The organism is Flavobacterium gillisiae, from assembly GCF_900107635.1.
In the GTDB taxonomy this organism is placed as follows: Bacteria; Bacteroidota; Bacteroidia; order Flavobacteriales; family Flavobacteriaceae; genus Flavobacterium; species Flavobacterium gillisiae.
Genome location: NZ_FNRD01000002.1, coordinates 57672 through 115342 on the forward strand (window position 1 = coordinate 57672; position 57671 = coordinate 115342).

The 57671-nt window shown below is 34.5% G+C and carries 48 protein-coding genes, 1 tRNA gene and 1 pseudogene (2 of these 50 cut by a window edge); 28 read left to right on the forward strand and 22 right to left on the reverse strand.

Annotation, left to right across the window (positions count from 1 at the left end):
- The 5 genes from BLV35_RS03785 to BLV35_RS03805 all read right to left on the reverse strand — a co-directional run.
- On the reverse strand, positions 1 to 2101 hold the 5' portion of the coding sequence (locus BLV35_RS03785) for a TonB-dependent receptor (protein ID WP_091085001.1). It extends 110 nt beyond the left edge of the window; only the first 2101 of its 2211 coding nucleotides appear in the window; it begins with the start codon at positions 2099 to 2101; its stop codon lies off the left edge, out of view.
- A 118-nt stretch (positions 2102 to 2219) separates the two neighbouring features.
- Positions 2220 to 2570: a hypothetical protein gene (locus tag BLV35_RS03790; RefSeq protein WP_091085768.1), complete on the reverse strand. Its 351-nt coding sequence runs from the start codon at positions 2568 to 2570 to the stop codon at positions 2220 to 2222.
- Between the two features lie 100 nt (positions 2571 to 2670).
- Positions 2671 to 3666: an aspartate-semialdehyde dehydrogenase gene (locus BLV35_RS03795; protein ID WP_091085004.1), complete on the reverse strand. Its 996-nt coding sequence runs from the start codon at positions 3664 to 3666 to the stop codon at positions 2671 to 2673.
- Between the two features lie 167 nt (positions 3667 to 3833).
- Positions 3834 to 4256 (reverse strand): large conductance mechanosensitive channel protein MscL, encoded by a 423-nt coding sequence (gene mscL, locus BLV35_RS03800; RefSeq protein ID WP_091085006.1) that lies wholly within the window; start codon positions 4254 to 4256, stop codon positions 3834 to 3836.
- Between the two features lie 85 nt (positions 4257 to 4341).
- Positions 4342 to 6786, reverse strand: coding sequence for a bifunctional UDP-N-acetylmuramoyl-tripeptide:D-alanyl-D-alanine ligase/alanine racemase (locus BLV35_RS03805; protein ID WP_091085009.1), 2445 nt, complete (start codon positions 6784 to 6786; stop codon positions 4342 to 4344).
- A gap of 257 nt (positions 6787 to 7043) precedes the next feature.
- Here BLV35_RS03805 and BLV35_RS03810 point away from each other — a divergent pair, with 257 nt between their 5' ends.
- Positions 7044 to 7649: a hypothetical protein gene (locus tag BLV35_RS03810; RefSeq protein WP_091085012.1), complete on the forward strand. Its 606-nt coding sequence runs from the start codon at positions 7044 to 7046 to the stop codon at positions 7647 to 7649.
- Here BLV35_RS03810 and BLV35_RS03815 read toward each other — a convergent pair.
- From BLV35_RS03815 to BLV35_RS03835, 5 genes are all read right to left on the reverse strand, one after another.
- The gene (locus BLV35_RS03815) at positions 7644 to 8345 is read right to left on the reverse strand and encodes a porin family protein (RefSeq protein ID WP_245712006.1); all 702 of its coding nucleotides are present in this window, start codon (positions 8343 to 8345) and stop codon (positions 7644 to 7646) included. The two genes, BLV35_RS03810 and BLV35_RS03815, sit on opposite strands and share 6 nt — an antisense overlap.
- A gap of 370 nt (positions 8346 to 8715) precedes the next feature.
- A tRNA-Ser gene (locus BLV35_RS03820) sits at positions 8716 to 8802 on the reverse strand.
- Positions 8803 to 8863: 61 nt separating this feature from the next.
- Positions 8864 to 9892, reverse strand: coding sequence for an asparaginase (locus tag BLV35_RS03825; RefSeq protein ID WP_091085021.1), 1029 nt, complete (start codon positions 9890 to 9892; stop codon positions 8864 to 8866).
- Positions 9876 to 11018, reverse strand: a complete 1143-nt coding sequence (locus BLV35_RS03830; RefSeq protein ID WP_091085024.1) for a 1-acyl-sn-glycerol-3-phosphate acyltransferase — start codon at positions 11016 to 11018, stop codon at positions 9876 to 9878. The genes BLV35_RS03825 and BLV35_RS03830 overlap by 17 nt, the downstream gene beginning before the upstream one ends.
- Before the next feature lie 60 nt (positions 11019 to 11078).
- On the reverse strand, positions 11079 to 11846 hold the full coding sequence (locus BLV35_RS03835) for a TatD family hydrolase (RefSeq protein WP_091085027.1): 768 nt from the start codon (positions 11844 to 11846) through the stop codon (positions 11079 to 11081).
- 96 nt (positions 11847 to 11942) lie between these two features.
- On the opposite strand from BLV35_RS03835, the gene BLV35_RS03840 reads away from it, so the two are divergent.
- Complete coding sequence (locus BLV35_RS03840; protein WP_091085031.1) at positions 11943 to 12383, forward strand: retropepsin-like aspartic protease; 441 nt, start codon at positions 11943 to 11945, stop codon at positions 12381 to 12383.
- Between the two features lie 142 nt (positions 12384 to 12525).
- Here the strand turns inward: BLV35_RS03840 and BLV35_RS03845 are convergent, their stop codons facing one another.
- Positions 12526 to 13413 carry a PorP/SprF family type IX secretion system membrane protein gene (locus BLV35_RS03845; protein WP_091085036.1) on the reverse strand — a complete coding sequence of 296 codons (888 nt, stop codon included), beginning with the start codon at positions 13411 to 13413 and terminating at the stop codon, positions 12526 to 12528.
- Positions 13414 to 13431: 18 nt separating this feature from the next.
- Positions 13432 to 16737, reverse strand: coding sequence for a T9SS type B sorting domain-containing protein (locus tag BLV35_RS03850; RefSeq protein ID WP_091085039.1), 3306 nt, complete (start codon positions 16735 to 16737; stop codon positions 13432 to 13434).
- 423 nt (positions 16738 to 17160) lie between these two features.
- Between BLV35_RS03850 and BLV35_RS19440 the strand changes: the two are divergent.
- A pseudogene (locus BLV35_RS19440) lies at positions 17161 to 17310 on the forward strand (acid protease); the annotation flags it as partial.
- Positions 17311 to 17338: 28 nt separating this feature from the next.
- Positions 17339 to 18082 (forward strand): hypothetical protein, encoded by a 744-nt coding sequence (locus tag BLV35_RS03860; RefSeq protein WP_245712007.1) that lies wholly within the window; start codon positions 17339 to 17341, stop codon positions 18080 to 18082.
- Between the two features lie 95 nt (positions 18083 to 18177).
- Here the strand turns inward: BLV35_RS03860 and odhB are convergent, their stop codons facing one another.
- Both odhB and BLV35_RS03870 read right to left on the reverse strand, forming a co-directional pair.
- A complete protein-coding gene (gene odhB, locus BLV35_RS03865; RefSeq protein WP_091085043.1) occupies positions 18178 to 19395 on the reverse strand; it encodes a 2-oxoglutarate dehydrogenase complex dihydrolipoyllysine-residue succinyltransferase in 1218 nt (405 codons plus the stop codon).
- 157 nt (positions 19396 to 19552) lie between these two features.
- On the reverse strand, positions 19553 to 22330 hold the full coding sequence (locus tag BLV35_RS03870) for a 2-oxoglutarate dehydrogenase E1 component (RefSeq protein ID WP_091085045.1): 2778 nt from the start codon (positions 22328 to 22330) through the stop codon (positions 19553 to 19555).
- 106 nt (positions 22331 to 22436) lie between these two features.
- Between BLV35_RS03870 and BLV35_RS03875 the strand changes: the two genes are divergently transcribed.
- Positions 22437 to 22979 (forward strand): hypothetical protein, encoded by a 543-nt coding sequence (locus BLV35_RS03875; RefSeq protein ID WP_176980567.1) that lies wholly within the window; start codon positions 22437 to 22439, stop codon positions 22977 to 22979.
- A gap of 52 nt (positions 22980 to 23031) precedes the next feature.
- Here the strand turns inward: BLV35_RS03875 and BLV35_RS03880 are convergent, their stop codons facing one another.
- Positions 23032 to 23385 (reverse strand): hypothetical protein, encoded by a 354-nt coding sequence (locus BLV35_RS03880; protein WP_091085047.1) that lies wholly within the window; start codon positions 23383 to 23385, stop codon positions 23032 to 23034.
- A 123-nt stretch (positions 23386 to 23508) separates the two neighbouring features.
- Positions 23509 to 24483 carry a polyprenyl synthetase family protein gene (locus BLV35_RS03885; RefSeq protein ID WP_091085049.1) on the reverse strand — a complete coding sequence of 325 codons (975 nt, stop codon included), beginning with the start codon at positions 24481 to 24483 and terminating at the stop codon, positions 23509 to 23511.
- Positions 24484 to 24646: 163 nt separating this feature from the next.
- On the opposite strand from BLV35_RS03885, the gene BLV35_RS03890 reads away from it, so the two are divergent.
- The 5 genes from BLV35_RS03890 to BLV35_RS03910 all read left to right on the forward strand — a co-directional run bounded on the left by BLV35_RS03890 (position 24647) and on the right by BLV35_RS03910 (position 31583).
- On the forward strand, positions 24647 to 25189 hold the full coding sequence (locus tag BLV35_RS03890) for a YceI family protein (RefSeq protein WP_091085053.1): 543 nt from the start codon (positions 24647 to 24649) through the stop codon (positions 25187 to 25189).
- Positions 25190 to 25334: 145 nt separating this feature from the next.
- Entirely contained in the window at positions 25335 to 25934 is a 600-nt protein-coding gene (locus BLV35_RS03895) for a TetR/AcrR family transcriptional regulator (protein WP_091085056.1), read from the forward strand.
- Entirely contained in the window at positions 25934 to 27277 is a 1344-nt protein-coding gene (locus BLV35_RS03900; RefSeq protein WP_091085058.1) for a TolC family protein, read from the forward strand. Before BLV35_RS03895 ends, BLV35_RS03900 begins: the two co-directional genes overlap by 1 nt.
- Before the next feature lies 1 nt (position 27278).
- Positions 27279 to 28343: an efflux RND transporter periplasmic adaptor subunit gene (locus tag BLV35_RS03905; protein ID WP_091085061.1), complete on the forward strand. Its 1065-nt coding sequence runs from the start codon at positions 27279 to 27281 to the stop codon at positions 28341 to 28343.
- Between the two features lie 63 nt (positions 28344 to 28406).
- Entirely contained in the window at positions 28407 to 31583 is a 3177-nt protein-coding gene (locus BLV35_RS03910; protein ID WP_091085065.1) for an efflux RND transporter permease subunit, read from the forward strand.
- Between the two features lie 265 nt (positions 31584 to 31848).
- On the opposite strand, the gene BLV35_RS03915 is transcribed toward BLV35_RS03910, so the two are convergent.
- Together BLV35_RS03915 and BLV35_RS03920 are read right to left on the reverse strand one after the other, a co-directional pair.
- A complete protein-coding gene (locus tag BLV35_RS03915; RefSeq protein ID WP_091085067.1) occupies positions 31849 to 32196 on the reverse strand; it encodes a toxin-antitoxin system YwqK family antitoxin in 348 nt (115 codons plus the stop codon).
- 352 nt (positions 32197 to 32548) lie between these two features.
- A complete protein-coding gene (locus BLV35_RS03920) occupies positions 32549 to 33553 on the reverse strand; it encodes a TlpA family protein disulfide reductase (protein ID WP_091085070.1) in 1005 nt (334 codons plus the stop codon).
- A gap of 251 nt (positions 33554 to 33804) precedes the next feature.
- Here BLV35_RS03920 and aspS point away from each other — a divergent pair, with 251 nt between their 5' ends.
- The 16 genes from aspS to BLV35_RS04000 all read left to right on the forward strand — a co-directional run bounded on the left by aspS (position 33805) and on the right by BLV35_RS04000 (position 49263).
- Entirely contained in the window at positions 33805 to 35556 is a 1752-nt protein-coding gene (aspS, locus tag BLV35_RS03925) for an aspartate--tRNA ligase (RefSeq protein ID WP_091085073.1), read from the forward strand.
- A 126-nt stretch (positions 35557 to 35682) separates the two neighbouring features.
- Positions 35683 to 35877 carry a cold-shock protein gene (locus BLV35_RS03930; protein WP_007137066.1) on the forward strand — a complete coding sequence of 65 codons (195 nt, stop codon included), beginning with the start codon at positions 35683 to 35685 and terminating at the stop codon, positions 35875 to 35877.
- 241 nt (positions 35878 to 36118) lie between these two features.
- Positions 36119 to 36484 (forward strand): NADH-quinone oxidoreductase subunit A, encoded by a 366-nt coding sequence (locus BLV35_RS03935; RefSeq protein WP_091085077.1) that lies wholly within the window; start codon positions 36119 to 36121, stop codon positions 36482 to 36484.
- Between the two features lie 75 nt (positions 36485 to 36559).
- Positions 36560 to 37108 carry an NADH-quinone oxidoreductase subunit B gene (locus BLV35_RS03940; protein WP_074723994.1) on the forward strand — a complete coding sequence of 183 codons (549 nt, stop codon included), beginning with the start codon at positions 36560 to 36562 and terminating at the stop codon, positions 37106 to 37108.
- A gap of 4 nt (positions 37109 to 37112) precedes the next feature.
- Positions 37113 to 37634 (forward strand): NADH-quinone oxidoreductase subunit C, encoded by a 522-nt coding sequence (locus BLV35_RS03945; protein ID WP_091085080.1) that lies wholly within the window; start codon positions 37113 to 37115, stop codon positions 37632 to 37634.
- A gap of 32 nt (positions 37635 to 37666) precedes the next feature.
- Positions 37667 to 38905: an NADH-quinone oxidoreductase subunit D gene (locus tag BLV35_RS03950; RefSeq protein ID WP_091085083.1), complete on the forward strand. Its 1239-nt coding sequence runs from the start codon at positions 37667 to 37669 to the stop codon at positions 38903 to 38905.
- A 50-nt stretch (positions 38906 to 38955) separates the two neighbouring features.
- Entirely contained in the window at positions 38956 to 39486 is a 531-nt protein-coding gene (locus BLV35_RS03955; protein ID WP_091085086.1) for an NADH-quinone oxidoreductase subunit NuoE family protein, read from the forward strand.
- Between the two features lies 1 nt (position 39487).
- The gene (nuoF, locus tag BLV35_RS03960) at positions 39488 to 40855 is read left to right on the forward strand and encodes an NADH-quinone oxidoreductase subunit NuoF (protein WP_091085088.1); all 1368 of its coding nucleotides are present in this window, start codon (positions 39488 to 39490) and stop codon (positions 40853 to 40855) included.
- Positions 40856 to 40941: 86 nt separating this feature from the next.
- Positions 40942 to 41991, forward strand: coding sequence for an NADH-quinone oxidoreductase subunit G (locus BLV35_RS03965; RefSeq protein ID WP_091085090.1), 1050 nt, complete (start codon positions 40942 to 40944; stop codon positions 41989 to 41991).
- A gap of 3 nt (positions 41992 to 41994) precedes the next feature.
- Positions 41995 to 43047, forward strand: a complete 1053-nt coding sequence (nuoH, locus tag BLV35_RS03970) for an NADH-quinone oxidoreductase subunit NuoH (protein ID WP_074723988.1) — start codon at positions 41995 to 41997, stop codon at positions 43045 to 43047.
- Between the two features lie 110 nt (positions 43048 to 43157).
- The gene (locus BLV35_RS03975; protein WP_091085094.1) at positions 43158 to 43703 is read left to right on the forward strand and encodes a NuoI/complex I 23 kDa subunit family protein; all 546 of its coding nucleotides are present in this window, start codon (positions 43158 to 43160) and stop codon (positions 43701 to 43703) included.
- Positions 43703 to 44215 carry an NADH-quinone oxidoreductase subunit J family protein gene (locus tag BLV35_RS03980; protein ID WP_091085098.1) on the forward strand — a complete coding sequence of 171 codons (513 nt, stop codon included), beginning with the start codon at positions 43703 to 43705 and terminating at the stop codon, positions 44213 to 44215. The genes BLV35_RS03975 and BLV35_RS03980 overlap by 1 nt, the downstream gene beginning before the upstream one ends.
- 1 nt (position 44216) lies before the next feature.
- Complete coding sequence (gene nuoK, locus BLV35_RS03985) at positions 44217 to 44537, forward strand: NADH-quinone oxidoreductase subunit NuoK (protein ID WP_074723985.1); 321 nt, start codon at positions 44217 to 44219, stop codon at positions 44535 to 44537.
- Positions 44538 to 44543: 6 nt separating this feature from the next.
- Positions 44544 to 46427, forward strand: a complete 1884-nt coding sequence (gene nuoL / locus BLV35_RS03990) for an NADH-quinone oxidoreductase subunit L (RefSeq protein ID WP_091085103.1) — start codon at positions 44544 to 44546, stop codon at positions 46425 to 46427.
- 9 nt (positions 46428 to 46436) lie between these two features.
- Positions 46437 to 47879 (forward strand): complex I subunit 4 family protein, encoded by a 1443-nt coding sequence (locus tag BLV35_RS03995; protein ID WP_091085105.1) that lies wholly within the window; start codon positions 46437 to 46439, stop codon positions 47877 to 47879.
- A 13-nt stretch (positions 47880 to 47892) separates the two neighbouring features.
- On the forward strand, positions 47893 to 49263 hold the full coding sequence (locus BLV35_RS04000; RefSeq protein ID WP_091085107.1) for an NADH-quinone oxidoreductase subunit N: 1371 nt from the start codon (positions 47893 to 47895) through the stop codon (positions 49261 to 49263).
- 312 nt (positions 49264 to 49575) lie between these two features.
- On the opposite strand, the gene BLV35_RS04005 is transcribed toward BLV35_RS04000, so the two are convergent.
- Positions 49576 to 50226, reverse strand: a complete 651-nt coding sequence (locus tag BLV35_RS04005) for a hypothetical protein (protein ID WP_091085111.1) — start codon at positions 50224 to 50226, stop codon at positions 49576 to 49578.
- Between the two features lie 708 nt (positions 50227 to 50934).
- Between BLV35_RS04005 and BLV35_RS04010 the strand changes: the two genes are divergently transcribed.
- Positions 50935 to 53001 carry an ATP-binding protein gene (locus BLV35_RS04010; RefSeq protein WP_091085115.1) on the forward strand — a complete coding sequence of 689 codons (2067 nt, stop codon included), beginning with the start codon at positions 50935 to 50937 and terminating at the stop codon, positions 52999 to 53001.
- Between the two features lie 7 nt (positions 53002 to 53008).
- Here the strand turns inward: BLV35_RS04010 and BLV35_RS04015 are convergent, their stop codons facing one another.
- A complete protein-coding gene (locus BLV35_RS04015; protein ID WP_091085118.1) occupies positions 53009 to 53770 on the reverse strand; it encodes an NUDIX hydrolase in 762 nt (253 codons plus the stop codon).
- Positions 53771 to 54127: 357 nt separating this feature from the next.
- On the opposite strand from BLV35_RS04015, the gene BLV35_RS04020 reads away from it, so the two are divergent.
- A complete protein-coding gene (locus BLV35_RS04020; RefSeq protein WP_091085123.1) occupies positions 54128 to 55612 on the forward strand; it encodes a mannitol dehydrogenase family protein in 1485 nt (494 codons plus the stop codon).
- Positions 55613 to 55732: 120 nt separating this feature from the next.
- Here the strand turns inward: BLV35_RS04020 and BLV35_RS04025 are convergent, their stop codons facing one another.
- Together BLV35_RS04025 and BLV35_RS04030 are read right to left on the reverse strand one after the other, a co-directional pair.
- Positions 55733 to 56623 (reverse strand): carbohydrate kinase family protein, encoded by an 891-nt coding sequence (locus BLV35_RS04025; protein WP_091085126.1) that lies wholly within the window; start codon positions 56621 to 56623, stop codon positions 55733 to 55735.
- Positions 56623 to 57671: the 3' portion of a mannitol dehydrogenase family protein gene (locus BLV35_RS04030; protein ID WP_091085128.1), read on the reverse strand. It continues 448 nt past the right edge of the window; 1049 of the gene's 1497 nt are visible here — the last part of the coding sequence; the start codon falls outside the window, past its right edge; it ends in the stop codon at positions 56623 to 56625. Before BLV35_RS04030 ends, BLV35_RS04025 begins: the two co-directional genes overlap by 1 nt.

Below are 57671 nucleotides of genomic sequence, written 5' to 3' on the forward strand. Positions count from 1 at the left end.
CGTTAAGATTCACGTCAAAAACTGTTTTACCTAATTTTACTGTACCACCAAGGCCTAAATTCACTAAAGTGTACCCATTAGATTCGGTTTCAAAACCGCTTACATTTTGCTGATTAAAAGTAGTAGCAAAGTTCAAAGTAGCAAATCCAGTTTCAAACCAGTTCTTAATTTTGAATTCGGTTCTAATCGTATTATTCCAATTGTTCGCAGGAATTAGAGGTAAAAAGTCCCCATTCTGCTTCTTACCCGTCACGGTTTCAAAACTAGTTTCATAATGCAACCAGTCTAAAGGATGAGGGTGAAAATGTAACCCAATTTCTCCTCCGTAAAGCATAGCATTGTCTTGAATATAATTAAATACGTCATTACTATCCAATACCGCTCCTGTAGGCGAAGTATAAATATAGTTGTTGATATGATTGTAAAAACCATTTACAAAAAACTCAAAATGACTGTTGTTGTATTCTAAATTAATATCAGACTGTACATTTTGTTCCGTCTTCAAATCACTATTTCCTACTTCGTAGCGATTAGTTCCTTCATGAACGCCATTAGACGTCAATTCAGCTAGATTAGGAGCTCTAAATCCTGAAGCCAGGTTCAGCCTTAAAGTCAAATCATCAGCAAGATTTGTTTTGTACCCTAAGGAAGCATTAAAACTGTCAAATGATTTATCGACTGCTTTAAAATAGCCTTCTTCCCCTAAAGTTCCATGTTCCTCTGTCGTAATTTTTCTATTGTCAAAACGCAAACCTGCTTGTAACGCGCTGTTGTTATCCCATTCATAATTAACAGTCCCAAAAACACCAAAATCATTAGTAGTAGCATCTGGAATCAAATATTCTTCACCTGAATTAACATTAGTTTGATGCATTCCTTGAATTCCTAAAATTGATTCCAGTTTACCCATTTTAGGTAAATGATACTTGGCATCGTAATTAAACGTTTTCAACTTCATTTGTAAACCTGCTATGTCGCTATCCTCAAACTCAGAGCGATCATTAGCAACATACCCTAAATCAACATCTAGTTTTGAATCTTTTAAATAGATTATAGAGTTTAAACTCAACAGATGATTGAATACCCCTTGTCTAGGAAACGCTGTGTTTTTACTTGACGATTGCGCTGCAATACCATCCTCTGGAATTCCTAAATCCAGTTTGTTGTAATTGTATCGAAGAACAGAAGAAAAACTAGAATTACTATATCCTATTCCAGTTTTAAAATCCGTTTCATTATAACGAGTATTCGTCACGCGATCTCCTCCTGAAACTCTATAATCAGAATGCGTATTGTAACTACCTCTAGCGATAAATTTCCAGTTCTCAGTGGACGTTTTTAATCCAAGAGAGGAATTACTTCCTAATGTATTGGAAAACAACTTCTGACTAAAATTAGCTTTAAATGTATTCGCATCGGCAAATTTCTCTGGGTTAAAATACAAAACCCCACCCAGTGCATCTGAACCATATAACAGAGAAGCAGGACCTTTGATGACCTCAACACTTTCTACTCCAGCATCGTTTAATCCTAAACCGTGCTCGTCACCAAATTGTTGATTTTCCATTCGCACTCCTTGTGAATAGACTAAAACGCGGTTTCCACTTAATCCACGAATTACTGGTTTCCCTATCGAAGTTCCCGTTGAAACTTGAGAAACACCAGGAATAGTTGCTAAACCTTCTATTAAGGTTGCTGTTCCTTTTTGCTGTAATTCCTTGATAGTTTCATGTTCCACCTTCATCACATTTTGTGATTGTATTTTATTGAAAGCGGTAGAAACGATTACCTCATCCATTTGGAAAATAGTTTCTTCCAATATAACATCAAGTGTGTTTTCTTGCTGAAGCCCTTTAATTGTTTTATTTACAGTTGTAAACCCGACGAAAGTAAAAGTCAATTTTACATTTCCATTAGGAAGATTTGACAAACTGTACTTTCCGTTTTCATCTGTCGTAGTGCCTTTATGTAATTCTGGCGCATAAATGGAAACGCCTTTTATAGGTTGGCTTGTCATATTCGTTACTGTACCAGATACTGTACTTTGCGCATGAAGCAGCGCTGAAAACCCTAATAACAGGGTAATTATAATTTTTTTCATCAGAAGTGATTGTAGAGTATTCAAACAGAAATCTTAAAAAGAAAACTGCATTGAAATTATTTAATAAGTGAAACATCCCAACAAAACATAATATGGATTGGTTGGAAATAACTGTAATTTAAATAATAACTGAAGGCGGACCTCGAAGAGAATACAAACTGCCAGGAAACGAAATAAAGGCTTTTCCCTTCTCAAAGAAATAGGGCGTTTGTTTGTAATTGGTCTGCAGTGAATAAGCAAATACTTCTGGAGAAACATAAGACCCAAAAGTAAAATGACACACTTTACAATCATCAAAATTATGATGCTGATGTGTTATTTCAGGTTCACCATGACTGTATTTATGATGACACTCTGTTGAAGAAAATTGCTTAATAAAATGCTCATAGGTATGAAGTGACTGAAACAGTATTGAAAACAATACTGTCAGTGCCAAAGAGAGACTAATTATAAGTTGCTTCTTTTTCATACGCTCCAAAGGTAGGAAATCTAAAAAAAAGAAAACCATCTGTTTTAACAAAACTGATAGAATGTTAAAACAGATGGTTTAAAATAAAATTATAAATCAGTTACACCAGTTTAGCAGCAACTAGATATTCAGCAATTTGAATTGTATTTGTCGCAGCTCCTTTTCTTAAATTATCAGCTACAATCCACATATTTAATGTGTTTGCCTGGCTTTCGTCGCGACGAATTCTACCCACGAAAACATCATCTTTTCCTTGCGCGTACATTGGCATCGGATAGGTATAAGTGTCATTGTTATCTTGAACTACTACTCCATCAGTGTGATGTAAAATATTTTGAATATCTGAAACCACAAAATCATTCGAAAACTCCACATTTACTGCTTCACTATGTCCACCTACGATTGGCACACGCACAGCAGTTGCAGTAACTGCAATCGTTCTGTCATCTAATATTTTTTGAGTCTCACGAACCAATTTCATTTCTTCCTTAGTATATCCATTTTCTTCGAATGAATCACATTGTGGAATTGCATTTCTATGAATTGGATATTTGTATGCCATTTCACCTTGAACTCCTGCATATTCATTTTCTAGCTGTTGTACGGCCTTAACTCCTGTTCCAGTAATAGATTGATAAGTAGAAACGATCACACGCTTGATGTTGTATTTTTTATGCAAAGGGGCTAAAACCAATACCATCTGAATTGTAGAACAATTTGGGTTAGCTATAATTTTATCTTCTTTAGTTAATGAAGAAGCATTGATTTCAGGAACAATCAATTTTTTAGTTGGATCCATTCTCCATGCTGAAGAGTTGTCGATAACGGTTGTTCCAGCAGCAGCAAACTTTGGAGCCCACTCTAAAGAAGTTTCTCCTCCAGCAGAAAACAAAGCAATGTCTGCTTTCATATCTACTGCGGTTTGCATCCCTACAACACTATAGTTTTTACCATTAAAGGCAATTTCTTTACCCACTGATCTTTCTGAAGCAACAAGAATTAATTCATCAGCAGTCGATAAAAAATTTCTTTCTGCTAATACTTGTAACATAACCTCTCCAACCATACCGGTTGCACCTACAACTGCTATTTTCATTTCTATATTTTTATAATTGAATATTAAATTTGAGTTACAAAAGTAAGTAATATTAAAACCAAAACAAGACGCTTCACAAAAAATAACAAAATGTTACAATTGTAACAATAAAGAAAAACCATCCGTTTTGCGGATGGTTAAGTTGAACATATAGTATAGCGGTCTTCTTATTTTTTTAGTAAATCTCTAATTTGAGTAAGTAATTCTTCTTGAGTTGGTCCCGCTGGAGCAGCTACTGCAGCAACAACTTCCTCTTTTTTCTTTGCTTTTTCAGCAGCTCTTAATATTACAAATACAAAGAAAGCAATAATAATAAAATTAATTGTAGCTTGTACTAGGTTACCGTAAGTGATTACAGCAGCTCCAGCTTCTTTCGCTGCATCGAGATCAACATAACTATTTCCGTCAAGTGTAATGAATTTAGTTGTAAAATCAACACCTCCAGTTATCAAACCTACAACTGGCATAATTACATCATCCACTACTGAACTGATAATTTTACCAAATGCCCCAGCAATAACAACTGCAGTTGCTAAACTTAACACGTCACCTTTCATTAAAGAGGCTTTAAAGTCACTTAAGAATCCCATATTTTTTTTTTAATTAAAATTTATATAAATCTAAATTAATAAATATTTAACATAATTTAACATTTTATCGATAAACGACACAAAATTATCGATAAAAAACTCTTTTTACACGTTGCGAAATACTCGTTAGCACTTCATAAGGTATTGTATTAAGCTTTTTTGCAATATGAGTAACGGTTGGGCTTTCGCCAAAAATTATAACCGAATCTCCTTCCGTGCAATTAATTTCCGTAACATCGACCATCAACATATCCATACAGATACTCCCTAAAATCTTTGCTTTTCTATCTTTTATGGTTACAAATCCCACGCCATTCCCCCAGCCTCTAGAAATCCCGTCTGCATAGCCAATGGGAATTGTTGCAACCTTTGTAGGCTTCTCTGCCATAAACTTTCGGCCATAGCCAACGCTCTCACCAGCAGAAATAGCTCTAATTTGGGAAATAACAGATTTCAAAGTACCCACATTTTCCAAATATTTTTGTTCTGCAGAATCATTCGACACTCCATAAAGTCCTATTCCTAAACGAACCATATTAAATTGAGAGTCCGGATAATTACTTATCCCAGAAGTATTCAAAATATGACGAATCGGGTTTACGTCCAATTCCTCCATGATTTTGGAGGACATTCTATCAAATAAATTAATTTGGGAAAGTGTAAAATCACGATGCTTCAAATCATCACTTGTGGCAAGATGTGACAAAATACTTCGTATCTGCACGGTATTATTCCCTTTCAAAGTAGCTATTAACTCTTCTATTGAGTCTTCCTCAAAACCAAGTCGATGCATCCCTGTATCCAGCTTGATATGAATAGGAAAGTGATGCAAGTTCTTTTCTTTTGCAATTTTCAAAAAGGCATAAAGTCCTTTTAGGCAATATATTTCAGGCTCTAATTGATATTGTATAATTGCCGAGAAACTCGTGTTCTCTGGGTTAAGAACCATAATTGGCAATTGAATACCGCCGTTCTTCAGTGAAATACCTTCATCGGCGAAAGCCACTCCCAGGTAATCCACTTTGTGGTGTTCAAGTAATTTAGCAATCTCCAGTCCTCCATTCCCATAACCAAATGCCTTTACCATAACCATGATTTTTACATTTGGCTTCAGTTTAGATTTAAAGAAATTTAAGTTATAACTGATTGCATTCAAGTTAATTTCAAGAACGGTCTCATGAGTTTTTTCTTCGAGTAGATACACTATTTCTTCAAACTGAAATGACCTTGCCCCTTTTATCAAAATGGTTTCATTCGCAAAATCAAGACTTTCAAAATTAGAGATAAATTCAGCCGTATTACTGAACGTAATGCAATTGACGAACTTATCTTTGAATGCCGAGATGGTTTCTCCAATGCCTATAACCCTACTTACGTTATTAGAAACAATCAATTGCGAAACCTTAGAATACAGCTCCTCATTCGATAATCCGCTTTGAAAAATATCCGACAGAATAACCGTTTTCTTTTGGAACTGCGTTTGACTTTCCAGAAAATCCAATGCAATCTTCAATGACTGAAAATCAGAACTATAACTATCATCGATAAGACTACAATTATTGATTCCGGTCTTTACTTTTAATCGCATTTCCACAGGAAACAGCAATAGCATCCTAGATTGAATCGTCTCAATATCATAATCGAAATATAACAATGCCATTAAACAAGAAATCGCATTTTCTATAGAAGCCGTATCTTGAAATGGAATTTTCAACTTATAAGAACTTCCTTTGTATTTGTAATATAATATCGTGTTTTGATCTTCTACCTCTTTTTTATACACAAAGACATCAGCTTCTCCTCTTCTAAAACTCCAGCTAAATGTTTTTATTTCTGGAAAAATATATTTGTCTACAAGATCCCTTTTTTGATAGATTATAATTTCAGCATCTTTAAAAAGAACTAATTTTTCTTTAACTTTTTGATCTAAATCAAGAAAACCCTCGTCATGCGAAGAACCTATATTTGTTAGAATGCCTATTGTAGGCTTAATTACTTTTTCTAATTTTTCCATTTCATCAATGGTAGAAATTCCTGCTTCAAAAACACCTAGATTGTGCTTTTCATTAATCGCAAATATTGACAAAGGGACACCCACCTGAGAATTGTAACTCTTTGGACTGCGAATAACATTAAAGTCAGGACTTAGCAGGAAGTTGAGCCATTCCTTTACTATCGTTTTACCATTACTTCCGGTTAAACCAATAACGGGAAAATGAAAACGACTGCGATAGTAAGCCGCAAATTGCTGCAATGCGTCCAAAGTATTTTCTACAATCAGAAAATTAGCCTTATCTGCACATCCTTCTGGAATATGCAAAACCACAAAGTTCTGCACTCCCGTTGCTATCAAATCTTTAATATAGGTATGTGCATCATTATTGGGACCAACCAATGCAAAGAATAAAGTATTTGCGCTATTTTGCAACGATCGACTATCTATAGACACCGTGTCAACGACTGCTACTTCAGTATTGCCAACGGTTCTTGCCTTAAGAATAGGAACTATGTTTTTAATAAGTATGCTCATTTTTATAGATTGCGGTTAACGCAGATTTTATTTATACTTGGGTAACAAACAATATATTTCTATAGGACCAAACGAGCCCAAAAACATAGTTGTCATTTAGAATGTCCCCAAAAATAACACTTCTTTTCAAAGTTACGGCAACGCAACATAATTAAAAAGCCAGAAATGATTTTGACTTTTGTATAAATCACAACTGATTTAAAGTGACTTTTTTACTATATTCCTTATATTTGTTTTGATAATTAATTGCAGTACTCTTGAAAAAAATCCTTCCGTTATTTTCTTATATTTTCCATCCGGTGTTTATTCCGGTATACGCTACGCTATTTTACCTTTTTTCAAATAATTCCTTTTTTATAAACCAAGAAAAATATTTTGTACTACTTCAGGTACTAATTATCACGGTTGTGGTTCCACTATTGTTTTTCCTTCTTTTGAGAGCAACCGGTAAAATTAGTTCTATGATGGTTCCGTTATTATCAGAACGGAAAATACCACTTGTGATTCAATCTTTTTTGCTTATCCTTTTGGTTCGAAAAAGCATTACCATTGACCGTTATCCAGAATTGCACTTTTTCCTTTTAGGAGCTCTATTGAGCACCTTAATTGCGATGATGTTATTGTTTGTTAGAACAAAAGCGAGTCTTCATATGATGGGCATAAGCGCTTTGACTGTTTTTGTTTTTGGGCTAAGCCTACATTTTCAAACACAAAATATTTTTGCTATCACCTTCCTCACTCTTATGAACGGATTTGTGGCTTCATCTCGTTTAGTAATGAAAGCCCATACTTTTAAGGAACTAATTATCGGCCTTTTTTTAGGAACTATTCCGCAAATACTGTTGTTGTACTTGTGGCTATAAGATATAAAAAATAACCCCAATATTAAGCGACCTCATATTTATCTTTTCTCCATCTATTTCTGCAGTCTTAAAAATAGAATTTAATCCATAATAGCCATATACATTAATTGTATTATAACCGGCTGAAAGATACAGACCGTATAACAATTTATTAAGGTCCTTGTTGTTCGTGATTACCACTTTACTTAGGTCATCAGTGAATATAGATTTATTGTAAAGTACATAGCTTAATTTCACCCCGCCATAAATTCTCCAAAATTTATAACTCTCATATGTAGATGTTCTCCACCTAAATTCGATGGGTAGATCAACTAATAATTGCGTGAATTTATTTTTATTATAATTTGTATCTCCATCAATAACAGTATAAACAGGCATTTGGCCAGTTCCCGTTATAGCAAGGTTTTGAATGTAATTGTTGTATGTGAAACCCAACCCCACCGCTATTGCATTTGTACGGTCTTTATTTATTGGCATATCTCTAAGAAAACCGGCCGATAAACCTGTTGAGAACTTACTTTGCGACACCCCTGCTGGTTTCTGTTGTAATGTATTGTACGTAAACCCAAAATAAAATTGATCTTCTCTATATAAGGAATCCACCTTTATTTCCGCACTATCCTTACTCAGCTCTATTTCTTGAGAAAAAATAGCAGAAACCGACAGTACAAGAAAGAGACTAAAAATGATTCGCATAGTATTATTTTGGTTGAATGATTGTTTCATGGCAGTCTTAACTAGAATTTTCGAATGGGTCCTTTTCTATTATTATACAAATATAGGATTTTGAAGGGTTCTTGATGCGTATTGTTTTCAAAAAACAACTTGAGGTATGTCTTCCAAATAATAAAGATAACCATCGTGAAAAGCTCCACTAAAAAAAGCAGCAGGGCTGTGTCTTTTTGTAAAAAGAAAAGGATTTCCTCTGGCGTTCCCTAAATAGAGATTCTTATAAATACATGCTTGCATTTTAAGTCTAAGAGTTTTTTTCCCTGATCCAAACAAAAAGGTTTGTCATGCTATTAAACAAAAAATGCTTCCGTTTCAGGAAGCATTCATTTTTTTGCAGAGAGGATGGGATTCGAACCCACGATGCAGTTACCCACATACTAGCTTTCCAGGCTAGCTCCTTCAACCACTCGGACACCTCTCTATTTATTTAAGGTCTGCAAAGAACACTAAAAAAAGTGACTTACAAAAGTAAAATCAGAATATTATAGGACTTCCCCTCTCAAAGAGGACTCAAAAATAGTTTTAAAGTCATCTTGCGCATCATTTCGGCTTAATAAATACATCAGTTTCGTAATAGCAGCCTCTGTTGTGATGTCTTTTCCAGAAATCACCCCTATTGCTTTCATGCCTGTACCCGTTTCATATTTACCCATATTTACACTACCTCCAGAACATTGAGTTACATTAATAATATGCAGTCCATTATTTATCGCTTTAGCTAATAAAGCAATAAACCACTCTTCGCTAGGCGCATTCCCTGAACCATAAGTTTCCAGTACAATTCCTTTTAAACCGGGTATATTAAAAATAGCTGCTAAAACAGTTTCACTCATTCCCGGAAACATTTTGACTATGACAACATTATTGTCTAGTTTTTTATGTACCAACAATTTCTTACCATCGTTTTTAGCTAAAAACAGTTCCGGTCTCAAATTTAAATGCACCCCAGATTCTACTAAAGCAGGATAATTGGGTGACGTAAATGCGTTGAAATGCTCAGCACTTATCTTAGTTGTTCTGTTTCCTCTGTATAATTTGTATTCAAAGTATAGACACACTTCGGTAACGACAGGTATTCCGTTTTCTTGCAATGAAGCAATTTGAATAGCCGTAATTAGATTTTCTTTAGCATCCGTACGCAAATCCCCTATCGGTAATTGAGAACCGGTAAAAATCACTGGTTTGGCTAGATTTTCAAGCATAAAGCTCAATGCTGAAGCAGAATAAGACATTGTATCAGATCCATGAAGAACAACGAAACCATCAAAATCTAAATAATTTGTCTCTATTATAGTTGCAATTCTTGCCCATTCTTCTGGATTCATGTTTGAGGAATCAATTGGCTCTTCAAATGAAATAGTTTCAATTTCACAATCCAATTGTTTCAACTCAGGAATTCTTTGTAATAACTTACTGAAATTAAACGCTTTTAGGGCACCAGTATTGAAATCCTTACGCATCCCGATAGTTCCTCCAGTATATAATAAAAGAATTTTAGCCTTTGAGTTCATCCTTGTATTTTAATTTATTAGCAACCGGATTAGCATACATATCCAGTAATCCTTGCAATGCAACTGGGTTTTCAGCATCTATTCGCATCTCTAATCTACGTTCAAACAGTGATTTTTCATCAGCTGTATACATGTTAGAATAGCCGCTAGTTTTATTTAAAATATCATAGGCTATATAATTAGTAGGCCATAATTTATAATTCTCTATTATAGAATCATCAATTAACTGAGCAAGCGCTTGAATTTGCTTGTTTGAGTTAGTAAATTCATCCTTAATCGCATCAATTTCAGTGTCCAGAACATCACCTATATGAATGTGAATTCCCTTCTTTTGTCCCATCACTCCGCTTAATAGCGTCATGAAATCTTCATTCTTTTCCTTGATGTACACTTCGTTATTGGCCTCAGCCAATAATTGTGGAATTTTAAGTACATCAGTTGGGTCATATTCATACGAAATTGACACTGGAACAACTTTTATTTTCTTAAAATAGTCCATCAGGTTATCTTCATCAGATCCCATTCCAACCATTTTTAATACTCCTGGATTAGTTGCATCATTACCGTCTTTAGTCCTTCCTTCACGTTGTGCAATCCAGACAGATCTACTTTCATGCTGCAATAAATGACTAATATATTCAGATAATGTTTTTGAGCTTCCTAACATCTCACGTGGAGTCAAACCTCTTTGAACCAAAAAATTACGGTTCAACTTTGCCAAGATGTTAAGAAAATCTTTCTTAACCAAGTTATCACCAATCGCTGATGCAGTCATTACTAAGCCATGTTCGAACAAAGCCACATTTAGCAATGTTGTGTCTAGTAATATATCTCTATGGTTTGATATAAATAAATAGGACTCTCCTTTTTCTAACTTTTCAAAACCAGAAGTCGTCAAACCATCAGAACTTTTTTCAAGCACTTTTAAAAGTGTATGATAGATAAAGTTACATTGAAAGTCACGTATAGAGTGTGTTTTTTTTAATTGGTCCTTCCAGTCTTCGTCAGGTGTTTCAGGAAATGTAAAATTCATCAATGACTTCATCATCGGGTGATGAACCACATTTAGTATAGCCTCGTTAATTTCGGAATCATAAAATGGCCGAATAGCGTCAAATTTTTGCATTTTGGTTATTTTAGGTGCGCAAATGAACAAAAAAAATATTAATTTTTAATGAATTCTATTTTAAATCCCAAAAATCATTCGAGAATTTTCGGTCGTAATATTCGCAATATCTTTTGCTGAAAGATTATAGATGGCAGCCAGTTTATCAATTACATTTAATAAATAACTACTTTCATTTCTTTTCCCTCGAAAAGGAATCGGAGCAAGATAAGGAGAGTCTGTTTCTAAAACAATATGTTTTAAATCAATTTGATTCAAAAACTGATCTATCTTTCCGTTTTTAAAGGTAATGACTCCACCAATTCCCAATTTCATATTATAAGAAATCGCTTGTAACGCCTGCTCATAAGTTCCCGTAAAACAGTGAAATATCCCAAATAAATCAGCTGATTTCTCATCCTCTAATATTTCAAATATTTCATCAAAAGCCTCTCTACAATGAATTACAATGGGCAATTTATATTGTTTTGCCAATTGAATTTGTTTTCTAAAAGCAATTTGTTGTTCGGGCAAATGCGTTTTATCCCAGTATAAATCAATTCCAATTTCCCCAACGGCATAGAATTTCCTTTTCGCCAATTCTTCTTCCACATGCTGCAATTCTTCTAAATAGTTTTCCTTTACATAAGTAGGATGTAGTCCCATCATTAGAAAAACATGTTCCGGATAGTTCTTTTCTAAATCATACATTGCCGCAGTGCACGAAGAGTCAATTGCTGGAATAAAGAATCGAGAAACTCCGTTCTCTATTGCTCTTTGAATCATCTCGTCTCGGTCTTGATCGAATTCCTCACTATAAAGATGGGTATGCGTGTCAGTAATTATCATTTTATCTATTTTGAAAGCGGCAAAGTTACTATTTTGAATTGTTAGTTTTTAGATTCTTGGGTTTTTTAGATTACTTTTGAGTATCATACCTACTTCATGAAAAACCTACAAGACATTCTTAAAAAAGAAAAATACAAAAAAATTAAATTTAAAATTACCAAAACGCAGCATCTTTTGATAAAAGCAAAAATCAATGGAGTATCAGGCAATTTCATCCTTGATACCGGCGCCTCAAACAGCTGCGTGGGATTTGAAAGCGTTGAATTCTTTCAACTTAATGCAGAAGCCTCCAAAACAAAAGCTTCGGGAGCAGGAGCTACCGGAATGCTTACGCAAACGGCATCTAATAATAAATTACAACTTGGATTTTGGAAACATTTAGAATTTGATGTCGTCATTTTTGATTTATCTCATGTAAATGAGGCTTTAATTCAACACAAGTCTAAACCAGTTCACGGAATCATTGGTGCCGATGTATTGATGAAAGGGAAGGCGATTGTAGATTATTATAATCATTATTTATACCTTCAAAAATAGAATTTTCGTTTTTTTTAAATTCTAGTGAATGAATTGAACATTCCACTTCATTATTAAAAATGGAAATTAAAAAGCCGTTTGAAAATAATTTCAAACGGCTTTTTAAACAAAACTCAATCAATTATTCACTACAAAAAACAAATTAGAATTTAAATTGTAACATAATTTCATTCGTGTTTTTAGCACTTGCCAATTCAGCTCTTGAACTCACTTCATAAGCAAAACCTATTACTAGTTTTTTACTTAAAATAACACTTGCCATTGCTGCAACCGCTTTATCAGTTCTATACATTCCTCCAATTTCAAAATTATTATTGATCATCAACATAGCATTAAAATCCACAGAAACTGGTGCGGCAGTCGTATATCTTGCCATAAAAGAGGGTTTTAAAACTAATGTCTCCATTGGATTTAAACTAAAATCATAGCCTCCACTTGCATAAACCACTGGTCTATTTGTACTAACCATTGCGTAGCCGTCATCGTTTTTAACATCTTTAAATGACACTAATTTTGGTACAGAAAGCGACAAAAAGTATTTGTCATTTTTTAAAAAAGCACCTACTCCCACATTGGGACTAAAGCTACTTATTGAAGCAAAAGCTGGATCTACATCTACATTATAGAATTCTAAACCCGAAGTATTAATATTAAAGGAATTACCCCCAGCTTTAATACCAAAATACAAATCAGTCGCTTCACTTAGTTGTACTAAATAAGACAAGTCGATCCCAACAGATGTTTGTTTTTCAATGAAAGTTTGATCATTTAAAACAGAGATACCAAAACCTAAATTTTTCCCAAGAGAAGTTCCAAAAGAAACTGCTTGCGTTTGTGGAGAATCTTTAACGCCTGTCCATTGCGAACGTATCGAACCCGAAATTTGAGTTTGATTATCAACCCCGGCATATGCGGGATTGATAACATTCATTTGATTTTTATAGAAGGCAAAATTGTTGGCTTGCTGTGCTATAATAGAACTACTAAACAGAAGTGCTCCTGCAGTTAGTAGATAAAGTATATTTTTCATGATCTGATTTTTTAAAAATTAATTAGCGATATAAATCCACCCTTGTAAGTCAATTGAACCGTCTCCACCTAAATCTACTTGATAAAAATAAGAGCCTGCAGCTACAATTTCCCCAGTGTTTTTGTACGTTCCGTCCCAAAGATTTTTGTAATCTCTAGAGAAAAACACTTCAGCAGCTGTTTTATTAAAAACTCTAACCTGAGTATTTGGATAATTTTCAATATTCTTAATAAACCATGTGTCATTTATACCATCCCCGTTTGGAGAAAAACCTTGAGCTACCTTAACTTGTTCTTCCTCAATACAGATATCACCAATACCATCGTTGTTTTTATCTTCTTGATTTGGATTATAAAACTCTGGACAATTGTCAACATCATCATTTATACCATCAAAATCATGATCGTTATTAAATATCTCGATTGTAAACGTTAGCTTTTGAGATCCTACTGAATTCGTTGCAGTAACTGTATAACTAACTGGCCCAGTTTCTACAGTTGGTTTCCCAGCAATTGAACCTGAAGCAGCATCAAAGCTCAGTCCTTTTGGCATTATTGGACTGATACTATATGTTGGTAATGGATCTGCTGTTACGGTAGGTGTTACTGATTTTATATCTTTATTTATTTCGAATCGTAAATTGCCTCCATAATTCAAATTCGTTGGTGCCATTGTAATTGGTCCTGTTATTGGTGCCGCTCCAAAAGCTACATCATCAAAGTAATACGTCTTCTCTCCTGCTGTTGCTCCTGTTACTCCAAAATTGAAGAAAATAGATGCTTTATCATATACAAAAGCTAAATTCAATGCAGCAGTTCCTGTCGCTTGATTGGCAAAATTAAATTCTAATGTTTGCCATCCTGATGCTGTAGTTACTGTTGCTTCTGTTTCTACTGTATGCGTGTTGTCATTGTGATCCTCAACTTTCAAGCGAACTTTGATTCCCGCAGTTGGTGACCAAACTCTAACATTCATCTTGGTTGCTGATGCTGTAAATGGTATCGCACTACTAAATCCTAATCCTGCAGCTGCTGAAATCGTTGTCCCCGCCCAAAGCTCAGCCGCAGCTGATTTTACTACTTTAGCTACTTTATTTGTTGATAAAGTTGGATCAACAACTACTGTTGAAGCTTCTGCTCCTCCAAATCCGATTAATCCATAGTCTACCGTAGCACTATCAAATGTAAGTGGCAAACTCATTTGTGTTAACGAAGTTCCTCCTCCAGAAACTGCTGATTGGATTACATCATCAAATAAATAAGTTGATGTAGCACTTCCGTCTCCTGCTGTTCCTAAATCAAATATGAAAATTATATTGTCATTTAAATTATTTACTCCAGCTACTCCAGTAAAATCAAAACTCAATTCTTGCCAAGCATTTGCTGCTGTAACTCCTACTGATTCTTTTTCGAATGCTGCTCCAGCTCCTTCAAATTTTAATAAAAGTTTTTTACCCGCAACTGGAGACCAAACTTTTATCTTAATTAGTTTCTTTGTTGAAAAATCAACTGCTGATGCCATTACTATTTTAGCACCTGCCCATGGTTGACCTGCGCCTTTTACCATTTGAGCAACAGTAGCACTTGTGTTTATTCCTGTGCTATGAGGATTAGCAATTTTTGTTACTGCACCTCCGTCAAAACCTACAAACGAATAAGCAATCGTTGAAGATTCAAAATCCATTGGTAATGTAGGGGCAGTACTTGTTCCTGTTGTTGGTGCCGCTCCAAAAGCTACATCATCAAAATAATACGTCTTCTCTCCTGCTGTTGCTCCTGTTACTCCAAAATTGAAGAAAATAGATGCTTTATCATATACAAAAGCTAAATTCAATGCAGCAGTTCCTGTCGCTTGATTAGCAAAATTAAATTCTAATGTTTGCCATCCTGATGCTGTAGTTACTGTTGCTTCTGTTTCTACCGTATGCGTGTTGTCATTGTGATCCTCAACTTTCAAGCGAACTTTGATTCCCGCAGTTGGTGACCACACTCTAACATTCATCTTGGTTGCTGATGCTGTAAATGGTATCGCACTACTAAATCCTAATCCTGCAGCTGCTGAAATCGTTGTTCCTGCCCAAAGCTCAGCCGCAGCTGATTTTACTACTTTAGCTACTTTATTTGTTGATAAAGTTGGATCAACAACTACTGTTGAAGCTTCTGCTCCTCCAAATCCGATTAATCCATAGTCTACCGTCGCACTATCAAATGTAAGTGGCAAACTCATTTGTGTTAACGAAGTTCCTCCTCCAGAAACTGCTGATTGGATTACATCATCAAATAAATAAGTTGATGTAGCACTTCCGTCTCCTGCTGTTCCTAAATCAAATATGAAAATTATATTGTCATTTAAATTATTTACTCCAGCTACTCCAGTAAAATCAAAACTCAATTCTTGCCAAGCATTCGCTGCTGTAACTCCTACTGATTCTTTTTCGAATGCTGCTCCAGCTCCTTCAAATTTTAATAAAAGTTTTTTACCCGCAACTGGAGACCAAACTTTTATCTTAATTAGTTTCTTTGTTGAAAAATCAACTGCTGATGCCATTACTATTTTAGCACCTGCCCATGGTTGACCTGCGCCTTTTACCATTTGAGCAACAGTAGCACTTGTGTTTATTCCTGTGCTATGAGGATTAGCAATTTTTGTTACTGCACCTCCGTCAAAACCTACAAACGAATAAGCAATCGTTGAAGATTCAAAATCCATTGGTAATGTAGGGGCAGTACTTGTTGTACTTCCACCTGTCGTTCCCGATTTTGCAGAAAAAGTTATATTGTCAAAATAACAAACGTTCTCTGTAGTTCTTGCCTGAAAGTCAGGAAAAACTATTATTTGATCAATAATCCCTGTCGCACCTTTACCAATACTTCCTGACATGTCGAATGTTAATTCTTCCCACTCATTAATTTTGGTGTTTTTTACTTTAACCTCTGGTTGTGCTTCACCATTCGATTCGGCAAACTTTATTCCCACATCACTAATGATGGGTTTGTATACCATTACTTTAACAATACAATTACTAAGGCTAAAGGTAAAGCTACCAATACCATTTACACCCGATGCATGCGCAGATTCACATCCTGCATATGGTGCTGCTCCAGCAGCTGTAGACAAAGCAGTAAATTTACCTACTGTTCCAGAAGTATTAATTCCCGTTTTAAATGGATTTGCTACTTTCTCATATCCTAATCCACCACCGTTTTCAAAACTAGCAAAAGACCAGGTAGATCCATTTTCTCCAGACTCAAATGAAATAGGTGCATTTTGTGAAAATCCTATTGCAAATAAAAGAAGGAAAAAAGTTAAAGTAATTTTTTTCATAATATTAGTTGTTTAATTATTCTCAAATCTATGAATCTATTGTGCTCACTTTCTTGAAATTGCGTATCGAAAAACCATACAACAATGAGATTAAAAAACTGTTACTTAAACACTATAAATAAAGGTATAACCCGCAGTTAACGAATTCTGAAATAGAGATTTTGCAGTTGATATTTCAGTTTATGTTGTGGTGATGTATAGGTAAATAGTAAATACTTATTAAAATGAAGTTAGCATATATCTATCTTTTTAAGCTTAAAAAAATAAAATCAATAAAAAAAACCGTAAAAAATTACATTAATACTACTGGCCAAACAAAAAAAATCCCTTGTCGTATTATTATAAATAAGGGACTTTAAATAAATTTGAGACTTAAGTTATCTATTACCCAAAAACTCTCTAAGAATTGTTCCCCAAAGACAATTCTATTGGGTGATTTTTGATTTGTCACATATAAACGAAGTATTAATTCAACACAAGTCTAAACCAGTTCACGGAATCATTGGTGCCGATGTATTGTTGAAGGGCAAGGCAATTGTAGATTATGCAAATTATTTCTTATATTTACAATAGGACCTTAATCATCAATATATTATGAAACATGAAAAATATTACTTCAAAAATTACTCCATTGATAGCACTTCTACTATTTTCTTGTACTCCCGATAGCATCATCGACGAAAATTCAAACGCACAGACCAACTCAGATAATCTTTTTTCTAAACCTTCGAGGGTTAGTAATACAGTTTGGGATTTTAATGACTTAAGCTTATGGGAAGATGCATCACTAAACGGACTAGCAAATTACAGTATTGAAAATGGCAGTTTAAACATTTTTACTTCACCAGATACCTGGGAAAGAACCAAGGTCAAAACTATTTCAACTTATGGAGAAGGAACTTATACTTGGAAGGTATACGTTCCTGAAATGGGAGTTGGCGACAAGGCAAGTATCGGCGCTTTTTTATATTCTAACGACACGCACGAGATTGACTTTGAAATAGGATATGGTACTCAAAGCAAACGAACTGCATTAAACGCGCAAGCTGACGACCTTATCGTATACATGACTTCTCAGGGAAACCCATACCATTCTGAACAAGTTAAGATTAAAAGAGAAGCATGGTACACATTAACAATTGATTTGAAATTCAACACCAAAAAGCGCTATGTCGCCAATTGGAAAATAAATGATGTTATTAAATCTACTACAGAGCTTAATTATGGCAAGAATACAAAGTTCAAAATCTTTTGTAGCGTCGAAAATCTGCATTTTATAGGAGATCACATTCCTGCAAACCAAAACTATGCTCTTTTTGATTCTGTAGAATTTAAAGGAAACTAAAAAAAATAATTTAGTAATTAACTTTCTAAAAGCTCAAACTAAAAAACAGAAAAGCCTCATCACTGAGGCTTTTCTTATATCTATTCAATCTAAAATTATAGTTCGAATGCTTTCTTAGGATTATTGTCCAATAATAATTCCATTGGGTTTTCTAAAGCTTCTTTAACAGCAACTAAGAAACCAACAGACTCACGACCGTCGATAATTCTATGATCATATGAAAGTGCCACATACATCATTGGGTGAATTTCCACTTTACCGTTTACGGCAATTGGACGCTCGATAATGTTGTGCATTCCTAGAATTCCTGATTGTGGAGGATTGATAATAGGTGTAGACAACATAGAACCAAATACACCACCATTAGTGATAGTAAAAGTTCCACCAGTCATATCATCAACAGTAATTTGTCCATCACGTGCTCTAATCGCTAATCTTTTGATATCTGCTTCTACACCACGGAAAGTTAAATTCTCTGCGTTACGAACAACAGGAACCATTAATCCTTTTGGCCCAGACACTGCGATTGAAATATCACAGAAATCGTAAGCAATTTTATAATCACCATCCATCATCGAGTTAACATCTGGATATAACTTTAATGCTCTTGTAACCGCTTTTGTAAAGAAAGACATGTATCCTAAACCAACGCCTGCGTGTTTTGCTTTGAATGCTTCTTTGTACTCGTTACGAATCAAGTTGATAGGCGTCATGTTTACTTCGTTGAAAGTAGTCAACATAGCCGTTTCGTTTTTGGCAGCCACTAAACGTTCTGCTACTTTACGGCGCAACATTGATAATTTTGTACGCTCAGATCCACGGCTTCCTCCTGTAGGAGTTCCCATAGATGGCGTAGCATTTACAGCATCATCTTTAGTGATCCTACCGTCTTTACCAGTTCCTGTAACAGATGCTGGAGCGATATTTTTTTCGTCTAATATTTTTCTTGCTGCTGGAGATGGTGTTCCTGAAGCATATGTTGCCGCTGGTGCTGCTGCTACTGGAGCCGGAGCCGCTTTTAGCGCTTCAGCAACCGGTGCTGCTGCTGGCGCAGGAGCAGAACCTTCTGGCTTAGCTGCAGCTGTATCAATTAAGCAAACTACTGCTCCTACTGCTACTGCATCACCTTCTTCTGCTTTTAATGTGATAATCCCACTAGCTTCCGCAGGTAATTCCAAAGTTGCTTTATCAGAGTCAACCTCAGCAATTGCTTGGTCTTTCTCTACATAATCTCCGTCTTGAACTAACCAAGTTGCAATTTCAACTTCCTTTATAGATTCCCCTGGTGATGGGACTTTCATTTCTAAAATCATCTTGTATAATTTTTAAATTATGAATTTTATTGTTTGAATTGTTTTAGCAACAATTACTGTTTGTTTTGTGTTTGTATTTTTAGCCCTGATGGTAGCGGCATCCTTTTTATTTTTTCTTTAAAAATAAAAAGATACAGCGGACAGCAGGAAATAGCTTCTAAGAATTAAATAAATCTTTGTCAAAAACCATTCTTATTGCATCTGCCTGACGGCGTTTTGCTCTTGTAGAACTTCCAGCAGCTGATGCAGAATACGCTTTTAACGACGCTAATCTCCATTTAACTAAATTAAAATTCATTAACATAAAGCTGTATGCCCCCATATTTTTCGGCTCTTCTTGCGCCCAAACGTAATCGTCAACATTTGGATATAGTGCAATAATTGCTTTTAACTGCTCTACTGGTAATGGGAATAATTGTTCTATTCTTACTACTGCTACATCGTTACGTCCGTTTTTCTCTCTTTCAGCTGTAATGTCATAATAGAATTTACCTGTACAGAAAACTAATGATTTTACATCCGCTTTGTTTACGGTATCATCATCGATCGTTTCTTGGAAACTTCCGTTTTCTAATTCTTCAATCGTAGATACACATCGTGGATCACGCAACAAACTCTTAGGTGTAAACACGATAAGTGGCTTGCGGAATTTCGTTTTCATTTGTCTTCTCAACAAGTGAAAGAAGTTGGCAGGCGTTGTACAATCGGCAACAAACATATTTTGTCTTGCACAAAGTTGTAAGTAACGCTCCATTCTTCCTGAGGAATGTTCAGCTCCTTGTCCTTCATATCCGTGAGGTAATAATAGAACAATTCCGTTTTGGTTGTTCCATTTGTCTTCTCCACAAGAGATGTATTGGTCAATCATAATTTGGGCTCCATTACTGAAATCTCCAAATTGTGCTTCCCATATTGTCAATGTATTTGGGTTTGCTAATGCATATCCATAATCAAATCCAAGAACTCCATATTCAGACAATAGTGAGTTAAAAATATTGAAATTACCTTTTTTCCCCTCTAGTCTACTTATTAATGTTACTTCTTCTTCAGAGTCTTCTACTTTTACCACCGCATGACGGTGAGAAAAAGTTCCGCGTTCTACATCCTGTCCAGATATACGAACATCAAATCCTTCTTGTAACAATGACCCATAAGCTAAATGCTCAGCCATTCCCCAATCCAACTTGTTTGTTTCGAAAAACATTGTCTTTCTGTCGTTGATTAACTTTTGGATTTTGTTGATAAACTTTTTATCCGTTGGCAAATTACAAACAGCATCAGCAACTTGCGTCAACCCTACTCTTGAGTAAGAAGTATCAACATTTTGAAGCATTTGTACATCCGTAACCTGCTCAAAACCTAACCATTCATTTTTCATAAATGGAGTAATGATTGTTAAGGCTTTCTTACGAGAGGCCTCTAAATTCATTTCTAGATCAGACTTGTATTCTTTTTCAAGTTCTTTTACATAAGTAGCATCAATTACACCTTCTGCAATTAATTTCTCCGCATAAAGATCTCTAGGATTTTTATGTTTTGCTATGATTTTATATAATACTGGTTGTGTAAAACGAGGTTCATCTCCTTCGTTATGACCGTATTTTCTATAACCTAGTAAGTCAATAAATACATCACGTCCAAATTGCATTCTGAAATCTAATGCAAAAGACATAGCGTGTACTACTGCTTCAGGATCATCCGCATTTACGTGCAATACTGGTGACAAAGTTACTTTGGCTACATCAGTACAATAAGTTGAAGAACGTGCATCTAAGTAATTAGTAGTAAAACCAACTTGGTTATTAATTACGATATGAATCGTTCCACCCGTTTTGTAACCGTCAAGTTGTGCCATTTGGATAATTTCATAAAGAATACCTTGTCCTGCAATCGCAGCATCACCGTGAACGGCGATAGGCAATACTTTAGAAAAATCATTAGGGAAATATTTATCTTGTTTCGCTCTTGTAATTCCTTCGATTACTGCACCTACTGTTTCAAGGTGTGAAGGATTTGGAGCTAAATTGATATTAATTTTCTTTCCTGTGCTTGTTATTTTGTCTGCTGTTAAACCAAGGTGGTACTTAACATCCCCGTCAAAATACTCTTGATCGTAATCTTTACCGTCAAACTCTCCAAAAATATCTTGCGTAGATTTTCCGAATATGTTTGCCAATATGTTCAAACGACCACGGTGAGCCATTCCCATTACAAATTGTTCCACTCCCATTTCGGCAGCTTTTTCAATTAAAGTATCAAGGGCTGGAATTATCGATTCTCCACCTTCTAGTGAAAAACGTTTTTGACCAACATATTTAGTATGTAAGAAGTTCTCGAAAGAAACTGCTTCATTTAATTTATTCAGGATTGATTTCTTTTGATCAATTGAAAAATTAGGTTGATTATCATTCACCCCTAATTTATCTTGTATCCATTGAACAATCTCTGGTTTTCTGATGTACATATATTCAACACCAATATGTTGACAATATATTGTATCCAGATGTTTTATAATTTCAGTAAGTGTAGAAGGTACTTTACCTACTATTTTACCTGCATCAAAAACAGTATTTAAATCCGCTGATGAAAGTCCAAAATTAGTGATATCAAGTGAAGGTTCAAAAACCCTTCTGTCTCTTACGGGATTCGTTTTTGTAAACAAATGTCCACGAGTACGGTATCCTTCAATCAGTTTTAATACATTAAATTCTTTATGAAGTTTTTGCGAAATTTGATCATAGTCCAAATTTCCAGCAGAAGAGCTGGCAGGGCTTTGTACTGGGTTTTCCCCATTGTAAGTTTCCATACCAAAGTCGAAACCTTGAAAGAAACTTCTCCAACTTGGCTCTACGCTATCTGGGTTATCTAGGTACTGATCGTATAATTGTGCGAAAAATTCTGTATGTGCTGCGTTTAGAAATGAAAACCTATCCATAATATTAGTGAATATACTTTTTGTTAAAATAGTTTCGCAAAAGTACAATAATCCGCTAAATTTATATTTACTTTTATATATTAATATGTTAAAATATTAGATACTTATGAGAAAAAACAACTATATGACTGTTTCAAAGCAAGTTTTGATTGTCATAATCGCATTAATTTCAAATGTTTTGTCGGCACAGCATCAAACAATTACATCAAAATCAAGTAGTGATTTTTGGAAAAACGTACAATTTGGAGGTGGAATTGGTTTAGGTTTTGGTTCCGGCTACACTAACATCTCTTTGGCTCCAAGTGCCATTTACAATTTCAATGAGTACGTGGCTTTAGGTCTTGGCGCACAATATACCTATGCAAAGCAGCAAAATTATTATGCTTCTCATTTATATGGCGGTAGCATTATAGGACTATTTAATCCATTACCACAAGTCCAACTTTCTGCTGAATTAGAGGAACTGCGTGTAAACATCAATTTAGATGGATCAAATAGCAATTCTCAAGACTATTGGAATACGGGTTTATTTTTAGGAGCGGGATACCGCAGTGGAAATGTGACAATGGGCGCCCGCTATAACGTGCTAAACGACAACAATAATATATACGGCAGCGCTTTCATGCCGTTTGTAAGGGTATATTTTTAAGAAAGACAACAGCATAAATAGCCGAAGTTAGTCCCAGACAATCTCAAAAAATCTAACGATATTTATTCCTGAACCAAACTTTTTGCCATTCTCTTTTTAGGATTAGAAAAGAGACTTGCTCCGCTAATACAACTAAATCTGAACCATCCATTTTTTTGACTTCATCTTCAGAGACGTCGATTATATATAGTAGATTAAGGTACTCTGCAAATTTATATTGGATCAACCTATAAATTTTTTCATGCAGCTGAATTTTCAATTCATTGGGAGAAATACTCATTGGAAAATCTATTCCTTCATTTGCAAGATTAAAATCCTTATTAATCTGTTCAATTAATTTAAGATATAAGGTTTCATTTTCTGCTTCAGCTAGTAATAAATCCGAGTTTTTTGGAGCTATAAACATATTGTATGATTTTCTATGGCAATTTCAATGGTAAAAGGTTAATTTTAAGGGGAAACAGTATTAATTGGCATTGAGTTTTGTTATTGCTATTGTCATTATTACTTTTATTACTATTGTCATTGCTTATACTTTTCGGCCCATTAAATTTTCACCAAAAGCACGCAAAACCTTTTTTTTAGCATCTTCGATATTCATTTTTTCTAAGGTTTCAAAAGCCTTGAAGGTATACTCTTGTATTGCTTCTTGAGTCGCTTTTGACGCACCTGAATTATTGAAAATTTCTTTTACAGACTCAATCTTAGCTACATTATCTTCAAGTTGCATCGAAAATAAATCTAATAATTGAGACGCTTCTTCTTTGGCAGAAAATGCGATTGCCTTTAAATATAAGTACGTTTTTTTGTTTTCAATAATATCACCGCCTACTTGCTTTCCAAAGGTTTTAGGATCACCAAAAGCATCAAGATAATCATCTTGCAATTGAAAAGCCAAACCTAAGTTTAACCCAAACTCATAAATCAAGTTAGCATTTTCCTCAGATGTTTCCGCCACTATTGCTCCCATTTTCATGGCCGCAGCAACAAGAACTGCAGTTTTATACTCAATCATTTTTAGGTATTCCGCAATGGTAACATCAACTCGGGTTTCAAAATCAACATCCCATTGTTGCCCTTCGCAAACTTCAAGTGCTGTTTTGCTAAATAATTTTGCCAATTGCATAAAAACCACTGGTTCATATTGCTCAAAATACTGGTAGGCTAAAATAAGCATTGCATCACCAGATAAAATTCCCGTATTAATATCCCATTTTTCATGAACTGTGGTATTCCCACGTCGCAAAGGCGCGTCATCCATAATATCATCATGAACTAATGAGAAATTATGAAAAACCTCAACTGCCATCGCAGCTGGAAGTGCTTTTTTATAATCTCCGTTAAAAACCTCAGTAGTCATTAATGTCAAAACTGGACGAATTCGCTTTCCCCCTAACCCCAATATATAAGCAATGGGCTCATAAAGATTTTCAGGTTCTTTAGTAATAGTCTGCTTTTCTAAGTAGGTAATGAAAAAATCCTGGAACTGGTCAATGGCATGCATAAAGCTAATTTTTTGGGCTAATTTACAGCATTCATCCTTGATTACAAACTCCGTTTTTAAATACGATGTAAAATAAATAAAAATACTTTGGAAACTATTTTGGTATCCAAAGTTTCCGTATTACATTTGCACTCGAAATTTAACTTATTGTAATTTATAAAACATGAATGCAACTCTTCCTCTTACAACAACAAAATGGACTATAGATTCTAATCAATCTGACGTCCTAATCAAAGCAAGACATGCGACAATCGCGTACATAGCTGGGTCTCTAAATAAATTTAATGGCTATTTAGACATTCATGAGGATGAAATAGAGGATGCTTCGGTTGAATTTCAATTAGATGTTAAAAACAAAGACACTAACATCGATCATATTGACACTGATTTAATTCTAAACGATTATTTAGACATTGATACATTTCCTACTATTAATTTTAAATCAACCTCTTTTCAAAAAATAAGTAAAAACATCAATTTCTTAAAAGGGAATCTGACTGTCCAAAACATTACAAAGGTAGTTGAACTTGATGCTGAATTAATTGGCATAACCACTTATGAGGGAAGAAGAAAAGCATTATTTGAAATTACTGGACAAATAAACCGCAAAGATTTTGGGCTCACAACAAACTCTTATCATCACGCCGCTGGAATTTCTTTAGGTCAAGACATCAAATTAATTGCCAACCTAGAGTTCACTGTTTAAACCCTGCAATGTTAATCTTATGTAAAAACTTTGGAAACTATTTTGGTGCTCAAAGTTTCCGCGTTACTTTTGCACTCGAATTATACTACAATCCGTTACTAGATTGGAAATAAATTAACAGAACTGATCAAAGTCAAAACAAATAATGAAAGAGAAAATAATTAGCAAAGCAAGTGAGATGTTTTTAAAACTAGGTTTTAAGAGCATCACGATGGATGATATTGCCGGTGAAATGTGTATTTCTAAAAAAACGATTTACAAATATTTTTGCAATAAAGAATTATTAGTTGAAGAGACCACAACGCTATTGCATAAAGAAATCCACGAAACCATTGACACTATTATTCAGATGAATTATAATGCCATTGAAGAAAACTTTAAGATACGAAAAATGTTTAGCGAAATGTTTAAATCATCTGCTGATACTTCTCCTGTATATCAATTAAAAAAACATTATCCAGAAATATACGCTAAAGTAATGCTTAAAGAAATTAACGAATGTTCCATGTGGTTCAAACAAAATATTCAAAAAGGTATTACAAGCGGTTTATATAGAGCAGATTTAGATGTAGACACTTATGTTAAGTTTTACTACACCTTAATATTTAACATCAATGAAAATACCAGTTCAGAAAAAATTGCTCAAAAACTAGAATTGGAAGCATTAGAATACCATACTAGAGCTATGGCGACTCTTACTGGAATAACAGAACTTGAAAATCAATTACTAAACCCTACGATATAATGAAAAGATTAATTTTAATAACATTCCTAACATTTGCCTATATGGCAAATGCACAAGAAGTAAAGACACTTACTTTAAAGGACGCTATCTCTTATGCTTTAGAAAACAAAGCCGATGCTAAAAAAGCAAAACTTAAAGTAGAAAACAGCGAATACCAAATTCAGGAAGTTCGTGCGGGAGCGCTACCGAAAATTTCTGCTAACGGATCGTTAACTTACAATCCTATTTTACAAACTACTTTTCTAGACGCAGGATCTTTTGGCGGAGAACCAGGAACTACCATTCAGGCTACTTTTGGTCAAAAATGGATTTCTACCGCTGGTCTTTCCTTGACTCAAAATCTTTATGACCAATCTGTATTTGTAGGATTAAAAGCAGCTAAGACAACGAGAGAGTTTTATCAAATAAATGAACAACTTACTGAAGAACAAGTAATAGAAAGAGTGGCTAACAATTACTATGCAGTATACGTTCAAAGACAAAATTTAATCGTCTTAGATAGTACCTACAACAATACTACAAAAGTTAAAAACATTATCAAAGGACAATATGATAACGGATTAGCTAAAAAAATTGATTTAGATAGAATTTTAGTTAAAATATCTAATATCAATACACAACGTCAACAAGTTTTAAATGCTGTTCAACTGCAAGAAAATGCTTTAAAATTTTATATGGGAATGCCTATTGCAACGCTAATCGAAATCCCCCAAGCTGAATTTGAAGTAACGCCACAAGCATTTGCCGAAGCGCCAAATACAGAGACAAGAACGGAGTATTTGTTAATGAAAAAACAAGAACAATTATTAGAATTTCAGAAACAATCTGTGATGGCAGGATACTATCCTTCACTATCGTTGACTGCTGGATACAATTATATAGGTCAGGGTCCAAAAATGCCTTGGGGAGCAAAGCCATCTGATGGTGTATATTGGTCTGATTTCTCCTCTGTAGGATTAAATCTAAAAGTGCCTATTTTTTCAGGTTTTGAAACACGATCAAAAGTTAGAAAAGCAGATGTTGAATTGCGTTCTATTAAGGAAGACCTAGTTGACACTAAGCTTTCTCTTGATTTGGCTTTCGCCAATGCTAAAACTCAAATTGACAACAGCATGATTACCATCACAAATCAAAAAAGTAACGCACAACTTGCACAAGAAGTGTTAAGCAATACTAAAAATAACTATATCCAAGGGCTAACTTCTTTGACTGATTTATTAGATGCTGAAAATGCATTTACTGAAGCGCAAAACAATTATACCGCTGCGGTATTAGACTATAAATTAGCAGAAATTCAATTAATCAAATCAAAAGGCGAACTTAAAACACTTATAAATAACTAACATGAAAAAGAATATTACAATAGTACTGGCAATTGTTACTGTCTTAGCAGTAATAGGTTATGTTTTAACAAAAAACAAAGAAGAAAACAAAGCTAAAACAGATATCGTTGCTCAAAATAATGCAGCAGTATCCGTTAAAACAACACAAGTAAAAACAGAAGCCATTTCTTTAGACTTTATGGCTAATGGTAACTTTGAACCAATACAAGAATTAACTTTTTCTGCAGAAAAATCTGGAAAAGTAATTAGTGTTTTAGTTAAAGAAGGTGATTATGTGAACGTTGGACAGACATTAGTAATCGTAAGAAGTGACGTTATAAATGTTAATGCACAAACCGCTAAAGCATCTTATGACAATGCTAAAGCTGATTACGCTAGATATGAAAATGCTTTTAAAACAGGTGGTGTTACAAAACAACAATTAGACCAAGCAAAATTAGCATTGACTAATGCTGGAGCTAATTTAAAACAAGCTAATATTAATGTAGGTGACACTAGACTAAAAGCACCTATTAAAGGATTCATTAATAAAAAATACATTGAACCAGGTTCTATATTGACTGGAATGCCAGCTAGCGCAATGTTTGACATTGTGAATGTTTCTAAACTTAAATTAAAAGTTACTGTTAATGAAACTCAGGTAGCTAGTTTAAAAACAGGAAGCCCTGTTACTGTATCTGCAAGTGTTTTTCCAGATAAAGTATTTACTGGTAAAATCATTTTCATCGCCGCAAAAGCAGACGAAAGCTTAAATTTTGCTGTTGAAATTGAAATAGCAAACAATACAGACAGCAACCTAAAAGCAGGAATGTACGGTACCGCTAACTTTGGATCTAAACAAACCCAAGAATTAAAAGTAGTTCCCAGAAATGCTTTTGTAGGAAGCGTGAATAGCAATCAAGTATTTGTTGTTGAAAATGGAAAAGCTAAACTGAAAAAAGTAGTTGCTGGAAGAATTTTAGGTGAACAAGTAGAGATAGTAGACGGTTTATCTGATGGAGAGGCTGTAATTACTACAGGACAAATCAACTTACAAGACGGTAGCCTAGTAGAAATTATCAAGTAGTTTTAGATTCAAGAACTATACTTAATTATTTACTATCCCTTAGGTCAAACTAAATAAAAACATATGAAATTAGCAGAAGTATCCATAAAACGTCCGTCGTTAGTAATTGTATTATTTACAATTCTAATACTTGGTGGGCTATTCAGTTATAGCCAGCTAGGCTATGAATTGATTCCGAAATTCGAGCAGAATGTAATTACAATCTCGACTATTTATCCAGGAGCTTCTCCTAGTGAAATAGAAAATACCGTTACAAAAAAGATTGAAGACGGAATCGCCTCCTTAGAGAATATCAAAAAGATTGATTCTAAGTCTTACGAAAGTTTATCTATTGTATCGATTACATTGACATCAAATGCAAAAATTGATGTTTCGATGAATGATGCACAACGAAAAATCAATCAATTAATTAGCGACTTACCAAATGATGCCGAAACGCCATCACTAACTAAATTCTCGTTAAGTGATTTACCAATTATGACTATTGGTGCAAACGGAAAAATGGACGAAGCCGAATTTTATGACTTAATTGATAAAAAAATCACCCCTGTATTATCTCGTGTTGAAGGTGTTGCTCAAGTAAACATTATTGGAGGTCAAGAACGTGAAATTCAGGTCAACTTGGATGCTAATAAAATGCAAGGCTACAACCTTTCTATTCCTGCCGTTCAACAAACTATTTTAACGTCAAACTTAGATTTCCCTACTGGAAATATCCAAACTCGTAATCAAAAAATATTAATTCGTTTAGCGGGTAAGTATAAAAGTGTTGACGAATTAAGAAACTTAGTTGTTTCCTCTAAAGACGGAATCGAGATTCGTTTAAAAGATATTGCTGACGTACAAGATGCTCAAAAAATAGCTGAAAAAATCTCGCGTGTAGATCAAAAAAGCGCCATCATTTTACAAATAATCAAACAATCTGATGCAAATGCTGTTGCGGTAAGTGAAGAGCTAGTAAAAAGTATTAAAGCATTGGAAACTGATTATAAGTCCAATGAATTAAAATTAGAAATTGCAAAAGACAGTACAGTTTACACCTTAGAAGCTGCAGACTCCGTATTACACGATTTATTAATTGCAGTTATATTAGTAGCAATTGTAATGTTGTTTTTCTTGCACAGTATACGTAACTCATTAATTGTAATGGTTTCGATTCCCGCTTCCTTGATTGCTACTTTTATCGGAATTTATCTTTTAGGATACACTTTAAACTTAATGAGTTTATTAGGACTATCACTCGTAGTAGGTATTCTGGTCGATGATGCCATTGTGGTATTGGAAAATATTTACAGGCATATGGAAATGGGTAAAAACCGTGTACGTGCCGCTTATGAAGGAACTGCCGAAATTGGTGGAACAGTAACTTCGATTACCTTAGTAATCGTGGTAGTATTTTTACCTATCGCAATGAGTTCAGGATTAGTATCTAATATTATTACGCAATTTTGTGTAACGGTAATTATATCTACATTATTCTCTCTTTTAGCGTCATTTACAATTATACCGTGGTTGTCTTCCCGTTATGGAAAGCTAGAACATATTGAAGGTAAAAACGCATTTGGAAGAGTTATTCTAGGATTCGAAAGCTACTTAACACGTTTCACAAACTGGGTTTCAGGATTGTTAACTTGGTGTTTAGATCATTACTTCAAAACTATTGCTGTGGTATTGGTTTTATTCTTTGGATCTACAATAGGATTACTTGGGGGAGGTTTCATTGGTGGAGAATTCTTTGCTGCTTCAGATAGTGGAGAGTTTTTAGTTCAAATTGAAATGCCAAAAGATGCTTCACTAGAGCAAACGAATTTCATGACTCAAAAAGCAGAAGCTTTCTTAAAAAACGAAGAATATGTTCACAGTCAGATTACAACAGTAGGACAAACTTCTGAAGGTTTTGGTGCTTCTCAAGCAACTGCTTACAAAGCAGAGATTGATGTGAAAATGATTGAGCAAAGCGAACGTAGCGATGGTGCATCAGTATATGCTGCAAAAATCAAACGTAAACTAGAAAAAGTTTTAGTAGGTGCCAAAGTAAAAACAGTTCCCGTAGGTATTTTAGGAACTGCCGAAAACGCAACTTTGGGATTAATCGTAACTGGACCTTCTGTAGAAAGTGCAATGAAATTTGCTAAATTGGCTGAAGCCGAATTACGAACTATTCCAGGAACAACAGAGATTAAATTAACGGTTGAAGATGGAAATCCAGAAATCAACGTTCAAGTGGACCGTGATAAAATGTCTGCATTAGGTTTAACACTTCAAACTGTGGGTAAGACCATGCAAACAGCATATAGTGGTAACACTGACGGAAAATTTAGAGCTGGTGAATATGAATATGATATCAACATTAAATACAATGCTTTTGATAGAAAAAGCATCACTGATGTAGGTAATTTGATTTTCATAAATAACTTAGGTCAACAAATTAAGCTATCTCAGTTTGCTGCTATCACAGAAGGTTCTGGACCTAGTCAATTAGAGCGTAGAGATAAAACAGCATCGGTAACCGTACAAGGACAAAATGTTGGGGTTGCTTCTGGAACGATTGTAGCACAATGGCAAGAGAAACTTGACAAGCTTGAAAAACCTGTAGGTGTAAACTACATTTGGGGTGGGGATCAAGAAAACCAAAGTGAAGGTTTTGGTACTTTGGGAATTGCATTATTAGCTGCAATTGTTTTAGTATATCTAGTAATGGTTGGACTTTATGATAGTTTTGTTCATCCGTTTGTGGTACTGTTCTCAATTCCGCTTTCATTTATTGGAGCATTATTAGCATTAGCCTTAACAAACAACACTTTAAATATATTTACAATTTTGGGTATCATTATGTTAATTGGTCTGGTGTGTAAGAATGCCATCATGCTTGTTGATTATACAAACCAAAGAAGAGCTGCTGGTGAAAGTATCAGAACAGCATTAATCCAAGCAAATCACGCTCGTTTACGTCCTATTTTAATGACGACTATTGCGATGGTTTTTGGAATGTTCCCAATTGCATTGGCTTCTGGAGCTGGAGCAGAATGGAAAAACGGTTTAGCATGGGTAATTATTGGAGGATTAATTAGTTCATTGTTCTTGACTTTAGTTATTGTTCCTGTGATTTATGAAATCATGGAAAAATTAATTAGCAAGTTTAGTAAAGGGGACAAAGTAGATTATGAAGCTGAAATGGTTGCTGATTACGATCATAAAGAATTAAGCGAAGATGGTTTTAATCCAGCACATACACTTTAAGTATACTTTTAAATAAATCTTAAAAGGCCTATTCATTAATTTGAATAGGCCTTTTAATTTAATACCGATTGTATATTCAATTTAGTTCACTTGCATTGTACTGTTTTCATATTACATAGACATTACACAAGAATTCTTTGAACTAAAACATCTATTCGTTTGCTATAAAATAACCTCTTTAGTAGAAAGACAATCATGCTTCTCCTTAACTAAAAAAGGCTTCCGTAAATTACGGAAGCCTTTTTTATTCTTATGATTTTTTTACTTATTCAGCAATAACTAAAGCATCGTGTTTCCAATTTTTAACAGAAGCGATTTGATTATTTGAGTAATCAACTTCGCTTAATACAGTATCATTCCAGAAAAACCACTTCCCTGTTTTTTGACCTTTATCATATGTTGCTATAGCTGTTTTAACACCATTAGTATCGTAAGAAGTCCATTCTCCCTGTAGTTTACCGTTTTTATAGAAACCTTCTTGTTGTACCTTACCATTATCGTGGAAATAGGTTGCTTTAACTAATTTCCCAACAGCTTCCAACTTTGGTTTTGTGTTTTGTGCGAACATCATTCCTGAAAGTAACACTGCGGCAATCATTATATATTTTTTCATTGTGTTGATTTTTAAATGTTTCTCTAACAAATATAAAATATTATTTACATTTAAAACACAATTTGGTAACAATTTAATAACATTAGAAGAAAGCTTAACATTGGAAAATAAAAAGCAACCCTCTCTAATTACAAAAAACCTTCCTTTATTGGGGATTCTTACGAAAGTAATTCAATGAAATAGTGGGGAGTTAAATTTGAACCTCAATTCACACTAAAACAGATAAAAACAACTATTAAAAAAAATGAGCCCGATACAATATCGAGCTCATTATAATCAAATTAATTATAAGTCTATTTAAACTATTGTATTCGATCTATGTCGAACACTTTTTTCCAACCAATAAAAATCCTTAATTTAAAAGCACGTCTAGTTCTTTCTCAAGATCAGGAGACGACGGTCTCGCGGCATCGGCTTTCACGATTTTTCCATTGGGATCTATAAGGATAAATCTTGGAATCCCTACAATATTCAAATCTTTGACAAACTGGGAATTCCAGTCATTATCAGCAAAAACCTGAACTCCGCCCAGTTCTTTGCTTTTTACCATCGATTTCCATTTTTCGATATCCTTTAATTTATCAATGGAGATGCTCAAAAAAGCAATGTTTTCACCAGCGTATTTTTCTTCTACCTTTTTTAAAAACGGAATTTCACCAAGACAAGGTCCACACCAGGTAGCCCAAACATCGATATAAACATATTTTCCCTTAAAATCTTCGAGCTTCGTTTTCCCTCCAGCATAGTTATCATAATTAAAAGATGGTGCGGTTGAACCATTTAATTTCCTCGTTTCTAGTACTTGCTTATAATATTGAGTCCCCCTTTCCAAAACTATTTCTATGTTTTTCTTTTGCAACGCTACAAAAACAGGATCTAATTTCTTATTATCCAATTTCAAAAAATCGGTCGTCTTTTTCTCCTTAACCAACTTCGTAAAGACTTCTTCGCTAGAAGCTAAAAGTCCATTATAATCGTATTTTGCTTCTTCTACAGTATACTGTGCCAAAAAGTTGTTCTCGCCAGCGCCTATTCCTGAATACACTATGGACTCGTCAAATTCTTGAGCATTCATTTTAAGATTCAAATCGTATCCGTTTTTTAAAAAAAGCTCGGTATATTCCTTTCCGTCAAAAAGCATATAAAAACCTTCTTCAACAGCAAAAGAACCCTTAAAAATTCCATCTGCACCAATAAACATCTTTTTAATTTCCTTTCCATCATTCCTATTTCGAAAAATAATCGAATCCGTATTCCTGTTCGCAATCTCGGCTTTAAAAGAAACTGTTGCTTTCTTCTGCCCGATACCGTTAAAAGTGCAAACTAGTGCCAATGTAATAAAAAATAATTTTCTCATAAAATGTAGTTTTTTTACTGTTAATCAAATCTAATTTATTTTATTGATGCCAAATAATAAATTAACAAAAAATTAATTTCTTGAAGTTTCGCCGTTTTGGGCATTAATTTAATTTTTGTGGTTACTTTTGTATCCTAAAATTTTGATAATGTCATAGAAGTCATAATTGTGGCATTTAAAATTAAAAGGAGGAAGCCCGGTGGGCTTTAGGTATTTTGCATTAGTAAAAACAGCATATAAAAATAAATAAAATGTATAGAAGTCATAACTGTGGCGAACTCAACGCCTCACATATAAATACTGAAGTTACTCTTGCCGGTTGGGTTCAAAAATCCAGAGACAAAGGATTCATGAATTGGGTAGATTTGCGTGACCGTTATGGAATCACTCAGTTGATATTCGATGAAGGTCGTTCAGATAAAATTGTCTTTGAATTAGCAAAAACATTGGGTCGCGAATTCGTAATCCAGGTTAAAGGAAAAGTAATAGAAAGAGAGTCTAAAAACCCGAATTTACCAACTGGGGATATTGAACTATTTGTTACAGAACTAACTATATTAAATGCTGCCTTAACGCCTCCTTTCACTATCGAAGATGAAACTGATGGTGGAGAGGACATTCGAATGAAATACCGTTATCTCGATATAAGAAGAAATCCGGTAAAAAACAGTTTGCTTTTTCGTCACAAAGTAGCAATGGAAGTACGAAAGTACCTTTCTGATTTAGATTTCTGTGAAGTAGAAACACCATACTTAATCAAATCAACTCCTGAGGGAGCGCGCGATTTTGTTGTTCCTTCTCGAATGAATGAAGGACAGTTTTACGCTTTGCCACAATCTCCTCAAACCTTCAAGCAGTTATTGATGGTAGGTGGAATGGACAAATATTTCCAAATAGTCAAATGTTTCCGTGACGAAGATTTACGCGCAGACAGACAACCCGAGTTTACGCAAATAGATTGCGAAATGGCATTTGTAGAACAAGAAGACATTCTGAATGTTTTTGAAGGGCTTACGAGACATTTATTGAAAGAAATAAAAGGAGTTGATGTAGCTAAATTTCCTCGTATAACGTACGACTACGCTATTAAAACGTACGGAAATGACAAACCGGACATCCGTTTCGGAATGGAATTTGGAGAATTAAACGAAGTGGCACAAAACAAGGAATTCCCTGTTTTCAATGCAGCAGAGTTAGTTGTTGGTATTGCAGCTCCCGGTGTTGGAAACTATACCAGAAAAGAAATCGATGCTTTAATCGAATGGGTAAAGCGTCCGCAAGTAGGTGCTTCAGGTATGGTTTATGTGAAATGTAATGAAGACGGAACATTTAAATCATCTGTAGATAAATTCTACGATCAAGATGACTTAAGTAACTGGGCAAAGACAACCGGAGCAAAAGCAGGTGATATGATTTTTGTTCTCTCTGGTCCTGCCGATAAAACAAGAACACAATTAAGCGCATTGCGTATGGAATTAGCTACTCGTTTAGGGTTGCGAAATCCGGCAGTATTTGCACCGCTTTGGGTAGTTGATTTTCCATTATTAGAATTTGACGAAGAAAGTGGTCGTTACCACGCCATGCACCATCCGTTTACCTCTCCTAAACCGGAAGACATGCATTTATTAGAAACAGATCCCGGAAAAGTACGCGCTAATGCTTATGATATGGTTTTGAATGGAAATGAAATCGGAGGTGGATCTATTCGTATTCATGATAAAGCAACGCAACAACTAATGTTTAAATATCTTGGATTCACACCGGAACAAGCAAAAGAGCAGTTTGGGTTCTTAATGGACGCATTTCAGTTTGGAGCTCCACCGCACGGAGGACTGGCTTTTGGACTAGATAGATTAGTTGCTATTCTTGGAGGACAGGAAACCATTCGTGATTTTATCGCCTTTCCAAAGAATAATTCTGGAAGAGATGTTATGATTGATGCACCATCGGCAATTGATGAATCACAGTTGAAAGAGCTTCATATAAAATTAAGTGTTCAGTAGTTCATCGGTAAAAATTACCCGAAAACGTTGAATATCAATTATTTTCGAAAAAAAAGAATATTTATTAACAATCATATGATATTAAATATTACATTTGCTCCATTATAAATTATTATTACTATTACAATGCGTACAGGTACAGTTAAATTTTTCAATGAATCAAAAGGTTACGGATTCATTACAGACGAAGAAACAGGAAAAGACATTTTTGTTCACGCTTCAGGAATCAACGCGGAAGAATTACGCGAAGGTGACAGAGTTAGCTATGAAGAAGAAGAAGGAAGAAAAGGAAAAGTTGCTGCGAAAGTAGCAGTTATCTAAGCAAAAATTTATTTTTTGCCTACGAATGTTTAAAACGTTCCGATTTATTTCGGAACGTTTTTTTTTGGCTTATACCTTAAAAGGCAACTACTAAAAAAGAGAATTTAAAATATTATTTATAATCATTAAAAATTAGGAAGTACTTTGATTCTCAATGCAACTAAATTTTGTATTACACTTGTGTTTTAATTCCTTGAAACCTATCTTTGTTGCTTATTTTAGCACGTAAAAATCATTAATTATGCAATCTGATCAGTTAAGTTATATTCCGATTTTAATACAGTTTTTATTAGCTGCCGGTTTTGTAGTGGGAACTATTATTGTTTCTGGGAAATTAGGCCCAAAAAGAAAGTCAGAAATCAAAGACAAAAACTTTGAGTGTGGAGTTGAATCCATAGGAAATGCACGTATTCCATTCTCTGTGAAATACTTTCTTGTTGCGATTTTGTTTGTCTTGTTTGATGTAGAAGTTATCTTTCTATATCCATGGGCAATCAATTTCAAAGAATTAGGAATGGAAGGAATGGTCAAAATGGTCATATTCATGCTTTTGCTTTTAGTGGGGTTTTTCTACATCATCAAAAAGAAAGCGCTAGAGTGGGAATAAGAATTTATTATAAATATTGAATTGTAGACTTTTGTTAGTTTCTAATTCAAATTTTCTAATTCAAAATACAAAAAAATGAGTAATTCAAGTATAAAAATGGTTGAGCCGCCAGAAGGGGTTGTTGGAGAAGGATTTTTCGCCACAAAACTAAATGACGTTGTAGGTATGGCTCGTGCCAATTCACTTTGGCCGTTACCCTTTGCAACTTCATGTTGTGGTATTGAATTCATGGCTACCATGGCTTCACATTATGATTTAGCACGATTTGGCTCTGAGCGTGTGAGTTTTTCTCCTCGTCAAGCAGATATGCTAATGGTAATGGGTACTATTTCTAAAAAAATGGCTCCTATTTTACGTCAGGTATACGAACAAATGTCAGAACCAAGATGGGTTATTGCGGTTGGTGCTTGTGCATCTTCAGGGGGTATTTTTGATACTTACTCCGTTCTTCAAGGGATTGACAAAGTAATACCAGTTGACGTTTATGTACCAGGTTGTCCTCCAAGACCAGAGCAAATTGTCGATGGCGTAATGAAATTGCAAGAATTGGTTAGATCGGAATCTGTAAGAAGAAGAAGTTCTCCGGAGTACCAAGAATTATTGGCCTCTTATAATATCAAATAACGACATGGCATTAGAAAATACAGATATTCAAGATAAATTAACCGAAACGTTTGGTGAGCACGTTTTTCACTTTAATCAAGAGAAAGATATCTTTTCATTTGAAGTAGCTGCTGATAAAATCACAGCAATCATTCTTTTTTTGAAAAACGATCCATTACTGCGTTTTAATTTTTTAACTGACCTATGTGGAATACATTATCCAGATAATGAAGTTGACAGACAATTTACAATCGTGTATCACATGCACAATTGGTACGACAACAAACGTGTCAAAATCAAAACTTTTATCAATGGTGAAAAACCGGAGATAAAAACAATATCTAACATTTTCCTAAGTGCAAACTGGATGGAAAGAGAGACTTTTGATTTTTACGGAGTAGATTTCATAGGTCATCCTCAGTTGAAACGTATTTTGAACATGGATGAAATGATTTCATTTCCTATGCGTAAAGAGTTTCCATTGGAAGATGGCGGACGAACAGATAAAGACGACCGTTTTTTCGGTAGAACAATCGACAATTGCTAAAAAAACAATCTATAATTTTTCACATTCTATAAATGTCAGAACTATTATTACCACCGGAGCATCGCTATGCTAAAATAATGAAAGAGAAGCTAAATGAAGATGGAAGCGAGCTTTCCATCCTAAATTTAGGTCCTACTCACCCAGCTACACACGGAATCTTTCAAAATATTTTGTTGATGGATGGGGAACGTATTTTAGAAGCAGAACCAACTATTGGTTACATACACCGCGCTTTTGAAAAAATTGCAGAAAACCGTCCTTTTTACCAAATTACCCCTCTTACAGACCGAATGAACTATTGCTCCTCTCCTATCAATAATATGGGATGGTGGATGACTTTAGAAAAATTATTGGATATTGAAGTGCCAAAACGTGCTCAGTATTTAAGGGTTATTGTAATGGAATTGGCAAGAATCACGGATCACCTTATTTGTAACTCCATTTTAGGAGTGGATACAGGTGCCTATACTGGATTTCTTTACGTTTTCCAATTTAGAGAGAAAGTATACGAGATTTACGAAGAAATTTGTGGCGCTCGATTAACAACTAATATGGGAAGAATTGGCGGTTTCGAAAGAGATTGGTCGCCTGAAGCTTTCAGAAAATTAGATGTGTTTTTAGAAGAATTTCCAGTTGCCTGGAAAGAATTTGAAAATCTATTCGAAAGAAATAGAATTTTCATGGATCGTACCATAAATGTAGGGCCAATATCTGCTGAACAAGCAGTTTCCTACGGATTTACAGGGCCTAACTTACGTGCTGCAGGTGTTGATTACGATGTACGTGTCGCACAACCTTATAGTTCTTACGAAGATTTTGATTTTATCATTCCTGTTGGTAAATCTGGAGATACTTACGATCGTTTTTGTGTTCGTAATGCCGAAGTTTGGGAAAGTTTAAGTATTATTCGACAAGCATTAGCAAAAATGCCAGAAGGAAACGATTTTCATGCTGATGTTCCTGACTATTACCTTCCTCCAAAAGAGGATGTTTACACTAGTATGGAGTCCTTAATATATCACTTCAAAATTGTAATGGGAGAAGTTCCTGTTCCAGTTGCAGAAATATACCATCCTGTTGAAGGTGGAAATGGAGAATTAGGTTTTTATTTAGTAACTGACGGAAGTCGTACTCCATATAGACTGCATTTTAGAAGACCTTGTTTTATTTACTATCAAGCTTATCCAGAAATGATAAAAGGAGCATTATTATCTGATGCGATTGTTATTTTATCAAGTTTAAATGTAATTGCAGGAGAATTAGACGCATAGAGATTTCAGATTGAAGAATAACGATTTTAGATTTCAGATTTAAAAGAAAAATGGAAAGAACACATTACAAACAAGAAATAAATATGACTGAAGCATTGATGACTCGCATCAATGAATTAATTAGTCATTACCCAGAAGACAAAAGAAAATCAGCTTTATTACCTGTTTTACATGAAGTTCAAGATGCTCACGACAATTGGTTGAGTACTGAATTGATGAATAAGGTAGCTGAGATCATCCAAATATTACCAATTGAGGTATATGAGGTTGTTTCGTTCTATTCGATGTACAATCAAAAACCTGTTGGAAAATTCCTTTTTGAGTTTTGTCACACTTCTCCATGTTGCTTAAATGGAACCGAAGATTTGATGGACTACACTTGCGAAAAGCTAGGTGTGAAAACAGGAGAAATTACTGCAGACGGACTTTTTGAAGTAAAAGGCGTAGAATGTTTAGGAGCATGTGGTTATGCACCTATGATGCAATTAGGCGATTTTTACAAAGAGCATCTTACAAAGGAAAAAATCGATCAATTAATCGTTGATTGCCGAGATAATAAAATAATATTACACGATAAATAATATGTCAAAAAAGATATTATTAGACAAAATCAAGATTCCAGGAATCAAAACCTATGAAGTATATCGCCAAAACGGTGGTTACGCTTCAGTGGAAAAAGCAATGAAAGCAATGACTCCTGACGAAGTTGTTGAGCAAGTTAAAGCATCAGGACTTCGTGGTCGTGGTGGTGCTGGATTCCCTGCTGGATTGAAATGGAGTTTTATTGATAAAAAATCAGGAAAACCGAGACATTTAGTTTGTAATGCAGATGAATCTGAACCGGGAACGTTTAAAGATCGCTACTTGATGGAATTTATTCCCCATTTATTGATCGAAGGAATGATTACTTCCAGTTTTGCTTTGGGTGCAAACCTATCGTACATCTACATTCGTGGTGAATACATGTGGGTTTATAAAATCCTAGAAAGAGCCATTGCCGAAGCGAAAGCTGCTGGTTGGTTAGGAAAAAACATATTAGGAACAGGATACGACTTAGAACTTTATGTTCATTGTGGTGCTGGAGCCTACATTTGTGGTGAAGAAACCGCTCTTATTGAATCATTGGAAGGAAAAAGAGGAAATCCTCGTATCAAGCCACCATTTCCTGCAGTATCAGGTTTATGGGCTAACCCAACAGTGGTAAATAATGTTGAAACTATTGCATCAGTGCCATGGATTGTGAACAATTCTGGTGATGAATATGCAAAAATTGGAATCGGAAGATCTACTGGAACTAAATTAATTTCAGCTTCAGGACATATAAAAAACCCTGGTGTTTACGAAATTGAATTAGGACTAAGTGTTTACGAATTCATGAATTCAGATGAATATTTAGGAGGAATGAGTTCAGACCGACCTTTGAAGGCATTAGTACCAGGAGGTTCATCAGTGCCCATTTTACCAGCCGATTTAATATACAAAACAGCGAACGGCGAAGATCGTTTAATGTCCTACGAATCGTTAAGTGATGGTGGATTTGCAACAGGATCGATGTTAGGTTCTGGAGGATTCATTGTTTATGATGACACTTCTTGCATCGTGCGTAACACTTGGAATTTTGCTCGTTTTTATCATCATGAAAGTTGTGGACAATGTTCCCCATGTCGTGAAGGTACAGGATGGTTAGAAAAAGTGTTGTGGCGTATTGAAAACGGTCAAGGACGTGAAGAAGATATTGATTTGCTATGGAGTATTCAAAGTAAAATTGAAGGAAACACAATTTGTCCACTAGGAGACGCGGCTTCATGGCCAGTAGCAGCAGCTATTCGTCACTTTAGAGATGAATTTGAATACCATGTTCGTTTTCCAGAAAAAATAAAAAATAGAAACCATTTTGTTGCTGAACCTTTTGAAAAAGTAAAGCATTTAGTTTCTAAAGTAATAGTATAATAAGTTTAAAGTTCAATGTTTAAAGTTTCTCAGTTTGGTTCACACAACCTCAAACGCTAAACCTGAAACATACAAACAAAAATACAATGAAAGTAACAATAGACGGTCAAGCAATTGAAGTAGAACCAGGAACAACTATTCTGCAAGCAGCACGTAAGATAGGTGGAGAATCTGTGCCACCAGCAATGTGCTACTACTCAAAATTAAAAGGAAGCGGTGGAAAATGCCGTTGTTGTTTAGTGGAAGTTGCTAAAGGAAGCGACGCAGATCCAAGACCCATGCCAAAACTAATGGCTTCCTGTGTTACAGGATGCATGGATGGTATGGAAATCAACAGCAAATCTTCTGACAGAGTTAAAGAAGCTCGAGAATCAGTAACTGAATTTTTATTGATCAATCACCCACTAGATTGTCCAGTTTGTGACCAAGCGGGAGAATGTGATTTACAAGATTTAAGTTTTGAACACGGTAAAGCTAAAAGTAGATTTATAGAGGAGAAAAGAACATTTGAGCCAGAAAACATTGGTCCAAATATTCAACTACACATGAATCGTTGTATTCTATGTTATCGTTGTGTAATGGTTGCTGATCAATTGACAGACAATCGTGTGCACGGTGTGATGGACAGAGGAGATCATTCGAATATTTCAACTTGTATTTCTAAAGCAATCGACAATGAGTTTTCAGGAAATATGATTGATGTGTGTCCAGTAGGTGCATTAACGGATAAAACTTTTAGGTTTAAATCTAGAGTTTGGTTCAACAAACCATACAATGCTCATAGAGAGTGTACGACTCCAGGATGTTGTGGAAAAACAACCCTTTGGATGTTTGGAGACGAAATTCAAAGAGTTACGGGACGTAAAGATGTTTATCATGAAGTAGAAGAATTCATTTGTAACGAATGTCGTTTTGACCACAAAACCCCTGCTGACTGGGTTATTGAGGGGCCAAGAGCATTTGACAAAGATTCTGTTATCAATCAAAATAATTACACTCAAGAACTGGAAACAGTTGTAATCGCTACCGAAGAAGGAATTCTAAAAGGTAGAGAGCAAGACCGTAAGAAAATAAGCATGCCTGCTATCCCTTTGAATAAAGACGAAGAGGCAGATTTTAAACATGGTAACATTTAGAAAATGGATAGTACTATAATTATAGAAAAAAGCGTTATTATTTTAGTTGTATTTGGAATTACGATGCTAATGGCAATGTATTCTACTTTGGCTGAAAGAAAAGTAGCCGCTTGGCTTCAAGATCGTATCGGTCCAAATAGAGCTGGAAAAGGTGGATTATTACAACCACTAGCAGATGGATTAAAATTATTTTCGAAAGAAGAATTTGAACCAGATACGCCCAACCGATTTTTATTTTTTGCAGGGCCTGCCCTTGCGATGACCACTGCTTTAATGACAAGTGCCGTCATCCCTTGGGGTGATCACTTTCATCTTTTTGGCAGAGACATCATCTTACAGGCAACTGACATTGATGTTGCTTTACTTTACCTTATTGGTGTAATGTCAATCGGTGTGTACGGAATCATGATTGGTGGATGGGCTTCTAACAATAAATTTTCATTAATTGGTGCTGTTCGTGCGGCTTCTCAAATGATCTCTTACGAGGTGGCTATGGGACTTTCATTGATCGCTTTACTGATGATGACCGGAACTTTGAGTTTGAGAGAAATCTCATTACAACAATCAGGGATGAACTGGAATGTTTTTTACCAACCGTTGTCGTTCCTTATATTCTTAATCTGTGCATTTGCAGAAACAAACCGAACTCCATTTGATTTAGCAGAATGTGAAACAGAATTAATTGGTGGATACCACACAGAGTATTCTTCCATGAAAATGGGTTTCTACTTATTTGCTGAATATGCTAATATGTTTATCTCGTCTACTATTCTTGCTGTTTTATTCTTTGGAGGATATAACTATCCAGGAATGAGTTGGGCAGTAGAAAACTGGGGTGTAAACTTTGCTAATGTATTAGGAATTGTCGCTTTGTTTATCAAAATATGTGGTTTCATTTTCCTTTACATGTGGGTAAGATGGACTATTCCAAGATTTAGATACGATCAACTAATGCATTTGGGATGGAGAATATTAATACCACTTTCGATCGTCAATATCATTATTACTGGAATTGTAATTTTGAGAGCTGAAATAGCAATTTATTTAGGATTTTAAATAGGAGTGAAAAATGCCTAGCCCTGATAGCAGTGAAAATCCTTTAATTCGCCGCGGCGAATTAAAGATTGAAGCGAATAGCAGGATTAAGCTACTAATAAAACAAAAAAATGTCAATAGAAACGATATCCTTATCTGGAAGAAAAAAAGTAGTCTCTAACAAAGAGATGTCTTTTTTGGAAAAAATGTATCTACTTGCGATTGTCAAAGGAATGATAATCACAATTAAGCATTTGTTTACAAGAAAAGTTACCATACAATATCCTGAACAGGTACGTGAAATGAGTCCGGTTTACCGTGGTCAGCACCAATTAAAACGTGATGAACAAGGTAGAGAAAACTGTACTGCTTGTGGATTATGTGCTTTGTCATGTCCTGCAGAAGCGATCACAATGAAAGCGGAAGAACGTAAACCAGAGGAAAAGCATTTGTACAGAGAAGAGAAATATGCTTCGATATATGAAATCAATATGTTGCGTTGTATTTTTTGTGGTTTGTGCGAAGAAGCGTGTCCAAAAGACGCCATCTACTTGACGACCTCAAAAACACTAGTTGCTTCTAGTTATGACAGAGAAGATTTCATTTATGGAAAAGATAAATTGGTCATGCCTTTAGATATCGCAATGAAAAATGCACAACTTAAAAACGCTAACTAATGTCAACTATACTAATTATCTTTTGTGTTTTAGCAGCTGTCTCTATTGCTACCGCTTTTTTAGCCATCTTTAGTAGAAATCCAATTCACAGTGCTTTATGGCTTGTTATCTGTTTTTTCTCGATTGCAGGACATTATTTACTTTTAAATTCGCAGTTTCTAGCCATTGTTCACATCATTGTTTACTCTGGAGCGATTATGATTTTATTCTTATTCACCATAATGTTGATGAACTTGAATAAAGAAAATGAAGTTCATAAACCTAGAATTACACGATTAGGAGCAATTGTTTCTTTTTGCTTAATCTGCATCGTTTTGATTTTGGTTTTCATTAATTCTAAACCTATCGTTGGAGAATATATCACTACTGGAGAGGATTACCAATCTATAAAAGTATTAGGTAAAGTCTTATTGAATGAGTATATGGTTCCGTTTGAATTTGCCTCTATATTGCTTTTAGTAGCGATGATTGGAACGGTTTTATTGTCTAAAAAAGAAAAAACAGAGAAATAACATGAACAATATTTTAAATGAAATAGGCATCGAAAACTACATTTTCCTTTCTACGATACTTTTTTGTATTGGGGTCTTTGGAGTTTTATACAGACGAAATGCAATTATCGTATTTATGTCTATCGAAATTATGCTGAATGCAGTCAATCTTTTGTTTGTTGCATTTTCGACTTATCACCAAGATGCACAAGGACAAATTTTTGTCTTTTTCTCTATGGCTGTAGCTGCTGCTGAAGTTGCTGTAGGTTTAGCCATTCTAGTTTCTATTTTTAGGAATTTAGGCTCAATTGACATCAATAATTTAAAAAACTTAAAAGGATAAACTATAATGAATACGAATTTAGCTTTACTCTTATTACTTGCTCCTTTTTTAGGATTTTTATTTAATGTTTTCTTTGGAAAAAGCATCGGAAAGACAACTTCTGGAGTTATTGGAACCCTTGCTGTTTTCACTTCCTTTTTGGCTTCAGCTTATTTCTTCGCAGTAATTGTTGCAAATCCTGAGGGAATTCAAATTTCGCTTTTTGATTGGATTCAAATCAGCAACTTTAAAGTAGATTTTGGTTTTCTATTAGACCAATTGTCAATCTTATGGCTGCTTTTTGTTACAGGAATTGGCGCTCTGATACATATGTACTCCATCAGCTATATGCATGATGACGAGAACATGCATAAGTACTTTGCTTATCTGAACCTTTTTATCTTCTTCATGATTACTTTGGTAATTGGAAGTAACTTATTAGTCTTGTTCATCGGTTGGGAAGGCGTTGGACTTTGTTCTTACCTTCTAATTGGATTTTGGCATAAAAACCAAGAATTCAATGATGCGGCTAAAAAAGCATTCATCATGAACAGAATTGGAGATTTAGGTCTATTAATTGGAATCTTCATTATAGGATCTTTATTCTCTACATTAGATTATGCTACTTTAAAAACAGCTATCGCTGGTGCTACAGATTTAAATATGTATTGGATTTCTGCTGCTGCTTTTGCTCTATTCATTGGAGCTTGTGGAAAATCAGCACAAATTCCATTATACACTTGGTTGCCGGATGCAATGGCGGGTCCAACACCAGTTTCAGCATTAATACATGCTGCAACAATGGTAACTGCAGGTATCTTTATGATTACTAGATTAAACTTTGTATTTGATTTAGCTCCAGACGTACAAAACATTATTGCTATTGTTGGTGCTGTTACGTCTCTTGTAGCTGCAACAATCGCTTTGGTTCAAACCGATATTAAAAAAGTACTTGCTTATTCTACTGTTTCACAACTAGGATTAATGTTTTTGGCATTAGGTCTTGGAGCATACGAAGTAGCGGTTTTCCACGTAATCACACACGCATTCTTTAAAGCATGTTTGTTCTTGGGTTCTGGATCTGTTATTCATGCATTGCACGGAGAACAAGACATGCGTAAAATGGGTGGATTGAAAAAAGTAATGACAATAACATTTGTTACCTTTTTAATCTCTTCATTAGCAATATCAGGAATCCCTCCTTTTTCTGGGTTTTTCTCGAAAGATGAAATTTTGATGGTGGCTTTTGAACACAACAAAATACTTTGGTTCATTTCTTCATTAGCATCGTTAATGACCGCTTTCTATATGTTTAGATTGTTATACCTTACTTTCTTCAAAGAATTCAGAGGTACCGCAGAACAAAAAAGTCATTTACATGAAAGTCCTGCTTTGATAACGTTTCCTTTAATTGTTTTGGCAATTTTAGCAACATTAGGTGGACTGATAAGTTTACCTACTAACAGTTGGTTGAACGAATACCTTGCCCCTTTATTTACAAAAGTAGCTACAGAGGAACACCACTTTGGTACAACTGAATATGCATTGATGCTAGTTGCCGTTATAGGTGGATTAGTAGGAATCGGAATTGCTTACGCCAAATACATCAAACAAAATCAAGTTCCTGCAGAAGATGCTGCAATTACTGGTTTTACAAAAGTGTTATACGATAAATATTATGTAGATGAAATCTATGACTTTTTATTCGTGAAATCAATCAACGGCTTATCAAAATTCTTTAGAGACTATGTAGAAACCACTTTGACCTCTCTAGTTTTTGGATTAGGACAAGTAACCAACGAAATAGGTTTTCAAGGTAAAAAAATACAAAACGGAAGTATCGGACGTTATCTTTTTGCGTTTGTTTTAGGCATGTGTGCCATTGTAATCTATTTATTTTTAGCTCAATAATTTTATATTATGAATGTATCTATACTGTTAATTATACTTTTTGTTGGCGCCTTTGCAACGTATCTGGCTGGTGACAAACTAGCTTCAAAAGTAGCACTGTTCTTTAGCCTATCGTCTTTAGGATGTGCAATTGTATTGTTAAATCAATTTAATGCTGGTGAAAACATTAGTGTTATCCATCAATGGATCAACCAACCAAATATCTCATTTGCACTTCTAGCAGATGGTTTATCAATTGCTATGTTACTATTGACATTAGCATTGACTCCAATTATTATCTTTTCTTCTTTTGAGAATGAATATAAAAATGCGAAAGCGTTTTATGCACTAATCTTATTTATGGCTTTTGCCATGGTTGGAACATTTTTAGCTTCAGATGGTCTTTTATATTACATCTTCTGGGAATTGTCATTAATTCCTATTTACTTCATTGCCTTAATTTGGGGTAATGGTGACGCAGAAGAACGTAAAAAAGCAGTGATAAAATTCTTTATCTATACTTTAGCTGGATCTCTGTTTATGCTAATCGCCTTTGTTTATTTATACCAACAAGCAGGAAGCTTTTTATTAGAAGATTTATACAAATTAAACTTATCATCAACCGAACAATTATGGATATTCTTGGCGTTTTTCTTAGCCTACGCTATTAAAATTCCACTTATTCCTTTCCATACCTGGCAAGCAAGCGTTTACCAAAAAGCACCTGCCGTGGGAACGATGTTGCTTTCAGGGATTATGCTAAAAATGGGATTGTACAGCGTTATTCGTTGGCAACTGCCTATTGCTCCGCTTGCAGCAAAAGAATACATGTATATCTTTATCAGCTTAGGAATTGCAGGAGTAATCTACGGTTCGATTGTAGCCTTGAGACAAAAAGACTTAAAAAAGCTACTTGCTTATTCTTCATTAGCTCACGTTGGCTTAATTGCAGCAGGAACCTATACACTTACAATTGATGGATTACGTGGTGCAGTACTACAAATGATTGCTCACGGTTTCGTCGTAGTTGGATTATTTTTTATCTCTGAAATTATTTTCAGAAGATATGAAACCCGAACTATGGCTGAAATGGGCGGTATTCGTTCGCAATCACCAAAATTTGCTTCGATGTTTTTACTTTTAGTATTAGCCTCTGTTGCGCTTCCTACTACTTTCAACTTCGTTGGAGAATTCACGGTATTGTACAGTCTTTCACAAATAAATCTATGGTTTGCCTTTTTAGGAGGAACAACTATCATCTTAGGAGCATACTATATGTTGAAAATGTACCAACAAGTAATGCTTGGAGAAACGAATACAAAAGTGTTTATGGATGTTACTTTTAAAGAAGGATTTGCTTTGGTTCTAATCTTAGCTGTTTTATTCTTTTTTGGAATGTATCCAAAACCAATCACAGACTTAATCACACCAAGTTTGGAAAATATTATCACTCAAATAAACAGAATTAACTAGTCAAATAAAAAAAATGAATACATTAATAGCTATAATAGGATTAGGTGTTTTATGCCTTTTATTTGAAATTTTCGATCTACGAAAAGCGATTATTCCTGCAACAATCATTGGATTACTAGCCATACTAGGTCTTGATATCTCTGAATTTAATTCTCCTGCCGCTTACTACAACAATATGATTATTGTGAGTAAATTTTCGACTGCATTCAGTGGTTTATTTATCATCTTGACCATTTTCTTAGTGGCACTGAGCCACAAATTCTATGAACATCAACAAACTAAAATTTCTGATTTTATTGCCATAAAAATATTTTTATTGGCAGGAACCGTTGCTATGGTTTCTTTTGGAAATTTAGCGATGTTCTTTTTAGGAATCGAAGTATTGTCTATTGCCTTATACGTATTAGCATCAAGCAATCGATTGAGTATAAAAAGTAACGAAGCCGGACTTAAATATTTCCTAATGGGATCCTTTGCTTCTGGAATCATCTTGTTTGGTATCTGTCTAATTTACGGAGCTATGGGAAGTTTTGATGTTACTGAAATCAGTGAAATGTCACGTTCTGCTGAATTACCTGTTTGGTTTCCAATAGGGATTGTATTGCTTTTTGTTGGAATGCTTTTCAAAATTGCAGCTGTTCCGTTCCATTTTTGGGCTCCAGATGTTTATGAAGGTTCTCCTGCACTGACTACTGCCTTAATGAGTACGTTGGCAAAAGTAGTGGCAATTGCTACTTTATATAAATTAGTTACCATTATGAACGCCGATATTTCAGCGGCTTTTCAACTCGTTATCGTTATCATTTCTATGGCGTCAATGACCGTAGGAAACATCATGGCATTGCGCCAAGTAAACGTAAAACGAATGCTAGCATATTCTGGGATATCCCATGCCGGTTTTATGTTAATGACTTTGTTGAGTACTACTAACGCGGCAGGAACATTATTGTATTACACCTCAGCGTATGCATTGGCGGGAATCGCTGCCTTTAGCGTCATTATCTATGTTTGTAAAAACAATGAAAATGAAGACATGGCTAATTTCCACGGATTAGGAAAAACCAACCCCTTATTAGCGGCTATTCTAACGGCTTCTTTATTGTCTATGGCAGGTATTCCAATTTTCGCAGGTTTCTTTGCTAAATTGTTTTTATTCAATAACATGCTACAAGCAGGCTTTATTGCTTTAGTGATCGTTGCTGTGATCAATTCGATTATCAGCGTAGGATACTACTTTAAATTGATCCTGGCGATGTATACCAAAGAGCCTAATGAAGAAAGAACGGGAACTCCTGTTGTTATTTATGCAGTTGCCGTTATAGCGATTGTCTTGAATATTGCACTAGGTTTGTTTCCATCATTTGTTTTGGATTTACTGGCATAAACTTTCTTTTTAAACTATATAGAAAACCATTCGCAGCGGCGAATGGTTTTTTTTATGTCTAAACTATCCAACCCTGATCAATACGATAGCACCTAATAGGCTTTCGATTCATTACAATCGCATTTTTACCTCACAGTTTATACCAACCAAAAATCCCGCTGATACGAATACCAACGGGATATTTCTAACTAATTAATTATAGCATTTAATCTTAGAAATTTCTGTAAAATTTCTCATACCCTAAATCTAACATTTAGTTTGTGGCTATGTTCTATTGCAGTATTTTCAAAACTCAAATAGTATTACAATAACCTAATTCCTTCCGCCAATTCTAACAGCTACACTTCCACCAACTCTTGGCTCATGTCTGTCGATTATAATATCCTGACTTCTGAAATCGTAGTCGGCGTAGTCGTTTGATACTTGGTTATATCCTGAATCACAATGGTCGTTATCGTTATTTCTATACACTCTACTTCCTTTTACAGAACCGAAAGTATCAACAACCTGACCACGACGATTATAGATAATCTCTAAACCACCCACTCGTTCTAAAGCATAACGGTTGTATGACATCTGTACTGAACCCACACGTTGGACTCTATCATTCCTATCATAACTAATACTAATATTACCGATACGTCTCACTCTACCCATTCTATCGTGTTCAACATTAACCCCATAATACCTATTATTATGACTACCACGTTCGTCATAGTTTTTATTACCACTACTATACGGTCGATTGTATTTATGACGAGCATCCGGTCTCGTATTAAAATCAAATTGTCCGTCGGTAAATATGAAGAACTCTACTCCACTTTCCATGAACACAATTGGCTCCGCATTTCTAAAATCAACAGCTACTCTTCTCTCAAGAGAAAAGGTATTTCTCTCTGTTGCATTTGCTACACCACCTCCAATTAAAAGGATACTAGCTACTAAAAAGGTAATTTTTTTCATAATAATTCTATTTTGGGTTTTGCCTACTCATGAGCTTTTCGGCTTTCGCTTTTTCATTGTTGTTTGAAATGAGATATTCAAGTAGCGTGCCAAAGATTTAAGTCACATTTTACAACTTTGAAGAATGAAATGGTTTCACACTAGTAAATCTCTAAACATCACCATTGTACGCTACTTCTGAATTCGAATAATAATAACTTATACGAACTCGATATTAACTTTGTTTTAATACAATTGCTTTCTCATACCAGGCAACTTTCTTCCTTAATTGACGGAATAGGACATAGAACACCATTCTTTTTTGTACTACTTTTCTCCACTCTTAAAACACTTCCAAAAATAAATAGTAGTTATCCCCCTGAAAATTTATTCCAAATTTCACAAATGACATCTTCGATAAAAAACAAGATGCTTCTCACTAAAATTAAAGATAAACACAAGTAGTAAAGTGTAATAACAGCTATTTAATCATACTATAAATGTAATTTTTTTCAGATAGTTACGGTCTTATATTGTAGTTCAGCGTATTAATTTGTATTTTAACGGTTCTTTAGCGTAATTTAGCCCACCGTATGAATCAATAAATATTCAAGTAATTTTATTTAAAAATTACAATATAATTAATCGTCAACATAAATCTTCGCACGCAAGTGATGTATCTCAAGAATAGATTTACAACAGAATTGCAAAGCGACTATATTTACCACTATGAAAAACTATTTATTGTTATTGATAATAATCGGATCTTCCTCATCGATATGGGGACAAGATATTTTGAGCAATAGGGCCGATGTTCAACGAGTAACTAATAAATCTGTAGCAAACAGTGAAATAACATCTATACTTAAAAAAGCAAATACTTTCTCAATTAAAGAAGTAGATTCTGCTACAATTTATTTTCATAAGGCAATGGCATTGGCGCATACAATGAAGTCAAACAAGCAAGTGGCCGAAGTATTGCTAAGCAAAGGACTGTATTATCATAACCATTATCACTATGTAGAAGCGATTAAACATTTTGAAGAAGTGTCTTTATTGTTAGTCGAATTAAAAGACTATAGCAAACTTGCTTTGGTTAATATATATATAGGGAGTGCATATGAGTATTCCTACTCTGAAGACAAAGCTTTTAAAAGTTATTTACGTGCTTTAAAAAATTATAGGGATATTAAAGATGAAATTGGAATTGCAAAAGTCTATTCTCGAATTGGAAATGTATATTATCAGAAAAAAAATTACACTATTTCTGTTGACTATTTTAATAAAGCATTAGAGCTTTATAAAAAAAACCAAGATAAATCCGGAGTAGCCTACAGTTATTCAAGTATTGCTAATTCAATTACAGACAGCGGTGATTATGAAAAAGGATTAGAATTTTACAGCAAGTCAAATGAGATGTTCTTTACACTTAAAGATGACTATGGTGTTGCGGTAAATTACAACAATATAGGTGACACGTATATTAATCTTAAGCAATATGACAAAGCATTGGAGTATTTTCAAAAATCCTTAACTATTTCTAAAAAGATTGATAATAAGGATATGCTTGCAGTAATTTACTTGAACGTTGCTAATATTAAATATAAACAAAATAACTTTCAGGAAGCAATTAGCTACGCGAATAAAAGTCAAAAAATAAGTATTGCAATTGATGACCTGGCCTACCAAGCTGAAAATTTATCAACCTTGTCAAAGGCATATGAAAAAATTAAAAATTATCAAAAAGCACTAAAATATAAAAATCAATATATTCAAGCAAAAGAAAAAATGCTTTCAGACAACAATGATGGTAAAGTTTTACTATTTCAACAGTTGGTCGACCACGAAAAGAAGCTAGCCACAATTAATGACTTAACAATAAAGAATGAGAATACTGAGCTAAAATTACAGTCTAAAAAAAGATTGAGTTATTTCTTTATTTTTATTTTTTCTATTTCTATCGGTTTCATAGCGTTTTTAATTGTACAACAGAACTCTAAAAAGAAGGCATATAAATTACTAGCCGCCAAAAGCGAACAGATTAGCGTGATGAATGATGAAATTCAAGTACAGCGCGACCACTTAAAGGATTTAAACAGTGCAAAAGATAAGTTTTTTAAAATATTAGCGCATGATTTAAAAAATCCATTAAGCGCAATCGAAGGTCTTACAGAATTAATGATTGAGGACGATGCTTCACTAGATGAGACCGAAAAAATGTTGTTTTTAAAATCTATTAATGAATCAGCTCATAAAGCATCTTCCATTTTGAATGAATTGTTTATATGGGCAATTAGCCAAGAGACTATTCTAAAAACTAAAAGTATCGTTCTTTTTAGTTTAATTAGTGATGAAATTAAATTACTTGAAATACAGGCGCTACATAAAAAAGTTTCAGTAATTATAAATGTTGATACAAATATTTCTGTAGATGCAGATGAAAACATGTTAGCTACTGTTTTACGAAATTTAATTTCCAATGCCATCAAATATTCAAATTCTCATGGAGAAATAGCAGTAACGACTAAGGAAGAAAATGGTTTTGTTGAAGTTACAATAAAGGACGATGGTATTGGGATGTCACAATCTGAAATTAAAAACATCTTTACAGCAGATTTTAATAAATCAAAAATGGGCACGGCAAATGAAGAAGGCCATGGATTAGGATTGATTTTGTGTAAAGAATTTATTGAGAAACAAGGCGGGAAGATTTGGGTTCAAAGTATTGTTGATAAAGGAAGCGAATTTAAATTTACTTTACCTCTATCTGTTCAAAACGAAAAGCAATTAGTGTAAAGCTAGCTCAAATAAAAAGTTTTACCACCAAAACTAATATCGTACTTATGATATAATCTTTTTCAATGACTTTTTCATATACATCTTTACTAAACATGTACAATTTGGAAGGTTTTTTGGAACCCGCTACCTTTCGTTTATCGTCTAGAGGAACGATGTAAGATTTACTAATGGTTTTCTTTCTAAAATTTCTATTGTCTAATTCAATGTTTAGTAGAATTTCGAAAGCCATTTGAAGTTCATTTAACGTAAACTTTATTGGAACCAAATCAAACATAACCGGCTCCGTAGTAACTTTACTTTTTAAGTCATCATAGGCGTCGTTAATAATCAATTCATGATCAAAACCTACTTGCGGAAGTGATTCTACCGGAAACCAACTAAAATTACTATTTGCTGCTATTGTAATATTCTCTTGGGGTAACGTCAAATAATAAACTACAGTAATGGTTCTAGCCTCTCCTCCTTTACTTCTAACCCATAATATATCTTTATCCGATTTGACTCTCTTGTGACTTCCGTAGGTTCTGAATTGCTTTTTGTTGGAAAAACTATCGTCGGTCACCTCCTTTAAGATCTTGTCTGCAGATTGTCCCAAGTTATTACTTTTAAACACGTTTTCACCAGGTAAAATCCAATCATCTATTACAGGATAGTTTTCGTTGAATAAGTTTAAACTACGTTTTTCGAGCAAAACATTTAGACTATCTGAACCTAGACCAAAAATCACACAATCTACCGATAAGTTATTTATTTTTCTAAAGTCCATATTATGAAATTGGTTTTGCCATACATTCGTACCTCACAAATATAGCTGTTTTAATTTTTTTATTAGAGAAAAAATCAATTATCCAGAGCAAACATAGTAACGTTTTTATACCACCAATTTACAAATTACTTCACGAGGCAAAAAGCCACACAACACCTATCTTTTGTAATTTAACAATCAATAATTACTACTAAATTCCTAACTGTATCCTACAGTGATTACGATTAAGAATTGACCTTTCCTATTTTACTAGTTTCGACATCATGATATTAACCAACAAAACGAAGACTAGCTAATTTTAAATTTAAATACGTATTTTTAAGCTTTTAAATCACACATTATAGCTTCCCCACTACTATGGCAAAATCCTATTATCTTAATGCAGAAAACTTAAGTTCATTGCCTAAAGATGTTTCTATCCCTTCGTATGACAGGAACCTTATCAATACCAGTATTTTACACATTGGAGTGAGTAATTTTCATCGTTCACATCAAGCCTACTATATTCATGAACTGATAGATAAATATAAGGAGCTAGACTATGGCATTTGCGGAGTAGATTTGCTTGATTCTGATCGAAAAATTTATAATATTTTAAAAGACCAAGATGGACTTTATACCCTTTATACCAAAGAAACAAACGGTTCCCATAAAGCCAAAGTTATCGGTTCGATAGTAGAATATTTTTTTGGTCCTGAAAACCCTTTAGCTGTCATTGAAAAGATGGCAAATCCCGACATTAAAATAATCTCTTTGACAATTGCTGAAGATGGGTATCACCTAAATGAAATCACTGGAGAGTTTGATATAAATCATCCAGAAGTGACGGAGGATATTAAAAATCCCTTTAGTCCAAAAACAGTTTTTGGTTATTTAACTCAATCTTTCAAATTAAGAAAACTAAGAAATCTTCCTGGTTGTACAATTCTTTCCTGCGACAACATAAAGTCTAATGGAGACACGATGAAACAATCACTATTTAATTATGTGAGCAAAACGGAGCCCGATCTCCTAGATTGGATTTCAAAAAACACTAGTTTTCCAAATACCATGGTGGATAGGATTACGCCAATTACCAATTCTAAAGATATCCAAACCCTTAAAGAAGATTTTTTTATTGATGATCAATTACCAGTGGTTTGCGAATCTTTTTCGCAATGGGTAATTGAAGACAAGTTTATTCATGACAAACCGGCCTGGGATAAAGTTGGTGTACAATACACAGATAATATTGGTCCATTTGAAAATTTAAAACTCCGATTACTGAATGCTAGCCACAGCATACTAGGAATTTTAGGTACTTTACATGGCTATAAAACAGTGTATGAAGCTGCAAACGATGAAGATTTTATGTTTTTTCTAAAAACATTTTTGGATAACGAAGTAACACCAACGCTGACAGATTCAGATAAAGAAAGTATCGAAAACTATAAAAACAATTTAGTTTCCCGATTCCAAAATCCGCATATCAATGACCAATTATTCAGGATTTGCCAACAAAGTTCGGCTAAAATTCCCTTATTCATTCTGCCCACCGTCAAACACCAATTACAAAACGAAAAGAACGTTAAAGAAGCGGCTTTTATCATTGCGGCTTGGGCTAAATACAATGATGGCCTTGATGATAACGATATGCCTTACGACATTATCGATACTATGAGCGGTAGACTTATTAGAACGGCGGCACTTTCTATCCAAAACCCTCTTAAATTCATTGAAATCAAATCAATTTTTGATGACCTGAGTGAAAATGAGACCTTCACTTCTTATTATTTAGAAGCATTTACTCAACTACGAGAACATAAGGTAAAAGAGTGTATCCAAAATTGGAATGCTAATTAATTCTCTAAGGCGCAAACATTGGAAAACAATAAAACCTCATGATTTACACCATGAAGTTTTACTAGAAATAAAAAAATAGTTCAAGCTAAAATTTTTATTACAAGGAATTACAAATTCTCCTTACGAAACTGTTTTACCCATTAATTTATTGATTTCTGCTTCTTCAACCTTTGGATTAGCACCTTCATAACTTGCTACCAATGCTCCCATGGCACAAGCATAATCTAAAGCGTCTTGTGGATCATATTTTTTTACTAATTTATTGATTAATGTACCCAAAAAAGAATCACCAGCGCCAACAGTATCTGCAACGGTAATTTTGTACCCAGGGTTAGAATAAAAATCCCCTTCAAAATACAAAACAGCACCTTTACTTCCTTTGGTTACACAAATACAGTCTGTATTAGTTTTTTGAGCAATAAACAAAATAGCTGCTTCTAATGTTTGCGCCTCTGCCCCTAATAATCCTGCTATTTCCAAAATTTCGTCATCATTGAACTTCACAAAATTAGCTTCATTCATCAAATGTGATAAAACATCTAATGAATAATATGGCTTGCGCAAATTCACATCAAATATTTTATATTTTGCTAATTTCAGCAGCTCGTATAATGTGTTTTTAGATGTTATGTCTCTACAAGCTAAGCTTCCATAAATAAAAACATCGGCGGCTTTAGTAAGTTCTATAGCAATATCCGTCAATTGGATTTTATCCCAAGCACGCGGTTGCATTATATCATAAGAAGCAGATCCATTATCGTCTAGGGTCACTTTGACTTTACCTGTTTTAAATTCAGAATCAATTTGGACACCTTTAGTCTCAACATTATTTTCTTTTAAAAAGGCTATTACCTGATCTCCCATTTCATCCGTTCCAATTCTGCTAATAACGGCCACCTCATTCTGCATAGATTCTAACCTCACAGCAACATTAAGCGGCGCTCCTCCTATCTTTTTATGAGTTGGAAATACATCCCACAATACTTCTCCAAAACAAGTTGCCTTTATCATTACTTTTGAATTAAAAAGTTACTATTCATTTCCACTATACATTTCTCTACACCAAAACTTACGATATCCTGATAGGCTTTCGCGAAAGCGTCAGAAAACAGCTCCGATTGACTTAAATTTCCAAAAACAGCTTCCAATTCTAAAAATAATTTTGGATTTTCTTGTGCTAATTTGGCTTGCGCCAAAAGAGTTTCTTGCAAAGCATCTTTGATATTGATTGCTTCCTTTTTTTCATTAAATCCCAAACTATAAATTGCCCAAGCAGCCAATACTAACGACGCATGGCTAATCGCTTTATTTCCTTTTAATTGCTCTTGCACGGTTGGCAATATAAATTTCGGGATTTTTGCCGAACTCTCCGAACAGATTCTATCAATTTGGTCTTTGATGTAAATATTACTGAAACGATTTATAAGTGTTTGTTTGTAAGCAGTTAAATCCATTCCTTCTAAATCACGAAGAATTGGCGTTACCTCAACATCCAAATAGTTAGCCAAGAAAATTCCAATAGCTGGGTCAGTAACGGCTTCGTCAATGGTAGAATATCCCATCAAACTACCTAGAATTCCAACAACTGAATGTCCAGCATTCAATAAACCTAATTTCATTTTTTCGAAAGGAGCAACATTTTTTACAAATTGAACACCAACGGACTCCAAGTTTGGTCTTCCTGCAATAAATTCATCCTCGATAACCCATTGTTTAAAAGATTCACAAACAACTGGCCATTGATCTTCTATACCAGAAACTTCTTTAAGTTCTGCAATATCAGTAGGCATTGTAGCAGGCGTGATTCTATCTACCATACTATTGGGGAAAGATACGTTGCTTTCGATCCATTCTAATAATTCTGGTTGTGCGAAAGCCACATACGACAAAAGCATTTTCTTAGTTACATGTCCGTTCCCTTCGATGTTATCACAAGAAAGGATGGTTATCGCACCTGTTTTTTGTTCTTTTCTTAATTGTAAAGCCTGCGTTAAATACCCAAAGATCGTTTTTGGAGCCTCCGGATTTTTACTGTCGTGTATAATTTGAGGATTCTCTA

Excerpts from the sequence above, each read along its gene's own strand:
- BLV35_RS03790 (WP_091085768.1), bottom strand. The coding sequence starts at position 2,570 with ATGAAAAAGAAGCAACTTATAATTAGTCTCTCTTTGGCACTGACAGTA.
- BLV35_RS03795 (WP_091085004.1), bottom strand. The coding sequence starts at position 3,666 with ATGAAAATAGCAGTTGTAGGTGCAACCGGTATGGTTGGAGAGGTTATG.
- mscL (WP_091085006.1), bottom strand. The coding sequence starts at position 4,256 with ATGGGATTCTTAAGTGACTTTAAAGCCTCTTTAATGAAAGGTGACGTG.
- BLV35_RS03805 (WP_091085009.1), bottom strand. The coding sequence starts at position 6,786 with ATGAGCATACTTATTAAAAACATAGTTCCTATTCTTAAGGCAAGAACC.
- BLV35_RS03815 (WP_245712006.1), bottom strand. The coding sequence starts at position 8,345 with ATGCGAATCATTTTTAGTCTCTTTCTTGTACTGTCGGTTTCTGCTATT.
- BLV35_RS03825 (WP_091085021.1), bottom strand. The coding sequence starts at position 9,892 with ATGAACTCAAAGGCTAAAATTCTTTTATTATATACTGGAGGAACTATC.
- BLV35_RS03830 (WP_091085024.1), bottom strand. The coding sequence starts at position 11,018 with ATGCAAAAATTTGACGCTATTCGGCCATTTTATGATTCCGAAATTAAC.
- BLV35_RS03835 (WP_091085027.1), bottom strand. The coding sequence starts at position 11,846 with ATGATAATTACTGACACGCATACCCATCTTTATAGTGAGGAATTCGAT.
- BLV35_RS03840 (WP_091085031.1), top strand. The coding sequence starts at position 11,943 with ATGAAAAACCTACAAGACATTCTTAAAAAAGAAAAATACAAAAAAATT.
- BLV35_RS03845 (WP_091085036.1), bottom strand. The coding sequence starts at position 13,413 with ATGAAAAATATACTTTATCTACTAACTGCAGGAGCACTTCTGTTTAGT.
- BLV35_RS03850 (WP_091085039.1), bottom strand. The coding sequence starts at position 16,737 with ATGAAAAAAATTACTTTAACTTTTTTCCTTCTTTTATTTGCAATAGGA.
- BLV35_RS03860 (WP_245712007.1), top strand. The coding sequence starts at position 17,339 with ATGAAAAATATTACTTCAAAAATTACTCCATTGATAGCACTTCTACTA.
- odhB (WP_091085043.1), bottom strand. The coding sequence starts at position 19,395 with ATGATTTTAGAAATGAAAGTCCCATCACCAGGGGAATCTATAAAGGAA.
- BLV35_RS03870 (WP_091085045.1), bottom strand. The coding sequence starts at position 22,330 with ATGGATAGGTTTTCATTTCTAAACGCAGCACATACAGAATTTTTCGCA.
- BLV35_RS03875 (WP_176980567.1), top strand. The coding sequence starts at position 22,437 with ATGAGAAAAAACAACTATATGACTGTTTCAAAGCAAGTTTTGATTGTC.
- BLV35_RS03880 (WP_091085047.1), bottom strand. The coding sequence starts at position 23,385 with ATGTTTATAGCTCCAAAAAACTCGGATTTATTACTAGCTGAAGCAGAA.
- BLV35_RS03885 (WP_091085049.1), bottom strand. The coding sequence starts at position 24,483 with ATGCATGCCATTGACCAGTTCCAGGATTTTTTCATTACCTACTTAGAA.
- BLV35_RS03890 (WP_091085053.1), top strand. The coding sequence starts at position 24,647 with ATGAATGCAACTCTTCCTCTTACAACAACAAAATGGACTATAGATTCT.
- BLV35_RS03895 (WP_091085056.1), top strand. The coding sequence starts at position 25,335 with ATGAAAGAGAAAATAATTAGCAAAGCAAGTGAGATGTTTTTAAAACTA.
- BLV35_RS03900 (WP_091085058.1), top strand. The coding sequence starts at position 25,934 with ATGAAAAGATTAATTTTAATAACATTCCTAACATTTGCCTATATGGCA.
- BLV35_RS03905 (WP_091085061.1), top strand. The coding sequence starts at position 27,279 with ATGAAAAAGAATATTACAATAGTACTGGCAATTGTTACTGTCTTAGCA.
- BLV35_RS03910 (WP_091085065.1), top strand. The coding sequence starts at position 28,407 with ATGAAATTAGCAGAAGTATCCATAAAACGTCCGTCGTTAGTAATTGTA.
- BLV35_RS03915 (WP_091085067.1), bottom strand. The coding sequence starts at position 32,196 with ATGAAAAAATATATAATGATTGCCGCAGTGTTACTTTCAGGAATGATG.
- BLV35_RS03920 (WP_091085070.1), bottom strand. The coding sequence starts at position 33,553 with ATGAGAAAATTATTTTTTATTACATTGGCACTAGTTTGCACTTTTAAC.
- aspS (WP_091085073.1), top strand. The coding sequence starts at position 33,805 with ATGTATAGAAGTCATAACTGTGGCGAACTCAACGCCTCACATATAAAT.
- BLV35_RS03930 (WP_007137066.1), top strand. The coding sequence starts at position 35,683 with ATGCGTACAGGTACAGTTAAATTTTTCAATGAATCAAAAGGTTACGGA.
- BLV35_RS03935 (WP_091085077.1), top strand. The coding sequence starts at position 36,119 with ATGCAATCTGATCAGTTAAGTTATATTCCGATTTTAATACAGTTTTTA.
- BLV35_RS03940 (WP_074723994.1), top strand. The coding sequence starts at position 36,560 with ATGAGTAATTCAAGTATAAAAATGGTTGAGCCGCCAGAAGGGGTTGTT.
- BLV35_RS03945 (WP_091085080.1), top strand. The coding sequence starts at position 37,113 with ATGGCATTAGAAAATACAGATATTCAAGATAAATTAACCGAAACGTTT.
- BLV35_RS03950 (WP_091085083.1), top strand. The coding sequence starts at position 37,667 with ATGTCAGAACTATTATTACCACCGGAGCATCGCTATGCTAAAATAATG.
- BLV35_RS03955 (WP_091085086.1), top strand. The coding sequence starts at position 38,956 with ATGGAAAGAACACATTACAAACAAGAAATAAATATGACTGAAGCATTG.
- nuoF (WP_091085088.1), top strand. The coding sequence starts at position 39,488 with ATGTCAAAAAAGATATTATTAGACAAAATCAAGATTCCAGGAATCAAA.
- BLV35_RS03965 (WP_091085090.1), top strand. The coding sequence starts at position 40,942 with ATGAAAGTAACAATAGACGGTCAAGCAATTGAAGTAGAACCAGGAACA.
- nuoH (WP_074723988.1), top strand. The coding sequence starts at position 41,995 with ATGGATAGTACTATAATTATAGAAAAAAGCGTTATTATTTTAGTTGTA.
- BLV35_RS03975 (WP_091085094.1), top strand. The coding sequence starts at position 43,158 with ATGTCAATAGAAACGATATCCTTATCTGGAAGAAAAAAAGTAGTCTCT.
- BLV35_RS03980 (WP_091085098.1), top strand. The coding sequence starts at position 43,703 with ATGTCAACTATACTAATTATCTTTTGTGTTTTAGCAGCTGTCTCTATT.
- nuoK (WP_074723985.1), top strand. The coding sequence starts at position 44,217 with ATGAACAATATTTTAAATGAAATAGGCATCGAAAACTACATTTTCCTT.
- nuoL (WP_091085103.1), top strand. The coding sequence starts at position 44,544 with ATGAATACGAATTTAGCTTTACTCTTATTACTTGCTCCTTTTTTAGGA.
- BLV35_RS03995 (WP_091085105.1), top strand. The coding sequence starts at position 46,437 with ATGAATGTATCTATACTGTTAATTATACTTTTTGTTGGCGCCTTTGCA.
- BLV35_RS04000 (WP_091085107.1), top strand. The coding sequence starts at position 47,893 with ATGAATACATTAATAGCTATAATAGGATTAGGTGTTTTATGCCTTTTA.
- BLV35_RS04005 (WP_091085111.1), bottom strand. The coding sequence starts at position 50,226 with ATGAAAAAAATTACCTTTTTAGTAGCTAGTATCCTTTTAATTGGAGGT.
- BLV35_RS04010 (WP_091085115.1), top strand. The coding sequence starts at position 50,935 with ATGAAAAACTATTTATTGTTATTGATAATAATCGGATCTTCCTCATCG.
- BLV35_RS04015 (WP_091085118.1), bottom strand. The coding sequence starts at position 53,770 with ATGGACTTTAGAAAAATAAATAACTTATCGGTAGATTGTGTGATTTTT.
- BLV35_RS04020 (WP_091085123.1), top strand. The coding sequence starts at position 54,128 with ATGGCAAAATCCTATTATCTTAATGCAGAAAACTTAAGTTCATTGCCT.
- BLV35_RS04025 (WP_091085126.1), bottom strand. The coding sequence starts at position 56,623 with ATGATAAAGGCAACTTGTTTTGGAGAAGTATTGTGGGATGTATTTCCA.